This is a genomic window from Candidatus Pantoea gossypiicola, from assembly GCF_008632075.1.
GTDB classification, from domain to species: Bacteria; Pseudomonadota; Gammaproteobacteria; order Enterobacterales; family Enterobacteriaceae; genus Pantoea; species Pantoea gossypiicola.
In genome coordinates this window covers 226,813-283,999 of record NZ_VWVM01000006.1, presented here as the reverse complement: position 1 = coordinate 283,999, position 57,187 = coordinate 226,813, and the positions used below count along the sequence as shown (strand labels likewise).

53 protein-coding genes and 1 pseudogene (2 of these 54 running past the window's edge) are annotated in these 57,187 nt (G+C 55.8%); 21 read left to right on the top strand and 33 right to left on the bottom strand.

Features of this window, described 5'->3' with window-relative positions; translation table 11 throughout:
• From lolA to F3I20_RS10560, 4 genes are all read right to left on the bottom strand, one after another.
• Positions 1 to 13: the 5' portion of an outer membrane lipoprotein periplasmic chaperone LolA gene (lolA, locus tag F3I20_RS10575; protein WP_150037158.1), read on the bottom strand. The gene continues 599 nt to the left of window position 1, outside the view; the window shows 13 of its 612 coding nt (coding positions 1-13); it begins with the start codon at positions 11 to 13; the stop codon falls past the left edge of the window.
• A 177-nt stretch (positions 14 to 190) separates the two neighbouring features.
• A complete protein-coding gene (locus F3I20_RS10570) occupies positions 191 to 3,826 on the bottom strand; it encodes a DNA translocase FtsK 4TM domain-containing protein (protein ID WP_150037159.1) in 3,636 nt (1,211 codons plus the stop codon).
• 118 nt (positions 3,827 to 3,944) lie between these two features.
• On the bottom strand, positions 3,945 to 4,439 hold the full coding sequence (lrp, locus tag F3I20_RS10565) for a leucine-responsive transcriptional regulator Lrp (RefSeq protein ID WP_006118610.1): 495 nt from the start codon (positions 4,437 to 4,439) through the stop codon (positions 3,945 to 3,947).
• A 175-nt stretch (positions 4,440 to 4,614) separates the two neighbouring features.
• Positions 4,615 to 4,815, bottom strand: a complete 201-nt coding sequence (locus tag F3I20_RS10560) for a hypothetical protein (protein ID WP_150015235.1) — start codon at positions 4,813 to 4,815, stop codon at positions 4,615 to 4,617.
• A 144-nt stretch (positions 4,816 to 4,959) separates the two neighbouring features.
• Between F3I20_RS10560 and trxB the strand changes: the two genes are divergently transcribed.
• The 5 genes from trxB to infA all read left to right on the top strand — a co-directional run bounded on the left by trxB (position 4,960) and on the right by infA (position 10,861).
• Complete coding sequence (gene trxB / locus F3I20_RS10555) at positions 4,960 to 5,928, top strand: thioredoxin-disulfide reductase (protein ID WP_013357303.1); 969 nt, start codon at positions 4,960 to 4,962, stop codon at positions 5,926 to 5,928.
• Between the two features lie 143 nt (positions 5,929 to 6,071).
• The gene (gene cydD, locus F3I20_RS10550) at positions 6,072 to 7,841 is read left to right on the top strand and encodes a heme ABC transporter permease/ATP-binding protein CydD (RefSeq protein WP_150015236.1); all 1,770 of its coding nucleotides are present in this window, start codon (positions 6,072 to 6,074) and stop codon (positions 7,839 to 7,841) included.
• Positions 7,841 to 9,571, top strand: coding sequence for a heme ABC transporter ATP-binding protein/permease CydC (cydC, locus tag F3I20_RS10545; RefSeq protein ID WP_150015237.1), 1,731 nt, complete (start codon positions 7,841 to 7,843; stop codon positions 9,569 to 9,571). Before cydD ends, cydC begins: the two co-directional genes overlap by 1 nt.
• A 33-nt stretch (positions 9,572 to 9,604) precedes the next feature.
• A complete protein-coding gene (gene aat / locus F3I20_RS10540; protein WP_150015238.1) occupies positions 9,605 to 10,297 on the top strand; it encodes a leucyl/phenylalanyl-tRNA--protein transferase in 693 nt (230 codons plus the stop codon).
• 345 nt (positions 10,298 to 10,642) lie between these two features.
• A complete protein-coding gene (gene infA, locus F3I20_RS10535) occupies positions 10,643 to 10,861 on the top strand; it encodes a translation initiation factor IF-1 (protein WP_002211347.1) in 219 nt (72 codons plus the stop codon).
• Between the two features lie 86 nt (positions 10,862 to 10,947).
• On the opposite strand, the gene clpA is transcribed toward infA, so the two are convergent.
• Both clpA and clpS read right to left on the bottom strand, forming a co-directional pair.
• Complete coding sequence (gene clpA / locus F3I20_RS10530; RefSeq protein WP_150015239.1) at positions 10,948 to 13,224, bottom strand: ATP-dependent Clp protease ATP-binding subunit ClpA; 2,277 nt, start codon at positions 13,222 to 13,224, stop codon at positions 10,948 to 10,950.
• Between the two features lie 52 nt (positions 13,225 to 13,276).
• On the bottom strand, positions 13,277 to 13,597 hold the full coding sequence (clpS, locus tag F3I20_RS10525) for an ATP-dependent Clp protease adapter ClpS (protein WP_003849318.1): 321 nt from the start codon (positions 13,595 to 13,597) through the stop codon (positions 13,277 to 13,279).
• A gap of 316 nt (positions 13,598 to 13,913) precedes the next feature.
• On the opposite strand from clpS, the gene cspD reads away from it, so the two are divergent.
• On the top strand, positions 13,914 to 14,135 hold the full coding sequence (gene cspD / locus F3I20_RS10520) for a cold shock-like protein CspD (RefSeq protein WP_013357297.1): 222 nt from the start codon (positions 13,914 to 13,916) through the stop codon (positions 14,133 to 14,135).
• A 74-nt stretch (positions 14,136 to 14,209) separates the two neighbouring features.
• On the opposite strand, the gene F3I20_RS10515 is transcribed toward cspD, so the two are convergent.
• On the bottom strand, positions 14,210 to 15,847 hold the full coding sequence (locus F3I20_RS10515) for an ATP-dependent nuclease (protein WP_150015240.1): 1,638 nt from the start codon (positions 15,845 to 15,847) through the stop codon (positions 14,210 to 14,212).
• Between the two features lie 125 nt (positions 15,848 to 15,972).
• Between F3I20_RS10515 and F3I20_RS10510 the strand changes: the two genes are divergently transcribed.
• The 3 genes from F3I20_RS10510 to ltaE all read left to right on the top strand — a co-directional run bounded on the left by F3I20_RS10510 (position 15,973) and on the right by ltaE (position 19,796).
• Positions 15,973 to 16,872, top strand: coding sequence for a LysO family transporter (locus F3I20_RS10510; RefSeq protein ID WP_150015241.1), 900 nt, complete (start codon positions 15,973 to 15,975; stop codon positions 16,870 to 16,872).
• Between the two features lie 130 nt (positions 16,873 to 17,002).
• On the top strand, positions 17,003 to 18,724 hold the full coding sequence (poxB, locus tag F3I20_RS10505; RefSeq protein ID WP_150037160.1) for a ubiquinone-dependent pyruvate dehydrogenase: 1,722 nt from the start codon (positions 17,003 to 17,005) through the stop codon (positions 18,722 to 18,724).
• A 70-nt stretch (positions 18,725 to 18,794) separates the two neighbouring features.
• Positions 18,795 to 19,796, top strand: a complete 1,002-nt coding sequence (ltaE, locus tag F3I20_RS10500; RefSeq protein WP_150015243.1) for a low-specificity L-threonine aldolase — start codon at positions 18,795 to 18,797, stop codon at positions 19,794 to 19,796.
• A 4-nt stretch (positions 19,797 to 19,800) separates the two neighbouring features.
• Here ltaE and F3I20_RS10495 read toward each other — a convergent pair whose 3' ends face one another.
• Together F3I20_RS10495 and F3I20_RS10490 are read right to left on the bottom strand one after the other, a co-directional pair.
• Positions 19,801 to 20,625 (bottom strand): N-acetylmuramoyl-L-alanine amidase, encoded by an 825-nt coding sequence (locus F3I20_RS10495; RefSeq protein WP_150015244.1) that lies wholly within the window; start codon positions 20,623 to 20,625, stop codon positions 19,801 to 19,803.
• Entirely contained in the window at positions 20,622 to 20,942 is a 321-nt protein-coding gene (locus tag F3I20_RS10490; RefSeq protein WP_150059917.1) for a heavy metal-binding domain-containing protein, read from the bottom strand. The genes F3I20_RS10495 and F3I20_RS10490 overlap by 4 nt, the downstream gene beginning before the upstream one ends.
• Positions 20,943 to 21,048: 106 nt before the next feature.
• Here F3I20_RS10490 and F3I20_RS10485 point away from each other — a divergent pair, with 106 nt between their 5' ends.
• The 6 genes from F3I20_RS10485 (at position 21,049) to F3I20_RS10460 (ending at position 25,525) form a co-directional block, all read left to right on the top strand.
• Complete coding sequence (locus F3I20_RS10485; protein WP_150015246.1) at positions 21,049 to 21,588, top strand: lipoprotein; 540 nt, start codon at positions 21,049 to 21,051, stop codon at positions 21,586 to 21,588.
• Positions 21,589 to 21,811: 223 nt separating this feature from the next.
• Entirely contained in the window at positions 21,812 to 22,540 is a 729-nt protein-coding gene (gene artP, locus F3I20_RS10480) for an arginine ABC transporter ATP-binding protein ArtP (protein ID WP_150015247.1), read from the top strand.
• Between the two features lie 15 nt (positions 22,541 to 22,555).
• On the top strand, positions 22,556 to 23,287 hold the full coding sequence (artJ, locus tag F3I20_RS10475; protein ID WP_150015248.1) for an arginine ABC transporter substrate-binding protein: 732 nt from the start codon (positions 22,556 to 22,558) through the stop codon (positions 23,285 to 23,287).
• A gap of 6 nt (positions 23,288 to 23,293) precedes the next feature.
• A complete protein-coding gene (gene artQ, locus F3I20_RS10470) occupies positions 23,294 to 24,010 on the top strand; it encodes an arginine ABC transporter permease ArtQ (protein WP_150015249.1) in 717 nt (238 codons plus the stop codon).
• Entirely contained in the window at positions 24,010 to 24,678 is a 669-nt protein-coding gene (artM, locus tag F3I20_RS10465; protein WP_150015250.1) for an arginine ABC transporter permease ArtM, read from the top strand. Before artQ ends, artM begins: the two co-directional genes overlap by 1 nt.
• A 115-nt stretch (positions 24,679 to 24,793) precedes the next feature.
• Positions 24,794 to 25,525, top strand: coding sequence for an arginine ABC transporter substrate-binding protein (locus tag F3I20_RS10460; RefSeq protein WP_150015251.1), 732 nt, complete (start codon positions 24,794 to 24,796; stop codon positions 25,523 to 25,525).
• Between the two features lie 20 nt (positions 25,526 to 25,545).
• Here the strand turns inward: F3I20_RS10460 and rlmC are convergent, their stop codons facing one another.
• From rlmC to F3I20_RS10410, 10 genes are all read right to left on the bottom strand, one after another.
• Positions 25,546 to 26,676, bottom strand: a complete 1,131-nt coding sequence (gene rlmC / locus F3I20_RS10455) for a 23S rRNA (uracil(747)-C(5))-methyltransferase RlmC (protein ID WP_150015252.1) — start codon at positions 26,674 to 26,676, stop codon at positions 25,546 to 25,548.
• A gap of 41 nt (positions 26,677 to 26,717) precedes the next feature.
• Complete coding sequence (locus tag F3I20_RS10450) at positions 26,718 to 27,185, bottom strand: YbjO family protein (RefSeq protein ID WP_150015253.1); 468 nt, start codon at positions 27,183 to 27,185, stop codon at positions 26,718 to 26,720.
• 75 nt (positions 27,186 to 27,260) lie between these two features.
• Positions 27,261 to 28,106, bottom strand: a complete 846-nt coding sequence (gene potI, locus F3I20_RS10445) for a putrescine ABC transporter permease PotI (protein WP_150015254.1) — start codon at positions 28,104 to 28,106, stop codon at positions 27,261 to 27,263.
• Positions 28,103 to 29,065 carry a putrescine ABC transporter permease PotH gene (gene potH, locus F3I20_RS10440; RefSeq protein ID WP_003849283.1) on the bottom strand — a complete coding sequence of 321 codons (963 nt, stop codon included), beginning with the start codon at positions 29,063 to 29,065 and terminating at the stop codon, positions 28,103 to 28,105. The genes potI and potH overlap by 4 nt, the downstream gene beginning before the upstream one ends.
• Positions 29,066 to 29,074: 9 nt before the next feature.
• On the bottom strand, positions 29,075 to 30,208 hold the full coding sequence (potG, locus tag F3I20_RS10435; RefSeq protein WP_013357281.1) for a putrescine ABC transporter ATP-binding subunit PotG: 1,134 nt from the start codon (positions 30,206 to 30,208) through the stop codon (positions 29,075 to 29,077).
• Positions 30,209 to 30,331: 123 nt separating this feature from the next.
• The gene (gene potF / locus F3I20_RS10430; RefSeq protein WP_150015255.1) at positions 30,332 to 31,441 is read right to left on the bottom strand and encodes a spermidine/putrescine ABC transporter substrate-binding protein PotF; all 1,110 of its coding nucleotides are present in this window, start codon (positions 31,439 to 31,441) and stop codon (positions 30,332 to 30,334) included.
• Positions 31,442 to 31,823: 382 nt separating this feature from the next.
• Positions 31,824 to 32,303, bottom strand: coding sequence for a YbjN domain-containing protein (locus F3I20_RS10425; protein ID WP_150015256.1), 480 nt, complete (start codon positions 32,301 to 32,303; stop codon positions 31,824 to 31,826).
• Between the two features lie 87 nt (positions 32,304 to 32,390).
• Positions 32,391 to 33,293, bottom strand: coding sequence for a 30S ribosomal protein S6--L-glutamate ligase (rimK, locus tag F3I20_RS10420; RefSeq protein ID WP_150015257.1), 903 nt, complete (start codon positions 33,291 to 33,293; stop codon positions 32,391 to 32,393).
• A 20-nt stretch (positions 33,294 to 33,313) separates the two neighbouring features.
• Positions 33,314 to 34,036: an oxygen-insensitive NADPH nitroreductase gene (gene nfsA / locus F3I20_RS10415; RefSeq protein WP_150015258.1), complete on the bottom strand. Its 723-nt coding sequence runs from the start codon at positions 34,034 to 34,036 to the stop codon at positions 33,314 to 33,316.
• Between the two features lie 16 nt (positions 34,037 to 34,052).
• Complete coding sequence (locus F3I20_RS10410; protein ID WP_150037161.1) at positions 34,053 to 34,304, bottom strand: DUF1418 family protein; 252 nt, start codon at positions 34,302 to 34,304, stop codon at positions 34,053 to 34,055.
• A 254-nt stretch (positions 34,305 to 34,558) separates the two neighbouring features.
• On the opposite strand from F3I20_RS10410, the gene F3I20_RS10405 reads away from it, so the two are divergent.
• Positions 34,559 to 34,822 carry a GrxA family glutaredoxin gene (locus tag F3I20_RS10405; protein ID WP_003849263.1) on the top strand — a complete coding sequence of 88 codons (264 nt, stop codon included), beginning with the start codon at positions 34,559 to 34,561 and terminating at the stop codon, positions 34,820 to 34,822.
• Positions 34,823 to 34,910: 88 nt separating this feature from the next.
• Here the strand turns inward: F3I20_RS10405 and ybjM are convergent, their stop codons facing one another.
• Complete coding sequence (gene ybjM / locus F3I20_RS10400; protein WP_033782470.1) at positions 34,911 to 35,276, bottom strand: inner membrane protein YbjM; 366 nt, start codon at positions 35,274 to 35,276, stop codon at positions 34,911 to 34,913.
• Positions 35,277 to 35,534: 258 nt separating this feature from the next.
• On the opposite strand from ybjM, the gene F3I20_RS10395 reads away from it, so the two are divergent.
• Both F3I20_RS10395 and ybjG read left to right on the top strand, forming a co-directional pair.
• Positions 35,535 to 37,223, top strand: a complete 1,689-nt coding sequence (locus F3I20_RS10395) for an aspartate:alanine antiporter (RefSeq protein ID WP_150015260.1) — start codon at positions 35,535 to 35,537, stop codon at positions 37,221 to 37,223.
• 401 nt (positions 37,224 to 37,624) lie between these two features.
• Entirely contained in the window at positions 37,625 to 38,230 is a 606-nt protein-coding gene (gene ybjG / locus F3I20_RS10390; protein ID WP_150015261.1) for an undecaprenyl-diphosphate phosphatase, read from the top strand.
• Positions 38,231 to 38,488: 258 nt separating this feature from the next.
• Here the strand turns inward: ybjG and F3I20_RS10385 are convergent, their stop codons facing one another.
• Positions 38,489 to 39,691 carry a serine hydrolase gene (locus F3I20_RS10385; RefSeq protein ID WP_150015262.1) on the bottom strand — a complete coding sequence of 401 codons (1,203 nt, stop codon included), beginning with the start codon at positions 39,689 to 39,691 and terminating at the stop codon, positions 38,489 to 38,491.
• 272 nt (positions 39,692 to 39,963) lie between these two features.
• Between F3I20_RS10385 and F3I20_RS10380 the strand changes: the two genes are divergently transcribed.
• Complete coding sequence (locus tag F3I20_RS10380; RefSeq protein WP_150015263.1) at positions 39,964 to 40,620, top strand: HAD family hydrolase; 657 nt, start codon at positions 39,964 to 39,966, stop codon at positions 40,618 to 40,620.
• 145 nt (positions 40,621 to 40,765) lie between these two features.
• Here F3I20_RS10380 and F3I20_RS10375 read toward each other — a convergent pair whose 3' ends face one another.
• From F3I20_RS10375 to F3I20_RS10335, 9 genes and pseudogenes are all read right to left on the bottom strand, one after another.
• Positions 40,766 to 41,902 (bottom strand): PQQ-dependent sugar dehydrogenase, encoded by a 1,137-nt coding sequence (locus F3I20_RS10375; RefSeq protein WP_150037162.1) that lies wholly within the window; start codon positions 41,900 to 41,902, stop codon positions 40,766 to 40,768.
• A gap of 112 nt (positions 41,903 to 42,014) precedes the next feature.
• A pseudogene (locus F3I20_RS10370) lies at positions 42,015 to 42,680 on the bottom strand (DUF3313 domain-containing protein).
• 132 nt (positions 42,681 to 42,812) lie between these two features.
• Positions 42,813 to 43,448, bottom strand: coding sequence for a carbonic anhydrase (locus F3I20_RS10365; RefSeq protein WP_010254395.1), 636 nt, complete (start codon positions 43,446 to 43,448; stop codon positions 42,813 to 42,815).
• Between the two features lie 435 nt (positions 43,449 to 43,883).
• On the bottom strand, positions 43,884 to 44,333 hold the full coding sequence (locus F3I20_RS10360) for a DUF4385 domain-containing protein (RefSeq protein ID WP_013357267.1): 450 nt from the start codon (positions 44,331 to 44,333) through the stop codon (positions 43,884 to 43,886).
• Positions 44,330 to 45,235 carry a glutathione ABC transporter permease GsiD gene (gene gsiD / locus F3I20_RS10355; protein ID WP_150037163.1) on the bottom strand — a complete coding sequence of 302 codons (906 nt, stop codon included), beginning with the start codon at positions 45,233 to 45,235 and terminating at the stop codon, positions 44,330 to 44,332. The genes F3I20_RS10360 and gsiD overlap by 4 nt, the downstream gene beginning before the upstream one ends.
• Complete coding sequence (gsiC, locus tag F3I20_RS10350) at positions 45,232 to 46,161, bottom strand: glutathione ABC transporter permease GsiC (RefSeq protein WP_013357265.1); 930 nt, start codon at positions 46,159 to 46,161, stop codon at positions 45,232 to 45,234. Before gsiC ends, gsiD begins: the two co-directional genes overlap by 4 nt.
• A gap of 46 nt (positions 46,162 to 46,207) precedes the next feature.
• Entirely contained in the window at positions 46,208 to 47,743 is a 1,536-nt protein-coding gene (gene gsiB / locus F3I20_RS10345; RefSeq protein WP_150015266.1) for a glutathione ABC transporter substrate-binding protein GsiB, read from the bottom strand.
• 54 nt (positions 47,744 to 47,797) lie between these two features.
• Entirely contained in the window at positions 47,798 to 49,654 is a 1,857-nt protein-coding gene (locus tag F3I20_RS10340; RefSeq protein ID WP_150015267.1) for a dipeptide ABC transporter ATP-binding protein, read from the bottom strand.
• A gap of 10 nt (positions 49,655 to 49,664) precedes the next feature.
• On the bottom strand, positions 49,665 to 50,624 hold the full coding sequence (locus F3I20_RS10335; protein ID WP_150037164.1) for an isoaspartyl peptidase/L-asparaginase family protein: 960 nt from the start codon (positions 50,622 to 50,624) through the stop codon (positions 49,665 to 49,667).
• A 256-nt stretch (positions 50,625 to 50,880) separates the two neighbouring features.
• Here F3I20_RS10335 and moeA point away from each other — a divergent pair, with 256 nt between their 5' ends.
• A complete protein-coding gene (moeA, locus tag F3I20_RS10330; protein WP_150037165.1) occupies positions 50,881 to 52,116 on the top strand; it encodes a molybdopterin molybdotransferase MoeA in 1,236 nt (411 codons plus the stop codon).
• Entirely contained in the window at positions 52,117 to 52,893 is a 777-nt protein-coding gene (moeB, locus tag F3I20_RS10325) for a molybdopterin-synthase adenylyltransferase MoeB (RefSeq protein ID WP_150015270.1), read from the top strand.
• Positions 52,894 to 53,472: 579 nt separating this feature from the next.
• Here moeB and F3I20_RS10320 read toward each other — a convergent pair.
• The 3 genes from F3I20_RS10320 to F3I20_RS10310 all read right to left on the bottom strand — a co-directional run.
• Positions 53,473 to 55,065: an ABC-F family ATPase gene (locus F3I20_RS10320; protein WP_150015271.1), complete on the bottom strand. Its 1,593-nt coding sequence runs from the start codon at positions 55,063 to 55,065 to the stop codon at positions 53,473 to 53,475.
• A 180-nt stretch (positions 55,066 to 55,245) separates the two neighbouring features.
• Complete coding sequence (locus F3I20_RS10315; RefSeq protein WP_136198441.1) at positions 55,246 to 55,647, bottom strand: H-NS family histone-like protein; 402 nt, start codon at positions 55,645 to 55,647, stop codon at positions 55,246 to 55,248.
• An 867-nt stretch (positions 55,648 to 56,514) separates the two neighbouring features.
• On the bottom strand, positions 56,515 to 57,187 hold the end of the coding sequence (locus tag F3I20_RS10310) for an efflux transporter outer membrane subunit (RefSeq protein ID WP_150015272.1). It continues 857 nt past the right edge of the window; the window shows 673 of its 1,530 coding nt (coding positions 858-1,530); its start codon lies off the right edge, out of view; it ends in the stop codon at positions 56,515 to 56,517.

Here is a 57,187-nt window from a genome sequence, read left to right as displayed (position 1 = left end):
CGCGTAATTTCATCTGCTTCAATTCCTTATTTAAACGTTCCCATCGATAACTGCATTAAGCCTGGTCGCCGTTCCGCCATCAGAACAGAGGAATAAGCCGAAAGCTGATCCAGATATGGGGGTTAACCGCATAAAAACAATGAGCCAGTCGGAACTGGCTCATCAAGTAATGTTTCAAAACATTTAACCGCTACATATCGTGAGGCGGTGGCGACAGCACTTCACGGTTACCATTGTGTCCAGGTGCAGAGACGATGCCCTGAGCTTCCATCTGCTCAATGATACGTGCCGCGCGGTTATAGCCGATGCGGAACTGACGCTGAACGCCTGAAATCGAGGCACGGCGCTTATCAACCACAAAGCCCACAGCCTGATCGAACAGCGGATCAAGTTCTTCATCGCTATCAATCCCACCGGCACTCTCGCTCTCTTCGCCTGCCGTAATACTGTCGATATATTGCGGACGACCACGTGCTTTCCAGTCCTGAACCACCGCATGCACTTCCTGGTCACGCACAAAGGCACCGTGAACACGAACCGGCAGTGAGGAGTTTGGCGGCATGTAAAGCATGTCACCCATACCCAGCAGTGATTCCGCGCCGCCCTGATCGAGAATAGTACGTGAGTCTATCTTGCTCGAAACGGTAAAGGCGATACGTGTGGGGATGTTCGCTTTGATCAGGCCAGTAATGACATCCACGGATGGACGCTGTGTTGCCAGCACCAGATGGATACCCGCAGCACGGGCTTTCTGTGCCAGGCGCGCAATCAGCTCTTCAACCTTTTTCCCCACTGCCATGATCAGGTCAGCAAACTCATCGACCATCACCACGATATAAGGCAGTTTCTCCAGCACCGGCGGGGTCATATCCATGCTGTCGCCCGGTTTCCAGAACGGATCAGGAATCGGACGGCCCATCGCCTCGGCCTGCTCCACTTTTTCGTTGTAACCCGCCAGGTTACGTACACCCAGCGCCGACATCAGTTTATAGCGACGCTCCATTTCACCAACGCTCCAGCGCAGCGCATTGGCTGCATCCTTCATGTCGGTGACAACTTCGGTCAGCAGGTGCGGAATGCCTTCGTAGACCGACAGCTCCAGCATTTTCGGGTCGATCATAATGAAGCGAACTTCTTCCGGTGTCGCTTTGTAGAGCATGCTGATAATCATGGCATTCACGCCCACGGACTTACCGGAACCGGTAGTACCGGCAACGAGTAAGTGTGGCATTTTCGCCAGATCGGCCACGACAGGCTGACCGGCAATGTCTTTACCCAGCACGACGGCCAGTGGCGATGGATTGTCGCGGAATTTAGGGCAATCCAGGACTTCACGCAGATAGACGGTCTGACGATGTTTGTTTGGCAGTTCCAGACCCACATAAGGTTTGCCAGGGATCACTTCCACCACGCGAACTGCGACAGTCGAGAGTGATCGTGCCAGGTCGCGCGACAGGTTAGAGATACGTGCTGCTTTTACACCCGGTGCCAGGTCAAGCTCGAAACGGGTGATAACCGGGCCAGGCGAGATGCCAACCACTTCGGCTTTGACGCGATAATCGCCTAAGCGTGACTCCACCAGACGGGCAGTCTGCTCCAGCGAGAACATATCAACCGGCTCTTCCTCTTCAGGTGGCGCCGTCAGCAGATCCAGCGAAGGCAGTGGCGTGGACGGTTTCTCCAGTGGCTGCTCATGGCGCATCAGGAACGGGTGGATCAGGCTGTCATGCAATGAAGGTTTCGCTTCTTCGACTGGCTCAACGGCTGGCGCGCCATAAGACGGCGCAGAATAAGCCGGGGCCTGAGGCGACGCTGGTGCAGCATATGCAGGCGCAGACGGCGCGGCATAACCCGCTTCAGGCTCTGCTGGCCTACCATAAGCAGATGCAGAATAGGCCGGGGCCTGCGCTGCCGCTGGTGCATGATAAACAGGCTCTGCGGGTGCCGCAGGCGTCACTGGCGCACTATAGGCAGGTTCTGCCGGTGCAAAACGGGCAGGTGCAGGAACCTGAGCCGGTGCCTGATGGCTTGAGACCTCACTCACCTGCTGCCACGGTTCGTGTGAAGCCGCAGGTGCTTCCGGCTCCGGCGTCGCAGCAATGGTAAACAGCGGTTCAGACGGGCCGTCATCCACCAGATCTTTCATCGGTGAAAAATCGAACGCTGAGGCAGTATCAATATTCAATACCGGCTCGTTTCTCACTTCAGGTTCATAGCGCTGCTGTTGCTGCTCGGCGAACTGACGCGCCAGAGCATCCTGCTGCTGCGCATCCTGCTCATCTTCTTCGTCCTGCTGCCAGCTGGTGCCGTAACGCTGCTGCTGTTCAGACTGGAAGGCCTGACGCAGTTCAGCCTGCTGCAGTGCCTCTTCTGCATCAGGTGCAGTGGAAACCGACGTAGCCGGGGCCGCTTCACTCTCTTCCGCTTTTGCTTTCTCTTCAGCCATGCGTTGCGAAGGTAACTTAATGCCATAAGAGGCCAGCTCACGACGCGTAGGCAGTTTTACCGGATTAGGACGCGGCAGCGCCGGTCCGATACCCTGCTTAACCTGCGGGTTCAGATTGGTTTCAGGTGCCAGGTCGAAAACAGGCGCAGTGCGTGTGGCCGCCGTAGCGGCAGCGGTGATTGTTGCGGCCGCAGGGGCCGCTGATGTGTCACGCCAGTTACCCATTTTAGGGTCGTCATCATCATAAGCATTGAACGACGGCGCAGCCGGGGCTTCGTCTGGCATTTCAAAGTGGTAAAGCGGTGGTGAGGCCGCGGGTGCAGAAGCATTCTGCGCCGGCGTCGGAGCCGTCGTTGCACCATAGGATGCAGGGGTGCTCTGTGCAGAAGCTGGAGCAGGTTGTGCCGTCGGCGGTGCAGGCACTGCTGCTGACGCGGCAGGCACCGATGCAGTAAAGGCCGCTGCAGCAGGCACCGCGTTAACCGGTGCCGCAGGAGCGATGGTCACGTCTGCAGCTTCCGCAGTGGCGGCTACCGCTGCACTGGTTGCGGCCGCCGCTTTCGCCAGTAGCGGATCTTGCTGTGACGGCAGAGGCTGAGCGGCAGCACGTGGTGCCGAAAGCAGCACATCCTCTTCCTGATCGGCAGCACGCGGAGCAGATAGCAGCACGTCATCATCCTGATCGGCGGCATGCAGAGCAGGGACATCCGCATAATCTTGCCCCTCCCGCTCGTCATCTTCTTCCTGCCAGGGTTCATCGTGACGTGAACGGTTGCTGGCAAACGTCAGCACGCCCATGACAACGCCGCCGATTCTCTCTGCAATGGTAAGCCAGGACCAGCCGGTATACAGGGTTATTCCTGCCGCCCAGACGCAGAGCAGCATCAGCGTGCCGCCAGCCGGACTAAACCAGGGAGCAATAGCATTACTGACCAGGCTGCCAATCACGCCGCCCGAAGCAAAGTACCAGATATCATCCGCGTTCAGCGCTGCCATACCACAGGTCGTAACCACCAGCGCAAGAACACCAATTAAGCGTAATCCGACGGCAAAGTAGTCAAAATAGTCCTGGCTGTCGCGCTGACGGAAAGCAATCCAGCACAAGCCCAGGATGACGGGTGGAATGGCGTATGCCATCACACCAAAGATGAAGAGTAAGGTGTCAGCCAGCCAGGCACCGACGCTGCCGCCGATATTGTGGATAGGTTCATGCCAGGCCGTTTGCGACCAGCTCGGATCGGAAGGGTTAAAACTGACCAGTGAAACCATCAGGTAAATGGCAAACAGCGCCACCAGAATGAGCAACGCTTCCAGCAGACGACGTCCACTGCTCAGCGATTGTAACGAAACGTCTTTATCTTCTGTATATTCCTGGCTCAAGAGGACTCTCCAGGTGCCTGTAAAGTAAGAAGCAACAGCGTCGGGCAAGCCCGACGCTGTTCCTGTATGAATGCACAGGAGTGTACCGAAATCTCACAGGTTTTGCACCTGCCCCGCATCAGCGAGTTTTGATCACCAGTCGATTGCTCTGTTTGACCTCTTCCATCACCACATAAGTTCGCGTGTCGTTTACGCCCGGCAGGCGCAACAGGGTTTCACCCAGCAGCTTACGGTAGGCAGACATATCAGGTACGCGCGTTTTCAGCAGGTAGTCGAAATCACCAGAAACGAGGTGACACTCTTGAGTTTCCTCAAGTTTTTGCACAGCGGCGTTAAATTGCTCAAACACATCCGGCGCACCACGATTCAGAGTAATCTCAACGAATACCAGCAGAGAAGCATCCAGATAGTGCGGGTTTAACTGCGCGGTGTAACCAAGAATAAATCCCTGGCGTTCGAGACGGCGTACACGCTCAAGACATGGCGTAGGCGATAAGCCTACGCGTTTGGAAAGCTCTACGTTTGAAATACGACCATCTTTCTGAAGTTCATTCAGAATGTTCCTGTCAATTCTGTCGAGGTCTTTCCCGGGGCGTTTCTTATTGTCTACCATTATTATTGTCTCTCTTAATTCCTTCCCTTTACCTGCCACGCCCTGAAAACGCTCAATGTTCGGGGCATTTTTGAAGTGAGCTAACAGAGCCTGTGATCTGACACTTATCGATATGACGCATGTTGTCTGTCCACATCATGCGTCATTATCCATATCAGGCTGCTTTTATTCGGCGTTACACGCAAAACAGGCGAGGAAAACCTGTTTTGTTCCGATAAATGTTATTCGCTTCTGATAATGTTTTCGCAAAAGCGCAGGCGATTGTCAAAGTAAAATCACCAAATTCAGGACAAGATGCCAGACAGACCGCTGGGTATCTGTTTTTAAATGAGTATTTTTCCACTTCTGCACCCTTTAAAGCCGATTTTTGCCCCATTCTGGCGCATTGACCAGGCAAAACCGCCGCTCATCGTCTACGCCACTTGCAGCTATCGTTAACAAAATTGGCTAAGTCTTGTTATTGTCGCCGGATATTCCCTACAATCGCAGGCTATGTCAGCCGAATGAAACTGAGGAACGCATGAGTACGGCCAAACACAGTAAGTTACTCATTCTGGGCTCCGGCCCAGCGGGTTATACCGCAGCCGTTTATGCTGCACGCGCCAACCTGAACCCGGTGCTGATCACCGGTCTGGAAAAAGGCGGACAGCTCACCACGACTACTGAAGTGGAGAACTGGCCGGGCGACCCGCACGATCTGACAGGTCCATCGCTGATGGAGCGCATGCACGAGCATGCCGAAAAATTTAATACTGAGATCATTTTCGACCATATTCATACCGTTGATCTGCAGAACCGTCCGTTCACCCTCACTGGCGACAGCGGCGTATACACGGCAGATGCCCTGATCATTGCAACCGGTGCGTCAGCGCGTTACCTGGGTCTGCCGTCTGAAGAGGCGTTCAAGGGTAAAGGTGTCTCTGCCTGTGCAACCTGTGACGGTTTCTTCTATCGCAATCAGAAAGTCGCAGTGATTGGCGGGGGTAACACGGCCGTTGAAGAGGCGCTCTATCTGGCGAACATCGCGGCTGAAGTGCATCTGATTCACCGTCGTGACAGCTTCCGCGCAGAGAAGATCCTGATCGACCGCCTGATGGAAAAAGTGCGCAATGGCAATATCGTGCTGCACACCCATCGTACGCTGGAAGAAGTGACTGGCGATCAGATGGGCGTGACGGGTCTGACACTGCGTTCAACTCAGAACAGTGATGAAACAGAAGCGCTGGAGGTGGCAGGTCTGTTTGTTGCTATCGGACACAGCCCGAATACGGCTATTTTTGAAGGTCAGCTGGCGCTGGAGAACGGTTATATCAAAGTTCAGTCGGGTCTGCACGGCAACGCGACCCAGACCAGCATCCCTGGTGTCTTTGCGGCAGGCGATGTGATGGACCATATCTACCGTCAGGCGATCACCTCTGCGGGCACCGGCTGCATGGCCGCGTTAGACGCTGAGCGTTTTCTTGACGGGCTGGTTAAAAACGATCGGTAAGTTGTTAACCCTCTGATCTCAAATGTTCCAGGCGACGGTTTTTCCGTCGCCTTTTTTATGGCTCTCATGCTAGATTCTTGCGCCTGAAGAGATGGAAATGTCTTTCCATTTTCCCCTGTCACCGACATTTAGCATGGTCTCGCATGGACAAATCGCGGCAGCAGCATCTTACCCGCTGGCTTCGTCAGCAACGTCGTTTCGCCGGTCGCTGGTTGCGGCTCAACACGCTGCTGGGCATGGTAAGTGCCCTGCTGATCATTGCCCAGTCTGGTTTACTGGCCTCGCTGCTGCAGGCGCTGATCATTGACCAGCAGCCGCGTGAAACCCTGACGGTCAGTATCGTGCTGTTACTGCTCTGCTTCGTACTGCGCGCCCTGATTAACTATGCCCGCGAACTGACCGGTTATCGTGCCGGGCAGGCTATCCGTCAGGCGTTACGTCAGCAGGTCTTAGACCGGTTATCTGCGCTAGGCCCGGCGTGGATCCAGGGAAAGCCAGCCGGGAGCTGGGCGACTCTGCTGCTGGAGCAGATTGAAGAGATGCAGGAGTATTACGCACGCTATCTGCCGCAAATGACGCTGGCGGTGCTGATCCCCTGCTGCATTCTGTTGACTATTTTTCCACTGAACTGGACCGCGGGTCTGATCCTGTTTGCCACTGCGCCGTTGATTCCCCTGTTTATGGCACTTGTCGGCATGGGTGCGGCCGAGGCCAATCGCCGCAACTTCCTGGTGCTGGCCCGCCTGAGCGGTAACTTTCTCGACCGTCTGCGCGGCAGAGAAACGCTGCGGCTGTTTCATCGTGTTGAAGCAGAGCAGCAGGCGGTTGCCGACGCCACCACTGATTTTCGCCAGCGCACCATGGACGTGCTGCGTTTAGCGTTTCTCTCCTCGGCCGTGCTGGAGTTTTTTGCCTCGTTAGCCATTGCCGTCGTGGCCGTCTATTTTGGCTTTTCCTATCTGGGCGAATTGCATTTCGGTGATTATGGTCAGGGCGTGACGCTGTTTACAGGATTTCTGGTGCTGATACTTGCCCCGGAGTTTTTCCAGCCGCTGCGCGATCTCGGCGCGTTCTATCACGCCAAAGCCCAGGCGGTAGGCGGTGCCGATGCAATTGAAGCCTTTATGCAGGCGACGCCCGACGTTGTACCGCAGGATGGCCAGCAGCCTTTTACTGCCGATCGCGCAATCGCACTTGACGCCGATGAGCTACGAGTCTGCGCGCCGGATGGTCAGGTGCTCTGCGGCCCGCTCACCTTTACCATCGCCGCGGGTGAGCAGATTGCGCTGGTCGGTCAAAGCGGAGCCGGGAAAACGGCCCTGATGAACGCCCTGCTTGGCTTCCTTCCTTACCAGGGCTCGCTGAAAGCGAATGGCATCGAACTGCGTGATATACGGCGGAGCGACTGGCATCAGCAGCTTAGCTGGGTAGGACAGAATCCTCAGTTACCGGCCACCACCTTGCGTGACAATATCGTGATGAATGCTGCCTGGAACGGCGAGCGCTTTGCGACGCTGCTGGAATCGTGCGGCATTAACGAGTTCCTGCCTCGTCTGCCCAGGGGTATTGAAACTCAGCCCGGCGATGGTGGTAATCAGCTGTCGGTGGGTCAGGCACAGCGGGTCGCGGTCGCACGCGCACTCTATAAATCCTCACATTTTTTGCTGCTTGATGAACCGGCAGCCAGCCTGGATGCACTCAGCGAACATCATGTGATGCTGGCCCTGAACCAGGCGGCTGCCCGCCAGACTACGCTGATGATCACTCATCAGATTGATACGCTGAGTCGCTGGCAGACCCTCTGGGTGATGGAGGCGGGTGAGCTGGTGCAACAGGGTAACTGGCAGCAGCTATCGCAACAGCCCGGTGCCTTCAGCGAGATGCTGAAGCATCGTCAACAGGAGATCCGCTGATGTCGGCCTTGCGTCCTTTTCTTCGTCTCTGGCTGCGCCACCCTTTCCGCCTTGCGCTGGGCATTGCGCTGGCGATTGTTACCCTGCTGGCCAGCATCAGCCTGCTGACCCTGTCAGGCTGGTTTCTCGCCGCATCGTCAGTGGCAGGCGTAGCGGGCCTCTATACCTTCAACTATATGCTGCCCGCGGCGGGCGTCCGTGGTGCTGCGATCATCCGTACCGCCGCACGCTATGCTGAACGTCTGGTCAGTCATGATGCGACGTTCAGAGTGCTTCAGCATCTGCGTGTCCACACCTTCAGCCGTCTGATGGCGCTTTCGCCGGGGCAGCTCTCGCAGTTCCGCCAGGCGGACCTGCTCAACCGTTTTGTGGCCGATGTTGATACGCTGGATCATCTCTATCTGCGCGTCATTTCGCCGCTGCTTGGCGCATTTGTGGTGATAGTGGTAGTCATCTTCGGAATAAGCTTTATTGATGTCCCACTGGCATTGACGCTGGGCGGTATCATGCTGAGTACGCTGATTCTGATGCCGTTGCTATTTTATCGTCTTGGCTCACCGGCAGGCATCGCGATTGCCCATGGACGCGCCCGCTGGCGTCTGCAACTGATGCAGTGGCTGGCGGCACAGGCTGAACTCACGTTATATGGTGCCTCGCAGAGCTGGCGTCAGCAACTTGACGAAGATGAACAGCGCTGGCAGCAGGCACAGAGCAAACAACAGCGTTTGCAGGCCGCCGCCCAGAGCCTGCTGCTGCTGATCAGCGGCATTACCGTAACCCTGCTGCTCTGGCTTTGTGCTGCGACAATCAGTGAACAGCAGTTACCCGGCTCGCTGATTGCGCTGGTCGTGTTCTGCGCCCTGGCCGCCTTTGAGGCGCTGGCACCGGTTGCAGGCGCTTTTCTGCCGATGTCGCAGGTGACAACCGCCGCGCAGCGGGTTAATGACATTATCGATCAGGCACCCGCTATTACCTTCCCGGTACGGTCAGACGCCCGGTCAGGACCGCTCTACGTCAATATTGATCGGCTCGACTTTAGCTACCCCGACCGTCCGGATAAGGTACTGAACAGCTGTACCCTGCAGGTGGCCGCGGGTGAACATATTGCGCTACTGGGACCGACCGGTTGCGGAAAATCGACGCTACTGGCGCTGCTGACCCGCGCTCGCGAAAGCCAGCACGGTGTGATCAGCCTGAATGATCTGCCGATTACAGCCTGGTCAGAAGCCGCGTTGCGCCAGCGTATCAGCGTGGTGACGCAGCGGGTTCACCTCTTCAGCCAGAGCCTGCGCAATAACCTGCTGCTGGCCTGCCCCAATGCCACTGATGAGCAACTATGCCGCGTCCTGAACGACGTTGGCCTGCAACGCCTGCTTGAGAATCAGGAGGGATTAAACGCCTGGATGGGCGAAGGGGGTCGCCCGCTTTCCGGCGGCGAACTGCGTCGGCTGGCGCTGGCGCGCGCATTACTACACGACGGCGATCTCTGGCTGCTGGATGAGCCCACCGAAGGGCTGGATGCCACCACCGAGCAGCATATTCTCGCCCTGCTGCAACGGCTGACTGCCGGAAAGACCATGATCATGGTCACTCACCGGCTGAGTGGCCTGGAACAGATGGATCGCATCTGCGTGATGGATAATGGCGCGATTGTTGAGCAGGGCAGTCATGCGGAATTAATCTCAAAAGCAGGGCGCTACTGGCGTTTCCGGCAGCGTATTGCGTTATAGTCTTAGCGAAATGCCGATGAGTAACATAACGCGATGAGACTGGTACAACTGTCACGGGAATCTCTAATCTTTCCCCCGCCTGAGATGGCGCTGCGTGAGCCAAACGGCCTGCTGGCCATGGGCGGTGATCTCTCCCCTGCCCGATTACTTAACGCTTATCAGCACGGTATCTTTCCGTGGTTTTCGCCCGGCGATCCCATTCTCTGGTGGTCGCCCGATCCCCGGGCCGTCCTGCTGCCTGAGCAGTTTCATCTCAGTCGTAGCATGAAGCGTTTTCACAATCGTTCACCTTATCGGGTGACAATGAACGAGTCCTTTGCCGGGGTCCTTGAGGGCTGCGCCAGCGGTCGCGAAGAAGGCACCTGGATTACCTTTGAGATGAAGCGTGCCTGGTTGCGATTATATGAACTGGGCCACGCGCACTCCATTGAGGTGTGGGATGAACATCAGCTGGTGGGTGGCATGTATGGGCTGGCGATGGGGCAAATCTTCTGTGGTGAATCGATGTTCAGCCGTCAGGAGAATGCATCCAAAACCGCACTTTGGGTGTTTTGTCAGCATTTCATCCGACATCAGGGCCGACTGGTGGATTGTCAGGTCCTTAATCCTCATACAGCCTCGCTGGGCGCGCAGGAGATTCCGCGCGCTGATTATCTGCAATATGTGCAAAGCCTTGCTGACCAGCCGGTCAGCGATGGCTGCTGGCAGACACAAACGCTTTTTTAGCCCTGCAGAGATGTTTTGCACACATAAAGGCGTATAAGTGGTATAATAGTCGAGTTTGGTATGTCGTCCGCGCTTCGCAATAACGAGCCGGAATTGCCAGGCTGGGAATCTCAACGCACTCTCGGAACTGTTTTCAATCGTGCGCATGTAACCGGTTGATTCAGATTCTTAGCCCGCTAATCCCCTGCAGACGTCACCTTAAACACCCTAATTTTACCGGATGCGCGCAACTGACGTGCACCCCGGCAAAGCGTTGGCAAAATCGCCGACGGTTCTTTACATAAATCGTTGAATTGGGCATTATCTTGCCGGTTCAACTGAAAGGTAGTACACCCAGAGGATTCGATGGCCAAAGAAGACAATATTGAAATGCAAGGTACCGTACTGGATACGTTACCTAACACCATGTTCCGCGTAGAACTCGAAAACGGACACGTGGTTACTGCTCATATCTCCGGTAAAATGCGCAAAAACTACATCCGTATCCTGACGGGTGACAAAGTGACCGTTGAGTTGACCCCGTACGACCTGAGCAAAGGCCGCATTGTCTTCCGTAGTCGCTAATTTGCAGTAATCTCATCGCTCTGCACATTGTAGCGAAAAAAAAGGCCGGATTAACATCCGGCCTTTTTCACATCTGCAGCAGGGGATTAATGCACAGTGCCTTCGGTTTTGCGTTTTTCAGCGCTCAGGAAGTGATAGGTCAGTTCACCTTTTTCACGATCCAGCGCGACGGATACTGAGCCGCCATCCACCAGCGAACCAAACAGCAGTTCGTTAGCTAACGGTTTCTTCAGGCTATCCTGCACGGTGCGCGCCATCGGACGTGCGCCCATCGCTTTGTCGTAGCCCTTCTCAGCCAGCCAGTCACGTGCTTCATCACTGACTTCCAGCGATACGCCTTTCGCATCCAGCTGCGCCTGCAACTCGACAATAAACTTGTCGACCACCTGATGGATCACCTCTGGTGACAGGTGACTGAACCAGATGATGTTGTCGAGACGGTTACGAAACTCTGGCGTAAAGATCTTTTTGATCTCCTCCATCGCATCGGTGCTGTTGTCCTGATGAATCAGGCCAATCGACTTACGTTCTGTCTCACGCACACCGGCGTTGGTGGTCATCACCAGCACCACGTTACGGAAGTCTGCCTTACGGCCGTTGTTGTCGGTCAGCATGCCGTTATCCATCACCTGAAGCAGCAGATTAAAGACATCCGGGTGCGCTTTCTCAATCTCATCCAGCAGCACGACTGCATGAGGATGCTTGATTACCGCATCCGTCAGCAGGCCACCCTGATCAAATCCAACGTAACCCGGAGGTGCACCAATCAGACGACTAACGGTGTGACGCTCCATGTACTCAGACATATCAAAGCGCAGCAGCTCAATGCCCAGTGCTTTCGCCAGCTGCACGGTGACTTCCGTTTTACCCACACCGGTTGGTCCGGCAAACAGGAAGGAACCGACCGGCTTACGGTCCTGACCCAGACCCGCGCGGCTCATTTTGATTGCTTCCGTCAGCACCGCAATGGCGTTGTCCTGACCAAACACCAGCATCTTCAGGCGATCACCCAGATTTCTCAGCGTATCGCGATCGGTTGCCGACACGCTTTGCTCAGGAATACGGGCAATACGGGCCACCACGGTTTCAATGTCAGAGACATTGATGGTTTTTTTACGCTTACTGGCCGGCATCAGGCGCGCACGCGCGCCCGCTTCATCAATCACATCAATCGCCTTGTCAGGCAGATGACGATCGTTGATATATTTCACCGCCAGTTCCACGGCTGCACGCACCGCTTTCGCGGTATAACGCACATCGTGATGCGCTTCGTACTTAGTTTTCAGACCATTCAGGATTTGTACGGTCTCTTCAACGGAAGGCTCCGTGATATCGATCTTCTGGAAGCGACGCGCCAGAGCACGATCTTTTTCGAAGATGTTGCTGAATTCCTGATACGTGGTGGAACCCATCACGCGAATCTTGCCTGAAGAAAGCAGTGGCTTGATCAGGTTAGCGGCATCAACCTGGCCGCCGGACGCGGCACCCGCACCGATGATGGTATGGATCTCATCGATAAACAGAATGCTGTGTTCGTCCTGTTCAAGTTGCTTAAGCAGCGCTTTGAAACGTTTCTCAAAATCACCACGGTATTTGGTGCCCGCCAGCAATGAACCGATGTCCAGCGAGTAGATGGTGCAGTCTTTCATCACTTCCGGTACATCGCCCTGCTCGATACGCCAGGCGAGACCTTCTGCAATGGCGGTTTTACCCACACCCGATTCACCCACCAGCAGCGGGTTATTTTTACGACGACGGCACAGTACCTGAATAGTACGTTCCAGCTCTTTATCGCGACCAATCAGTGGATCGATACCACCGACGCGAGCAAGCTGATTAAGATTGGTGGTGAAGTTTTCCATACGATCCTCCCCGCCTGCTTGCTCTTCGTTAACCGGATTTTCAGCGCCTGGCGCCTGGCCCGGTTCGTCTTTGCGCGTACCATGAGAGATGAAATTCACCACATCAAGGCGGCTGACTTCATGTTTGCGTAACAGATAGGCCGCTTGCGACTCCTGCTCGCTGAAGATGGCGACCAGCACATTTGCCCCGGTGACTTCGCTGCGACCGGATGACTGGACATGGAAAACCGCACGCTGCAACACGCGCTGGAAGCTGAGCGTCGGTTGAGTGTCACGCTCCTCTTCGCTGGCGGGCAGCACCGGCGTGGTTTGTTCGATGAAGGCTTCGAGTTCCTGCCGCAGAGCCACAATGTCCACCGTACAGGCTTCCAGTGCCTCTCTGGCCGACGGGTTACTGAGCAACGCCAGTAACAGATGCTCGACGGTCATAAACTCATGACGGTGCTCACGCGCTCTGGCGAAAGCCATATTTAAACTGAGTTCCAGTTCTTGATTGAGCATTAGGCACCTCCCCCAATTATCGCCCTTACCAGTTTCCTATATGGAGACGGGTTCAGGCTTTTTCCAGCGTACACAGCAACGGATGATGATTTTCCCGCGCATAGTTGTTCACCTGGGCCGCTTTTGTTTCGGCGACTTCTGCTGTAAATACACCACAGATCGCCTTGCCGTGATAGTGAACTTTCAACATCAGCTGCGTTGCACGTTCAACATCATAAGAAAAGAACTTTTGCACGACGTCAATAACAAATTCCATAGGTGTATAATCGTCATTATTCAGAATGACTTTATACATAGAAGGCGGCTTTAACCCTTCGCGTACTTTGTCTTCGGCCAGATGTTCAAAATTAAGCCAGTCGTTTGTGTTTGCCATAGTGTTCCGTTGAGATTTTGCTTTGAGCCTTTTATTGGCTACATGTTGAGAGTTTAACATGCCTGTCAAGCTCCTGGTCGCTGCTGAAAATTTATTCAGAAATTCCCTTGCGCGACCTGCATCACAAAATTTGCAATAGCGTTAACTACCTCAAATTTTGATGATTTTTTCTCCACCTGGCCCGGTGGTTTGCTTGACGCCAGCGGCGCTTTCTCTACATTCTACCTGCACACGCTGATTGAGTTTTAATCAAATCCGACTCACAGCCTGTAAGACCTCACCTACTTATAAAATGTCTTGCGAGGGAAGTAAAAGCATGGAGACGGGCACAGTTAAATGGTTCAATAATTCCAAAGGCTTTGGCTTTATCTGTCCGGTTGGCGGTGGCGACGATATTTTTGCACACTACTCCACCATTCAGATGGAAGGCTACCGCACGCTAAAGGCAGGCCAGCAGGTTCAGTTCGATGTTCATGAAGGCCCGAAAGGCAATCACGCCAGCCTCATCGTGCCGGTTGAGATACAGGCCGTGGCGTGATACATACCCCACCTCTGAACAGTGACCTAAAAATGCCAGCCAGTGCCGCTGGCATTTTTCTTTACGAAGCAGACTTAATCTGCCTGGCGCTGCGCCAGCCGAATCACCCGGGCAAACATCTCCCGTATTAACGGCGGGATGGCCTCCGGCCCGCGTTCCGCTGCTGACGTCGCCACCGCGATGGCGAGTTCAGGTTTAGAACTATGATGAATCGCTTTAGTAATAATACACCTGGAACTCATGGGAACGTTTAACGGCAGGTGCGCCATCTGATGATAGACATCCTGGAAGCCCTGGTGATAGAGAAAATTCTCCATATCCAGCGCCGGTAACTGCGTCAGAAAACGCAGCTCAGGATCGCCGGGCTGTAACTGCGTGCGTGCCGTGCTGGCATATTTGTTACCCGCCTGATCGCCGTCTGTCAGCACATGCCAGGCGATGCCCATGCGACGGGCAAACTTCAGTAGCGGCTTTAAGCCCGACTGCGCAAACTCAATTACCTTAACCCCTTCAGCCGCAAAGTTGTAACCGCACTGCTGTGCCAGCTCATTCATAATCCAGACTTCGGTTTCCCCCTCCACCAGCAGCCAGCAACGGGCAAACAGCGCCGCAGGCCGGTTGACGCGAATATGGAAGCCGATGCGCCGGCTCTCTTCGGCACTCAGCCCTTCTGGCCCGATGCGCCAGGCGGTCACGCGCGAGGGGCCGCGTACCAGACGACAGACGTTTTCTACCGGCACCTGAGACAGAAGCTCAGCAGAATTGGTGGTGGCGATTTTTTGCAGCGGCAACAGCTTTAGCAGGTTCCACGCCACCGACAGCATAATCGGATGCAGACGGGTTTCCGGATCTTCAATCAGCAGCAGCGGCCGGGCATCAGCGGCCAGCGGGACGTCGCCTCGCGCCTCAATCAACAGGGTAAACATCTGCAGCAGAATCAGCTGACGACTGCGGGAGTCGGTTCCGGCTATCAGCTGATTGAGCTGATCCAGCGCCCTCCATCCTTTTTCCCCGTCGCGTGTCTGTGGATCCCGCGACCTGAGTTCATTGCCCGCATCGGGCAACTGCACCAGAAAATAGTGCTGCATCAGTTGCTGCATGGTCTTCAGCCCCTGTCGCAGCACCTCATCACTGAGCTGCTGAGGATAGTGTTCCAGATCGCGCGCCAGCGACGCCATGCTCGCCAGCACCTCAGGATGTGGAGTAGCCACCGGCGCACTGTTACGCGTCCGCTTACTAAAGCGCGCATCGCGCAGTCGCAGCACCGGATAGCGTTTCAGCAACAGGTCAATGGCCGCCGCGCAATGTTGCTCTGGCAACAGCTGCGCGTTCACATCAACGAAACGGCGTCGGGTTTCGATGCCGCTGTCACGCCAGATCGCGCTGACGCTGTAATAAAGCCGACGCTGGCCCTGAGCATCGCGCTGCCAGAACGTTGAGAGCACAGCATCCGGGTCGCAGCCATCATCGCGAAAATGAAATACGACTGACAGACGGCGCATGGGATCGGCCACATCGCCTGGGGTGAAATGGAAATCAGCCTGGGTAAAAACATAGGCCGGTTCGTTAGGCGAAAGTAACAGGCTCAGGGCATCCAGCAGGCTGGATTTGCCCCAGGCATTCTCACCAATCAGCAGATTAGTCCGGGTTAAAGGAAGTGAGAGCTTGTTGATGCCGCGGAAACCGCGAATATCGATATGTTCCAGAATCATAGGCGTCCATCCTCAGGTTATAAACAGCATGGTTGCCGCCAGCGAACCGGTCAAGCTGCTATGGGGTTTACTCCAATACGCTTTTTCGCTAGCGTGTTGCCTCTTCCCCCATGGATGGCATTGATATGTACTCCGGACTTCTGATTATTCTGCTGCCGCTGATCGCCGGCTGGTTGCTACCTTTCCGCAAAACCGACACCCTGCGCCGGGTAAATCAGCTGCTGGGCTGGATGGTTTACGTGATTCTCTTCTTTATGGGCATCAGTCTGGCCTTTCTCGACAATCTGAGCAGCAACCTGCTGGCGGTTTTTCACACCGCGCTGGTAGCGGCGTTCTGCATTCTGCTGTGTAACCTGCTGGCACTGCGCGGACTGGAAAAATATGCTCCCTGGCAGCATGCGCACCGGCAGGAGAAACTGCCATCACGGCTGCATATGGCGCTGGACTCCCTGAAACTGTGCGGCGTCGTTGTCCTTGGTTTTCTGCTTGGCCTGACCCAGTGGCCGCTGCTGCATCACGCCTCAACCGCCAGCGAATATGCGCTGATTTTCCTGCTGTTTCTGGTGGGTATTCAGCTGCGTGGCAGTGGCATGACGCTGCGTCAGATTATCCTGAACCGTCGTGGCATGCTGGTGGCCGTTGTCGTGCTGGTCAGCGCGCTGATCGGGGGCCTGATTGCCGCGCTGGTGCTGGGCATGCCACTGAAGACTGGTCTGGCACTAGCCAGCGGCTTTGGCTGGTACTCCCTCTCAGGCATTCTGATGACCGAAGCCTTTGGCCCGGTCATCGGCAGCGCCGCCTTCTTCAACGACCTGGTACGTGAACTGGTCGCCATCATGCTGATCCCGGCACTGATTGGCCGTCATCGTTCGAGTGCACTGGGCCTGTGCGGAGCCACCTCAATGGACTTTACCCTGCCGGTGCTGCAGCGGGCGGGCGGCAACGAGATTGTCCCTGCTGCCATTGTGCACGGTTTTGTCATGAGCCTGCTGGCCCCGATTCTGATCGCCCTCTTCTCTGCCTGACCCCGGTCTGAGATGGGCTGAGCTCTGCCAGCGCATTTTTTCACGTCTGCTTTTCTGCCGTGTCGTCTACGCTTCTTTTTTCGGTTCTGGTCACGTCACTCTTTAGTACGGGCCGACAAAGGAGAAGAGCATGAAACAAACCGTGGCGGCGCTGGTCGCCAAAACGCTGGAAAGCGCGGGCGTCAAACGCATCTGGGGTGTCACCGGGGACTCCCTGAACGGCCTGAGCGACAGTCTCAATCGCATGGGCACCATCGAATGGATGCCGACGCGCCACGAAGAAGTGGCTGCCTTTGCGGCGGGCGCGGAAGCGCACATCAGCGGCGAACTGGCGGTCTGCGCCGGTTCCTGCGGGCCGGGCAATTTACATCTCATCAACGGTTTGTTCGACTGCCATCGTAACCGCGTTCCGGTTCTGGCGATTGCCGCGCACATCCCCTCCAGCGAAATCGGCAGCGGCTATTTTCAGGAAACCCATCCGCAGGAGCTGTTCCGCGAATGCAGCCACTACTGTGAGCTGGTCTCGAATCCTGAGCAGTTACCCCAGGTTCTGGGCATCGCCATGCGAAAAGCGATTCTGAATCGCGGCGTCTCGGTTGTGGTACTGCCAGGTGATATTGCGCTGAAACTGGCACCGGAAAGCGCCAGCACTGAGTGGTATCCGCCGCAGTTACCGCAGGTCCTGCCGCAGCCCGCCGAACTGGCCCGGCTGGCACAGACGCTGAACGAGGCCACTGACATTACGCTGCTGTGCGGCAGTGGCTGCGCTGGTGCGCATCAGGAAGTGGTCGCGCTGGCCGAAGCGCTGAAAGCCCCTGTCGTCCATGCGCTGCGCGGCAAAGAACACATCGAATATGATAACCCTTATGATGTTGGCATGACCGGCCTGATCGGGTTCTCATCCGGTTTCCACGCCATGATGAATGCCGGGACGCTGGTGTTGCTTGGCACCCAGTTCCCCTATCGCGCCTTCTATCCGGAAAACGCCAAGATCATTCAGATCGATATCAATCCGGGCAGCCTCGGATCACATTGTCACGTCGATCAGGCTTATGTTGGCGATGTGAAAAGCACGCTGCAGGCGCTGCTGCCGCAACTGACGCCCAAAAGCGATCGCAAACATCTCGACAGCGCGGTTAAGCATTATGGCGAGGCGCGCAAAAGTCTCGACGAGCTGGCGCAACCCAACGACAAGCAGCCGATTCATCCGCAATATCTGGCACAGCAGATCAGCCATTACGCCAGCGACGACGCTATTTTTACCTGCGATGTCGGAACCCCGACCGTCTGGGCGGCGCGCTACCTGAAGATGAACGGCAGACGTCGCCTGCTGGGTTCGTTTAACCATGGCTCAATGGCTAACGCGATGCCACAGGCGCTGGGTGCGCAGTCGATTGATCGCAACCGTCAGGTCGTGGCGCTGTGCGGCGACGGCGGCTTCAGCATGCTGATGGGCGATTTCATCTCGCTGGCGCAGCTGAAAATGCCGGTAAAACTGGTGATCTTTAACAACAGTGTGCTGGGCTTTGTGGCGATGGAGATGAAGGCCGGTGGCTATCTCACCGACGGCACGGAGCTGGAAAATCCCGACTTTGCTGCTATCGCCCAGGCCTGCGGCATTCGTGGCATCCGGGTAGAAAAGGCGTCAGAACTGAATGGCGCGCTGGAGCAGGCGTTTGCCCATGATGGCCCGGTGCTGGTCGATGTCATCACCGCCAAAGAGGAACTGGCCATGCCACCGCAGATCAAAATGGAGCAGGCCAAAGGCTTCAGTCTCTACATGCTGCGCGCCATCATGAACGGTCGCGGTGATGAGGTGGTAGAACTGGCGAAAACCAACTGGCTGCGGTAAAACAGAGGCTCCATCCAGGCGGGCGCGATGCCCGCCTTTTTTTCTCTTTCGCCACATCCAGGAGCATAAGGTGATCGATTTACGCAGTGATACCGTGACCCGGCCCAGCGCCGCCATGTTAAGCGCGATGATGTCAGCCGAAATCGGTGATGACGTCTACCGTGACGATCCCACCGTGAATGCGCTGGAGGCGGAAGCAGCACGACTGAGCGGCAAAGCCGCGGCACTGTTTTTCCCGACCGGCACCCAGGCAAATCTGGTGGCGTTGCTCAGCCACTGCGAGCGCGGCGATGAATATATCGTCGGTCAGCAGGCGCACAACTACAAATATGAAGCGGGCGGTGCGGCGGTGCTGGGCAGCATTCAGCCGCAGCCGGTGCTGGCCGCCGATGATGGCACCCTGCCGCTCGATGTGGTGGCAGCGGCCATTAAGCCGGATGATATTCACTTTGCCCGCACCCGTCTGCTGAGTCTGGAGAACACCCATCACGGTAAAGTGCTGCCGCTGGATTATCTGGACCAGGCCTGGACCTTCACCCGCGAGCACAAGCTGGCGCTGCATATTGATGGCGCGCGCATTTTCAACGCCGTGGTTGCGCAGAAGACCACGCTGACGGCGATCGCCCGCTATTGTGACACCCTGACCATCTGTCTCTCTAAAGGTCTGGGCACACCCGTCGGTTCGCTGCTGTGTGGCAATACGGCGCTGATTGAGCGCGCCCGTCGCTGGCGCAAAATGACCGGCGGCGGCATGCGTCAGGCGGGTATTCTGGCGGCGGCGGGTCTCTATGCGTTAGAGCACAACGTGGCGCGACTGCAGGAGGATCATGACAATGCCGCCTGGCTGGGACAGCAGTTGCATGAGCTGGGCGTCAGCGTCCTCGATCAGCAGACCAACATGCTGTTCGTGGCGGTACCGGAAGCCCAGGTTAAACCCTTAGGCGAGTGGATGAAGGCACGCGGCGTGTTAATCAGCGTGGGAACACGCACCCGACTGGTCACTCATCTGGATGCTGACCGTGCGGCGCTGGAGCAGGTTGTCACCCACTGGAAAGCGTTTCTGCAACAGTAATTCGCTATTGCGACGCGCCGTACTTATCCAGAAGCGCGGCAGCTATCGCGGCGGTTTCGGCATCGGGCTGACCGCGATAATCCGCAGGCCGGAAATGCATCTGAAAGGCGGCAATCACCCTCTGCTGCTCACGCGCACTCATCCCCGCTGTCACCGCATAACCGTAGCGTTGCAGACTTTCCATGAGCGGCTGTACAGGCACCCGCGCATGTGGATCCTGACCCGCTAAATAAAGCTGCACCCGCCCGGCATCGGGCCAGGCACCGAGTCCGCGCTGTGCCAGTTGCTGCCACGGGAACAGTGGGCCCGGATCCTGCTTGCGCTGCGGCGCGATATCACTGTGACCGACAATGTTTTCTGGTGGGATGTCGTAACGCTGTGCAATATCCCGCACCAGCGCCTCCAGGGTGGGGATCTGCGCGGCAGTAAAGGGCTGCCATTCGAGGCCGGTCAGCGTCCGGCGATACCCCCGGTTCACCAGTTCAATGCCAATCGAGGTGTCATTGATGCGTGTGGCTCCACGCCAGAAGCTGGGCCCGGCATGCCAGGCGAGCTGCTGCTCTGGCACCAGCTGCCAGATAACGCCTTTACCGGCGCGTTGAGGCGGCTGGCGGGGAATCAGATAGTGGGCGCTGACTTCCCGATCGGTAAGTGTCGCCAGCGACGAAGAAAAATCTTCGGCGGTGTAGTGGATCACAATCACCTTCACCCGCGGTCGCGCGCCCTGTGCCGGATGCCGCAGATCGGCCCAGTAGCCGTCACGCGCTTCCATCCCGGAGTGACAGCCCGCCAGCAGCAGTGCCAGTATCAGCAACAGCCCGCGTTTCAACGAATGATCACCGCCGTGCCGCTGACGCTGACCATCTGCATGCTGCCATCTTTGCCAACCGTTTCGTAATCAATGTCGATACCGACCACAGCGTTGGCACCCAGCGCTTTTGCCTGCTCTTCCAGCTCTTTAAACGCGATTTCACGTGCTTTACGCAGCTCTTTCTCATACGCGCCGGAACGACCACCGACCACATCACGGATGCCCGCGAAAAAATCACGGAAGATGTTGGCACCCAGAATCGCTTCTCCGGTAACCACACCGCAATATTCACTGATGCTGTGACCTTCCAGCGTTGGGGTTGTTGAAAATTTCATCGCATTCTCCTTGTTGTAAACCGGGCTAAGGCTCTTTCGACTAAAAAGCACGGCTATACTCTATGCTAAAAAGGGCACCTTGCCAGAGAACCATAAGGAAATCGAGATGAGAAACAACGCGTTTGCGCTATTAATTCCGGCGGCCCTGTTGCTCAGCGCCTGTACCACCGTTGAGCCAGTCATTAAGGATAATGGCCAGCGCACCGCCCCCTGTATTGATGGCGGTCCTGACCAGGTAGCCCAGAAGTTTTACGATCTGCGTGTCGAACAGCCTGTGCAGGGTCTGCCCGACAGCAACACGCTGGCAAAATATCGCCCTTACCTGAGTGATGCGCTTTATCACTCCCTTCAGGCGGCCAGCGGCAGTAATGCTGGCTCACAGTGGCGCAATGGCGATCTCTTCTCCAGCCTGTCACAGGGTCCGACGGCTGCCCGCGTCGCCGATGCCTCCACCATTCCGAACCGCGATGCACGCAACATCCCGCTGCGGGTCGATCTGAGCCGCGACGGCAAACAGTGGCAGGATGAAGTGCTGATGATCCATCAGGGCACCTGCTGGGTCGTTGACGACGTGCGCTACATGGCGAACCCTGCGCATGCCGAGGGTGGCAGCCTGAGCCAGATGCTTGAAAAATCAAAAAAATAATTCAGATTTAACGGTTATAAGAAGCGCAGCCACCGCAGGTGACTGCGCTTTTTTTATAGCCGCTGCCCGCCGCACGGCCTTTTACTGACGGCAGACAGCGCATGATATTGTGCTAAGCTTTTGCTGTTTACCTGCTGTTTTACAAATTTTAACCCACCTTAATTGCATAACTATTCTGGTGACGTTAAAATCCGCGACACTAATAGCTATTCAAATCTGGCGCATGAGTATTCAACTAAACGCAATAAACTGCTTCTACGGTGCTCATCAGGCGCTGTTCGACATCAACCTTGAGTGTCCGCAAGGCGAGACCCTGGTGCTGCTGGGGCCCAGTGGTGCGGGCAAGAGTTCGCTGCTGCGGGTACTTAATCTGCTGGAGCAGCCCCGTTCAGGTCAGTTGCAAATTGCGGGCAATCACTTCGACTTCGCGCAGAAACCGTCTGATGCCGCGATTCGCGAACTGCGTCAGAACGTCGGCATGGTGTTCCAGCAATATAATCTCTGGCCACATCTGACCGTGCTGCAGAATCTGATCGAAGCGCCCTGCCGGGTTCTGGGCCTCAGTAAAAGCGACGCCCGCGCCCGCGCCGATAAGCTGCTTGACCGGCTGCGCCTGACGCCCTACAGCGATCGCTTTCCGCTGCATCTCTCCGGGGGGCAGCAGCAGCGTGTGGCCATTGCCCGCGCGCTGATGATGGAGCCACAGGTGCTGCTTTTCGATGAGCCTACGGCCGCGCTGGACCCTGAAATTACCGCACAGATTGTCAGTATCATTCGCGAACTGGCGCAGACACGCATTACCCAGGTGATTGTGACCCATGAAGTGGAAGTGGCACGTAAAACGGCCAGCCGCGTGGTTTATATGGAGAACGGTCACATTGTGGAACAGGGCGATGCCAGCCGCTTTACACAGCCGCAAACCGACGCGTTTGCTCACTATCTTTCGCACTAAGTCAGGATGCTAAAAATGAAAAAAATGGTACTTGCTGCACTGCTTGCCGGTTTTAGCCTGAGCGCTACCGCGGCACAGACGATTCGTTTTGCGACCGAAGCCTCTTATCCTCCTTTTGAATTTGTGGATGCGGACAATAAGATCCAGGGCTTTGATGTCGATCTGGCCAATGCGCTGTGTAAAGAGATCGACGCAACCTGTACTTTCACCAATCAGGCATTCGACAGCCTGATCCCGAGCCTGAAGTTCCGCCGCTTTGATGCGGTGATGGCGGGCATGGATATCACGCCGGAGCGTGAAAAGCAGGTCCTGTTCACCAAACCTTACTATGACAATTCTGCGCTGTTTGTGGCCCAGAAAGGCAAAGTCGCCAGCGTTGAGGCCCTGAAAGGCAAACGCGTAGGCGTTCAGAACGGCACCACCCATCAAAAATACCTGACGGAAAAACACAGCGAAATTACCACTGTGCCTTACGACAGCTATCAGAATGCCGTTCTGGATCTGAAAAATGGCCGTATTGATGCCGTGTTCGGTGACACCGCTGTGGTCAACGAGTGGCTGAAGCAGAATGCTGCGCTGGCTGCCGTCGGCGACAAAGTGACGGACAAAGCCTACTTTGGTACCGGTCTGGGCATTGCCGTACGCACCGGTAACACCGAGTTGCAGAGCAAATTCAACGGCGCACTGGATAAGATCAAAGCAGACGGCACCTACAAAACCATCTACAGCAAATGGTTCCAGCAGTAATCTCTGATGAATGAAATGATGACCCTCGCAAGCGCCGCCGGGATGACCGTCGGCCTTGCTGTTTGTGCGCTCATCGCAGGCCTGGTGCTGGCGATGATATTCGCCGGCTGGGAGTCGCTGCGCCTGAGGCCGCTGGCGTGGATTGGCACCGGTCTGGTGACGCTGATCCGTGGCCTGCCGGAAATTCTGGTGGTGCTGTTTATCTATTTTGGTGCCTCACAGCTGCTGCTCACTCTCTCTGACGGCTTCACGCTAAACTTCGCGCTGTTTACACTGCCGGTTCAGATGCAGATAGAGAACTTCGATGTCAGTCCATTCCTGTGCGGTGTGATTGCGCTTGCGATGCTCTATGCAGCCTATGCCTCGCAGACGCTGCGCGGCGCACTCAAAGCGGTGCCGGTCGGTCAGTGGGAGTCGGGCCAGGCGCTGGGCATGAAAAAGTCGGCCATTTTTCTCCGGCTGATTATGCCGCAGATGTGGCGTCACGCCCTGCCGGGTCTGGGTAATCAATGGCTGGTACTGCTGAAAGATACCGCGCTGGTTTCGCTAATCAGCGTCAATGACCTGATGCTGCAAACCAAAAGTATCGCGACGCGTACGCAGGAGCCGTTTACCTGGTTCCTGGTGGCGGCCGCGATCTACTTAGTGATTACGCTGTTCAGCCAGGCGGTGTTACGCCGCATCGAACTGCGCACGACCCGCTTTGAACGGGGGAACAGCTAATGCTGGCCTATCTGCCTGAACTCCTGAAAGGGCTGCATACCAGCCTGACGCTAACGGCGGCCTCGCTGGTGGTGGCGCTGCTGCTCGCGCTGCTCTTCACCGTGATCCTGTCGCTGAAAACACCCGTGCTGAATCCGCTGGTAAAAGGGTTTATCACGCTGTTTACCGGTACGCCGCTGCTGGTGCAGATCTTCCTGATCTACTACGGTCCGGGACAGTTCCCCTCGATCCAGCAGATCCCCTGGCTGTGGCATTTATTGTCGCAGCCGTGGCTGTGCGCGATGCTGGCGCTATCGCTGAACAGTGCGGCTTACACCACGCAGCTGTTTTACGGTGCGGTCCGGGCGATTCCTTCCGGACAGTGGCAATCGTGCGCGGCACTCGGCATGAGCCGCAAAGATACACTGCGCATTATGCTGCCTTATGCATTTAAACGCGCCCTCTCCTCCTACTCCAACGAAGTGGTGCTGGTGTTCAAAGGCACCTCGCTGGCCTACACCATCACCCTGATGGAGGTGATGGGCCACGGCCAGCTACTCTATGGTCGCACCTACGACATTACGGTCTATGCCGCGGCGGGTCTGATTTATCTCTGCGTTAACGGTTTGCTGACGCTGATGATGCGACTGATCGAAAAACGCGCTCTGGCCTTTGAACGGCGTAACTGAATGCCGGGCGAGGCTGCTCGCCCTTTCCGCCTGAAAAATCACACTAATTGCATAAAAATTCATTTTATGGCAGGGTATCGCCTTCTCTGGCTGACCACATCACAGGAATCATAAAATGAAAAAATGGATTATCGCCGCTGCACTGGCTTCACTGGCGATGACCGCGCAGGCCGCGGAAACGATTCGCTTCGCTGCTTCAGCTACCTATCCGCCGTTTGAATCTCTGGACAAAGAAAATCATCTCGTCGGATTTGATATCGATCTGGCTAAAGCGCTGTGCCAGCAGATGAAAGCGGAGTGTACTTTCACTAACAATGCCTTCGACAGCCTGATCCCGTCACTGAAATTCCGCCGCTATGACGCCGTGATTTCCGGTATGGATATCACCACGGAGCGCAGCAAGCAGGTCGATTTTACCCAGCCCTATTACGCTAACTCCGCCATTGTGATTGCGCAGAAAGGCAAGTTCAGCAGCTTCGGTGATTTGAAAGACAAACGCATCGGCGTTGAAAACGGCACTACCCACCAGAAATACCTGCAGGATAAGCATCCGGACGTGAAAGTGGTGGCGTATGACAGCTATCAGAATGCGATTCTGGATATGAAGAGTGGCCGGCTCGATGGCGTTTTTGGCGACAGCGCGGTGGTGAATCAGTGGCTGAAGACCAATCCGGATCTCGCGACGGTTGGTGAGCATGTCACTGATGCAGATTACTTTGGCACCGGACTGGGCATTGCTGTGCGTAAAGGGAATACAGCGCTGCGCGATCGGTTCAACCAGGCACTGACTGAACTGAAAGCCAACGGCAGCTGGCAGCAGCTCAATCAGAAATGGTTCCCGGAGTAACGCCGGGAATTTCACCGGGCTCAGTGCTGACGGCGGGTTAACAGCGTCAGCACCTCAAAATGCGCAGTGTGCGGGAACATGTCGAACAGCTGAACCTTCGTGACCTCATAGTCATTCAACCGGGCAATATCCTGCGCCATGGTCTGCGGATTACAGCTTGAATAGAGCAGATAATCCGGAGCCATCTGGCTGAGATAGTCACACAGCGCCTGACCCATTCCGCGACGTGGCGGATTCACCAGCACCAGCTGTGGCACCGCGTCGCGTCCGGTCGCAAACGCCGTCGAATCAAGCGCCGCAAACTGCACGTTTTTCAGTCCCAGCATCTCAGCGGAACGCCGGGCGCATTTAATCGCTTCAGCGCTTATTTCAATGCCGGTCAGCGCCATTTCCGGTGTCGCGCAGTGCAGACCAAAACCTCCTACGCCACAGAAGAGATCCCACATGCTGTTAACCGGCAGCGTACGCACCCAGTCGCGCGCGGTGGCATAGAGCGCGCTGGCAACCTGCGGATTGGTCTGAAAGAAGCTTTGCGGCCGGATCCACAGCGGCACACCATTGAAGTTCTCAGCCAGCGACTGATCGGGCGTGAGCGCTATCTCCTCCTCTCCCTCGAGAATCGCCATATGTACCGGCTGAATATTGGCCGAGATCACCGCCAGCTGCGGCAGCTGCTGTTGCAGCCACGGCAACGCCGCGCGCAGCTGTTTCAGTTTGGCGGTTGAGCGCAGGACAAAACGGAGCATGATGCCGCCCTGCTGACTTTCGGTAATCAGCAGGAATTTCAGCTCGCCGCGTTTACGTGCCACGTTATAAGGCGTCAGTCCGGCACGGGCAATAAAGGGCTTAAGCGCCGCAAACACCGGCTGGAAGCTGGCGGGATAGAGCGGGCAGTCGCAGAGATCGACAGCCTCGCCATCACGATGAATTAAGCCCAGCACCGGGCGCTCCACACTGCCGCTGACCACCATTTTGGCTTTGTTACGGAATGCCTGCTGCGGTGATGTCACCGGCGGTAGCCAGGCCGCAACCGGCTGATCAGCCAGTAACTGTTCCAGCATCGACTGTTTGTCGCCTAGCTGAATGGGATAGGGTTTTTCCAGCCACTGACAGGAGCGGCAACGGTTAGCGTCATAAAGCGCGCAGTGCATGGTAGAGCCTTAACGATGGGGTCTGGCGGAGCGCGATTGTATCACCGCTTCCTGAAAAAAGCGCGACTGCTGGCGGGCAGAAACAGCAGCATCAGCACCAGCAGGTCAGGGATTTTCTGCGACAGGGTGTGGTGGATAATCTGGACGTTGTTGTCGCCATCAATGCTGAAAATCTCGGGGTAAATCCCGCCCAGCGAAGCAAACAGCATATAGATCAGCACAACCCCCTGCGTGGCTACATAGCCCCAGCGGCCACGGTTACTGCCGCGCATCAGCGTAAAGGCGCAGCGCAGTTCGAACAGGAAGATGAGCTGACTGGCGATAAAGATAAGCGTCGAGTCCCAGGACTGGGCGCTGCGGTGAACAAAGTTGGCGATTTCACTGTAACCCAGCTCATTGGCCAGCATCAGTACGCTCAGGCAGCGGGTCGCAATAATGGCAATGCCCGCGACCGTCACCGGAACCGGTGCGTCTGAGAGCGTAGCACTGCTTTTGAAGATTTCTGACATAGTCCCTGACTCCACCTGATCGAAAAACGGGCCGGTTAAACCGGCCCGTTCATATAGTGGCAAAGGTTACGTATTTCAGCCACGTTTAGCTTTCTGAATATCGCTTAAACGCTGTTTTTCTTCGTGCGCCATGAATCGCCAGGCGATAAAACCGACTAAACCGACCACAAACAGGATCAGGGAAGCCAGCGCATTGATTTCCGGGTTCACGCCGCGGCGTACGGTAGCGAAGATCGCCATCGGCAGCGTGGTGGCACCCGGCCCGGTAACAAAGCTGGCAATCACCAGATCGTCGAGAGACAGAGTAAACGCCAGCAGCCAGCCGGTGACAATTGCCGGCGCAATCATCGGCACGGTAATGACGAAAAAAACCTTCAGCGGCGTCGCGCCTAAATCCATCGCCGCCTCTTCGATTGAGCGGTCCAGTTCACGCAGACGCGAGTTGATCACCACCGCCACATAGGCGGTACAGAAAGTGACGTGCGCCAGCCAGATGGTCAGCATGCCGCGTTCACTCGGCCAGCCAAAGGCGTTGCCCATGGCCACAAACAGCAGCAGCAGGGACAGACCGGTGATCACATCGGGCATCACCAGCGGTGCCGTCAGCATAAAGGCAAAACCGTTGTGCCCGCGGAAGCGACCAAAGCGCACGATGATTACCGCCGCCAGCGTGCCCAGCACTACCGCCATGGTGGCCGACAGCCCGGCAATGCTCAGACTCAGTAGCACTGCGTCGATCATCGCGCTGTCCTCAAACAGCACCTTGTACCAGTGGAAGGAGAAATTCTCCCACACCGTCACCAGCGGTGAGCTGTTAAAGGAGTAAACCACCAGCAGCAGCATCGGCGCATAGAGGAACAGGAAGCAGCAGACCAGAATGCCGGTTCGCCAGGGTGAGCGAATGGTGGGCAGATTATTCATGCCTTCTCTCCCATTTCACGGTTTTGATGCTTATGGAACCAGATGATCGGCAGAATCAGGATCAGCAGAATAATCACCGCCAGCGCAGAGGCGACCGGCCAGTCGCGGTTGTTAAAGAACTCCTGCCACAGAATACGGCCAATCATGATGCTGTCAGGGCCACCCAGCAGTTCAGGAATCACGTATTCTCCCACCGCTGGAATAAACACCAGCATCGATCCAGCAATAATGCCGCCTTTGGTCAGCGGCACAATCACGCTGAAAAAGGTCTTCAGCGGGCGTGCACCCAGATCCAGTGAGGCTTCCACCAGCGAGTAGTCGATACGGGTTAGTGCCGTGTAGATTGGCAGCACCATAAACGGCAGATAGCAGTAGACGATACCGATATAGACCGCGGTGTTGGTGTAGAGGATCACCAGCGGATGATCGATCACGCCCAGCCACAGCAGGAAGCGGTTGAGGATACCGTTGTTGTTCAGCAGCCCCATCCAGGCGTAGACGCGTACCAGAAACGAGGTCCACGACGGCAGGATCACCAGCAGCAGCAAGATGGTGCGCATCGACGGCTTGCTGTGCGCAACGGCCCAGGCGAGCGGATAGCCTATCAGCAGACAGATTACCGTGGAAATCGCCGCCACTTTCAGCGACTGCAGATAGGCGTCAATGTAGAGCGGATCATCGGTCAGCGTCAGGTAGTTACCGAAGTTGAGCACGATGCTGAACTGATCATCTGCCCAGCTCACCAGCTCGGTGTAAGGGGGAATCGCCCGTGCAATGTCCGCGAAGCTGATCTTCAGCACCGTCAGAAACGGTAGCAGAAACAACAGCACCAGCCAGACATACGGCAGAGCAATGACCAGCTTACGGCCATGCTGCATTTTTACCCGCGTGGCCCAGCGTTGCAGCGGCGTACCGACCAGTCGGGCGGGCGCTTTGGCGCGTTGGAAAATCTGGCTCATAGCCGCTCCTTAAACCGTCAACACCACGCAACTGTCGCTTTCCCAGCAGAGGCGGACTTCATCTCCCCAGGTCGGCAACCCTTTGCGGTAGCGATGCGCGTTTTGCAACTGTGCGCTGATCATTTGCCCGCTGTGCAGACGGACATGGAAGATAGAGAGATCGCCGAGATAGGCGATGTGGACCACTTCACCCACCGCAAAGTTACAACCATCGGCGGGTACTTCATCGCACAGCATCACTTTTTCCGGGCGCAGCGCGACATGCACTGGCACGTTATCGACCACCGAGACATCGGAATCGACTTTCAGCGGATGCATCAGGCCGGGGCTGTCGATTACCAGGCCATCTGCCTGACGTTCACGCAGCAAACCTTCGAAGACGTTAACCGAACCGATAAACTCCGCGCTGTAGCGGCTGGTCGGATGCTCGTAAATCTCCTCCGGCTCGCCAATCTGCACGAACTTACCGCGATTCATAATTGCGATACGGCCCGCCATGGTCATCGCCTCTTCCTGGTCGTGCGTCACCATCACGCAGGTCGCGCCCACACGCTCAAGAATATCAACCACTTCCAGCTGCATCCTGTCGCGCAGCTTCTTATCCAGTGCGCCCATCGGCTCATCGAGCAGCAGCAGTTTTGGCCGTTTCGCCAGGCTGCGTGCCAGCGCCACGCGCTGGCGCTGACCACCGGAGAGCTGATGCGGTTTGCGTTTCGCAAACTCCTGCATATGCACCAGCGCCAGCATTTCGGCGACGCGGCTGGTGATCTCCCCTTTCGGCAGCCGATCCTGCTTCAGACCAAAAGCGATATTCTGCTCAACCGTCATGTGCGGGAACAGCGCGTAGGACTGGAACATCATATTGATCGGACGCTGATAGGGCGCAACGTGCGACAGATCCTGTCCATCCAGCACAATCTGGCCGCTGGTGGGCGGCTCAAAACCGGCCAGCATACGCAGCAGCGTGGATTTGCCACAGCCCGATGCGCCCAGCAGAGCGAAGATTTCACCTTTATAAATGGTCAGACTGACATCATCCACGGCGTGCTGGCCGTCAAAAGATTTGGTCAGATTGCGGATCTCCAGCAGCGGCGTTAAGGCCTTTGCAGTTTTATGTTGAGGGCGGGGAATGGCATCGTTCACAAAGGGTTCTCTCCGGAGCCAGGCGGAACATGGCGGCAAAATCCGCCGCTAAAAATGGCACAACAGAGGCCGACACTGCGCCTCTGTTGCTGATGCGTGACAGGTCAATCCGTAAAGGACGAACTACTTACCACTTTTTACTTTAGTCCATGCGCGCGTACGCACACGATCCAGTTTCGGATCCTGGACTTTCAGCACGAACAATTTCGACATCGCTTCTGGCGTCGGGAAGATACCCGGGTTGTTGCGGACGTCGGCATTGATCAGCGGCAGCGACGCTTTGTTGCCGTTGGCGTAGTTCATTTTATTGGAGACATCAGCGATCACTTTCGGATCCATGATGTAGTTCAGCCAGGCGTAGGCACCGTCGAGGTTTTTGGCATCCTTAGGAATTGCCATCATATCGAAGAAGGCCAGTGCGCCCTCTTTTGGCACGCTGTAGCCCAGATGCACGCCGTTTTTCGCCGCATCGGCACGGTTCTTCGCCTGCAGAATATCGCCCGACCAGCCGATGGCAACGCAGGTGTTACCGTTAGCCAGATCGTTGATGTACTGAGACGAGTGGAAATAGCGGATGTTCGGACGCAACTTCAGCAGCAGGTCTGTCGCCGCACCGGAATAGTCTTTGGCATCCGAAGAGTTAGGATCCTTGCCCAGATAGTTCAGCACGGTGGCGAAAATCTCTTCCGGCGCATCCAGGAAAGAGACGCCACAGCTTTTCAGCTTCTCCAGATTTTCCGGCTTCATCACCAGGTCCCAGCTGTTGACCGGCGCATCGGTTCCCAGCGCGGCTTTGACTTTGTCGATGTTGTAGCCGATACCGGTGGTGCCCCACAGATAAGGAATGGCATATTTATTACCCGGATCGTGCTGCGCCACTTTTTCCATCAGCGCCGGATCGAGGTTTTTATAGTTAGGCAGTTTGCTCTTGTCCAGTGGCTGGAATACCCCGGACTGCAGCTGACGCGCCAGGAAGCTGGAGGATGGCACCACGACATCGTAGCCGGTACTGCCCGCCATCAGTTTGCCTTCCAGCACTTCGTTGGAGTCAAAGACATCGTAGACAACCTTAATGCCCGACTGCTTTTCAAAGTTCGGCACGGTATCTGGCGAAATATAATCGGACCAGTTGTAGACGTGCAGCGTTTTATCTTCCGCCATGCTGCTGGCCGACGCGACCATCAGCGAAGCCGCTACCACAGCTGACAGCCATTTCTGACGTGAGTTGAACATGTTTTCCATCCTCCTGAGCGGGTCATTACAACGCTGCAAACCTGAGATCCCTGCATTGCGTTCTGTACAGGACGTCAGTGACACAATGAATCATTATTCAGCGGGAGTTTACCAGCAAAATCCTATATCAGAAGCGTAGTTACGCGCCTGTTACAGCCCCGCAAGCATAGCCCCCCTGCTCAGGCTGCACCAGACCCCAGCGTAAAAAACGCCTGAAACCGATATTTTATGCATGTTTGAGCTATGAGGTTCGGCTTTGATGGTATAAACGACGACAGATATCTGGCATTAAAGGGCAAAATGCAGAATAAAAAAAGGTGGCGGCACGCGGCGTGCATAAAAAAGCCGTCTCAGGGACGGCTTAGTCTGTAAAGGGGTCGGCCTAGTGCAGCACCGAATGCACGCTGGAGACCGGAACGTGCTCTTCTTCTTCACCCACAATCAGCAGATTATTGGCAAAGGCTTCCAGAATCACCATGGAGATTTGCTCTTCACTCTGTTTCATAAAGTGTGAGAACTGACCAAAGGTTAATCCGGCGGTGGTCGTCATTGACTGACAGACAATGAGCTTCGGCAGATTATCATCCTGAATGTCGATAAAGGCTTTCACCGTCAGTGAACTGGCATTAATTTGCGACAGATCGCCGACCAGCGGAATCAGCGCCGTCGGCTTCACTTCAGCCAGCGCCGAAAAGAGAATGACGTTGTCGACCAGATCGATTTTGGCGTCAAACACCCCATCGAAGTTTTGCATGTGCGGCAGATGAAGTGCCTGACAGGCATCGCATTCGAACCAGGTGATATTTTGCTGATCCAGCCAGCGACGCAGCAGGTCGATATCCGGAACGACAAGAGAATCCATCGTAAAATCCCAGTGGGGTGATAAACAGGCGACTTAGCTTACGGAAAAATGCGTGGCGATGCCACGAAAACTGCTGAAAAGCGCGTGTCAGCCAGCGGTTTTAGGACGGAGCCCGGGGATGGCCTGCTGCTCAATCCGCTGAATCATCAGCGCGGCAATGTTAAGGCCGCTGCTGGTTTCAATGCCTTCCAGGCCGGGCGAGGCGTTCACTTCCATCACCAGCGGACCGCGATGGGCGCGCAGAATATCGACACCCGCAACCTCCAGCCCAAGCGTAGCGGCGGCTTTCACCGCCATTTCCCGCTCCTGAGGGGTAATCTCAACCGGGCAGGCTTTGCCGCCGCGATGCAGATTAGAGCGGAAATCGCCCTCTTTCGCGACCCGCTCAATCGCTGCCACCACCTGATCACCAATCACCAGGCAGCGAATATCACGCCCTTCGGCTTCTTTAATAAACTCCTGCACCAGAATATGCGCATTCAGGCCGCGGAAGGCATCAATGACGCTCTCTGCCGCCTGCCGTGTTTCCGCCAGCACGACGCCAATGCCCTGCGTCCCTTCCACCAGCTTAACCACCAGCGGCGCGCCGCCCACCATGGCGATCAGATCGTCAGTGTCATCGGGTGAGGAGGCAAAGCCGGTCACAGGCATGTCGATGCCTTCCCGTGCCAGCAGTTGCAGCGAGCGTAATTTGTCCCGGGTGCGGGTAATGGCGGCGGACTCATTCAGCGGATAGCTGCCACACATTTCAAACTGTCGCAGCACCGCCGCACCGTAAAAGGTAATGGCATTGCCGATGCGCGGAATAACCGCGTCGAAAGGGCCCAGCGGTTCACCACAATAGTGAACCGCGGGTGAGGCGGGATTGATATTCATATAGCAGGAGAGCGGATCGATGATTTGCACCTCGTGACCGCGTGCGGCGGCCTCGTCACGCAATCGCCGACTGGAGTAGAGCGTCCCATCGCGCGACAGGATGGCTATCTTCATCGCAGCTCTCCCTTTGTGGGTTAACGCGTAGCCCAGCCCTGCTGATGCAGATAATCGAGCATAAACGGACGCGTTTCTTTAATGATCAGACGCTGAATCAGCTCACTCCAGGTTTCGCTACGCGGGTTGCTGTCGCGCTGCTGATAATAGAGTTCTGTGCGGCTATCGTATTCGGCCAGCACGCTTTTATCCAGTGGCTGATAGCGGTTTTCATGCACCAGCATGGCGTGTGGCATGCGCGGTTTAACGTCCGGTTTTGACGCCGGATGCCCCAGGCAGAAACCAAACAGCGGCAGCACAAATTTCGGCAGGCCAAGCAGCTCGGTCACTTCCGCAATGCTGTTACGGATTCCGCCGATAAAGACGCCACCCAGATCCAGCGATTCCGCCGCTACCATCGCGTTCTGCCCCATCAGGGCGGTGTCGACGCAGCCCAGAAGCAACTGCTCGGCACGGCCCAGCTGCGCATCCGGGCAAATCTGCAGGTGGCGATTAAAGTCCGCGCAGAAAACCCAGAATTCAGGCGCATCCGCGACCCACGTCTGTCCGCCGGTCAGCGTCACCAGCTTGTCACGCAGCGCTTTGTCAGTGATACGGATAATAGAAGAGCACTGTAAAAAGCTGGATGTGGACGCCGATTGCGCCGCATTAATAATCGCTTCACGCTGGGCTTCACTGACCGGCTGGTCAGTAAAGGCGCGGATTGAACGGTGGCTGCACAGTAAATCAATGGTCGGTGTCATAAAGTCTCCAGCAACATTATCTTTTTTTATCAATCTGATTGAACAGCTGTGGCGCGATAGCTTTCGCGGTGCGCCACATCAATAGCCAGGCAGCAGGCAGCATCAGCACCACACCAGCGATGAACAGCAGGATGGCCAGCGTTCTGGCATCAGCCTGATCTGGCAGCGGCAGCCAGTGGTTAATCAGCAGTAGCGCCCCCAGAATTAACAGGCCGCCCGCCGCCTCCAGCACCACGATAAACCGGGGTAATCTGGCCACACTCTGCATCACATCCTCCTGCCTTTGCGGCTTACTGAGCGTCAATTATGGTCAACAACCCAAAAATTGCGCGGATTACACGGGCTGCCGTCGCAAAAAAGCCCTTATTTCAGACGCTTCCTGAACGGCAGCAATAGCGTGCGGGCATCAGACTAACAGGCAAATCCTGCTTTCCTTAAGCGATACGAGCGGGCATGATGGTTGCCATTCTCTGTTTGATTATGTGATACACATCACATAATAGTCGCTGCAAGGAGTTATCAATGATTGCTGTTATTTTTGGTCGTCCGGGCTGTCCCTACTGTGTCCGAGCCCATGAACTGGCCGACAAGCTGACCGCGGAGCGCGATGATTTTAGCTATCAGTATGTCGATATTAATGCAGAAGGCATTACTAAAGCCGATCTGGAAGCCAGCGCCGGTAAACCGGTCAGCACCGTGCCGCAGATTTTCGTGGACGAAAAACATATCGGTGGCTACACCGAGTTTGCGGCCTGGACCAAAGAGAATCTGGGATTTGTCGCGTAAGCGCAGATAACCGGAATAAAAAAGGCGAGGCAGGGTTTTCCTGTCTCGCCTTTTTGCTCTCTGGCTGACGCCAGCCATCCGGCACCGTTTAGTTGAGCGACGCCATCACGATCTGCATCAATCGTACCAGCAATGCCCCACAGCCTGCCCAGAACAGCGCGCTGAGACTCCATGCGATGGCAAACAGTCCGCTGCTGTGAATAAACAGGCTGTTATTGAGCAGAAGTGCTGCCAGCAACGTTCCCCAGAGTCCCATCAGCAGCGTGCTTTTTAACGGGCTTTCCACCTGCATCAATGCCATTACAATACCGGGCAACATAAAGAGCAGTAATTCGGGCTGACCACGGAGCGGGCCGGGACCGACCTGCCAGAAATGACAGGTAAAAACAAACACCAGACTGTACAACACCACGCCGCACAGGCGGGTAGTCCAGAGATAAGAACGCTGCGGCATACCACCCCACTGATTAAAAGTAACCCCGACAATAACCTGCTGATATCCCTGATGCGTTCTGGTGGAAATAAAAAGAAACAGTTCGCTGTGGTAACGAATGAAAACAGCCAATGGCTGTGAAAGATATTTGTGATTAGAATAGCGCCGCGATACCGGTTCCATTTGCAGTGTTGATACAACAGCACCTCAACGGCCTGCTCACGATAGCGAAAAACAGGCCACTCTTCAACAGGTTACACGTAAACAAGAAGTTAAACAGTGAATATTAACGTCGCAGGATTGTTAAGCGGAAATGACATTTTGTTATTATTTGTCGTTTTAGCGCTCGGCCTCTGTCTGGGCAAGTTGCGTCTTGGCTCGGTTCAGCTGGGAAATTCGATTGGCGTATTAGTGGTTTCGCTCTTATTAGGGCAGCAGCACTTCGCGATCAATACCGATGCATTAAGTCTGGGCTTTATGCTGTTTATTTTTTGTGTTGGTGTTGAAGCGGGTCCCAACTTTTTTTCTATTTTCTTTCGCGACGGCAAAAACTATTTCATGCTCGCCATCGTGATGGTGGTCAGCGCGTTGTTGCTGGCACTGGGGCTGGGAAAACTCTTTGGCTGGGATATTGGTCTCACCGCAGGCATGCTGGCCGGGTCGATGACCTCAACACCGGTGCTGGTCGGAGCGGGTGATACTCTGCGGCAAAGCATCAGCGATTCCAAGCAGCTTGGATTGATGCAGGATCAGCTGAGCCTCGGTTATGCCGTGACCTACCTGATTGGACTGGTCAGCCTGATTTTTGGTGCCCGTTACCTGCCCCGCCTGCAACACCAGGATCTGCCCACCAGCGCCCAGCAGATCGCCCGCGAGCGCGGTCTGGATGCGGACAGCCAGCGTAAAGTCTTTCTGCCGGTGATCCGCGCCTATCGCGTGGGCCCGGAACTGGTGGCGTGGAGCGACGGCAAAAACCTGCGCGAGCTGGGTATCTATCGTCAGACAGGTTGCTACATTGAGCGTATCCGCCGTAACGGTATTCTCGCCAGTCCCGATGGGGATGCGGTGTTACAACTGGGTGATGATATCTCGCTGGTCGGCTATCCCGACGCACACGCCCGGCTCGATCCCAGTTTCCGTAACGGTAAAGAGGTGTTTGACCGCGACCTGCTGGATATGCGCATCGTCACCGAAGAGATCGTGGTGAAAAACCATAACGCAGTAAACAAACGCCTCAGCAAGTTAAACCTTACCGATCACGGCTGCTTCCTGAACCGCGTAATACGCAGTCAGATCGAGATGCCGATCGACGACAGCATCATGCTCAATAAAGGTGATGTGTTGCAGGTCAGCGGCGAGGCGCGACGGGTGAAAAGCGTGGCAGATCGTATCGGCTTTATCGCGATTCACAGTCAGATGACCGATCTTCTGGCCTTCTGCGCCTTCTTTATCGTGGGTCTGATGATTGGTCTGATCACCTTCCAGTTCAGCAATTTCAGTTTTGGTATCGGGAACGCGGCGGGTCTGCTGTTCGCCGGTATCATGCTTGGCTTCCTGCGCGCCAACCATCCGACCTTTGGCTATATTCCGCAGGGCGCGCTTACCATGGTGAAAGAGTTCGGCCTGATGGTATTTATGGCGGGTGTAGGATTAAGCGCCGGCAGCGGAATTAATCACGGCCTGAGCAGCGACGGTGCGCTGATGCTGCTGTGCGGTCTGCTGGTCAGCCTGATTCCGGTGATCATCTGCTATCTGTTTGGAGCCTATGTGTTGCGAATGAACCGCGCCCTGCTATTTGGGGCCATCATGGGCGCGCGAACCTGCGCACCAGCCATGGAGATCATCAGTGATACCGCACGCAGTAATATTCCGGCGCTGGGCTATGCCGGAACCTATGCGATCGCCAACGTGTTACTGACGCTGGCGGGGACGCTGATTGTGATTATCTGGCCGATACTGCCCCTATAAAATTTTTTTGCTGACGTCCAGAACTTTATTGTTAAGCGATAGTCATAATAAGTGCCACTGCTTTTCTTTGAAATCCCCAAATTGTGGAGCCCGCTGGTCTTTTTCCCGGCGGGTTTTTTTATGCCTTTTTCGTCCCATCCCGCGCTTCCACTCCGTAATCACCTCTCAAACCGTCATAAAACTTAAACAGTTGTGCAACTCATTATGAGATTAAGAGCCTTTCTATAGACGATTAGCCCGACAAAAAGCAGGATAGCGCGCTGATAAGTTAGCAAATTGTGCTGATTGATTGGTCAGGCGCGCTGTCGCTGAACGTTTATTTGCCGCTGTTATCGGGCCTGGGTGACTGGATGTTGCCTGACGCTGATGACCGGCCTGTCTGCTGAGGAATTTATCCCGAAATGGAAGAGCTGAACCACGCACTGTTTACTGCCATCAATGCCACACCGGCGTCACCTGCCTGGTTGCTGCAACTGGCGACCTTTATTGCCAGAGATTTGATCGCCATCGTGCCGCTGTTAATTGTGGCGATGTGGCTCTGGGGACCGCGCGATCAGGTCTCTTCGCAGCGGGCGCTGGTACTGAAAACCGGTATGGCGCTGATCTATGCGCTGGCGATCTCCTGGTGTGTGGGCCACCTGCTGCCGCATCCCCGCCCTTTCGCCATTGGCTACGGTTATCAGTTCCTGCCTCACGCCGCCGATGACTCCTATCCCAGCGATCACGGCACGACAATATTCACCTTTGCTCTGGCATTTATTTTCTGGCATCGCCTCTGGTCGGGTGTGGTACTGATGATGGCGGGTTGTGCCATCGCCTGGTCGCGGGTTTATCTGGGTGTTCACTGGCCAATGGATATGCTGGGCGGGTTCCTGGTGGGTCTGCTGAGCTGTCTGGCGTCACATCTGGCGTGGCAGTTCTATGGCGAGCGGATGCTGGCGGTGATCAACCCGCTCTATCGGGCGCTGTTTGCCCTGCCGATTCGTAAGGGCTGGACGCAGAATTAAGGACGGGGTGCGGTTGCGTCTCCTTAATTGTCTGGAATCTGCTTCAACTGGCGGTGAGATCGAACCTGCGCAGGGAACAGGGTCAGATCGGAAAGACGCAAAAACCGCCATCCATGGCACGCTCGACCCGCGCCGTCCATGGCGCGGGACGCTTTCCTCTTCTGACCCAGTTCCCAGCGCGCTGAGCTAAAGCGTTGCTGCTGGATTCTGATTTGGAAACAGCACTCGTCTCAGGGACGGATCAGCGTCCCTGCTCACTTACGACAACCACTTCCCGAACCAGCCGTTAAACTTCATCATTACGAAGTCAATCATCCGGCTGAAGAAGCCGCCTTCCGGCACATCCTGCAGCACCACCAGCGGACGCTGCTCAATAGTTTTGCCATCCAGCTGAAAATCGATAGTGCCCACTACCTGATTCTTCTTCAGCGGTGCTTCCAGCTGAGGTGTGGTCAGTTTAAAACTCGCCTTCAGGTTCTTCATCTGCCCTTTCGGGATGGTCAGCGCCGCATCTTTCGCTACCCCGAGATTCACCTGGCTCTTATCACCAAACCAGACCCGCTGCTGCGCAAAAGGTGCATCCGCCTTAATCGGCGTCACCGTTTCAAAGAAACGGAAGCCCCATGTCAGCAGCTTTTCACTTTCGCGGAAACGTATGGCATCGCTGGCGGTGCCGAGCACTACCGAGATCAGGCGCATATCGCCTTCGGTCGCGGAAGCCACCAGGTTATTGCCCGCTCCGGAGGTGTGACCGGTTTTAACGCCATCCACCTTAAGGTTGGTGCTCCACAACAGACGGTTGCGGTTAATCTGGCGAATATTGTTGAAGGTGAACTCTTTCTCTTTATTCAGTGCGTACTCTTCTGGCACATCGCGGATCAGCGCCTGAGCAATCAGCGCCATATCCCGCGCGGTGCTGTACTGCCCTTCAGCATCCAGACCATGCACCGTCATAAAGTGGGTATTCTGGAGTCCCAGCGCCTTTACATAGTTGTTCATCAGGCCGATAAACGAGTCCTGACTGCCCGCCACATAATCTGCCAGCGCTATACAGGCGTCATTACCGGACTGGATCACAATCCCTTTATTCAGCTCATGAACCGGTATCCGATCGCCCGGCTTGAGGAACATCAGCGAAGAGCCACGCAGCTTCGGATTGCCGGTGGCCCAGGCATCCTGTCCCACGGTGACCAGGTCATCCGGTTTAATTTTGCCCGCTTTAATCGCCTGACCGACCACGTAGCTGGTCATCATCTTGGTCAGACTGGCAGGATCAAGACGCTGATCGGCGCTGGATTCGGTTAACACTTTGCCGCTGGCATAATCGATCAGAATCCATGCTTTAGCATCAATGCCAGGCGCAGCGGGAGCCTGTTCAGCAAAAGCGCTGATGGGGGCGATAATCAGTAATGAGGTGGCAACGAGGTGCCGCAGGCGAGATGTGAAACGAGTGTTTGTCATGGGCTTGGCCGAATTGTCCTTGTTAAATCGAAATTCCAGGGGCAGAAAATTCTCACTCAAACGCTAACCGTTGCCGGCAGCGAAAAAAACCGTCGAATCGTAAAGTTTTTTAGAGTTTAGTAGAGTAACCCTGGCATAAACGCCGCGCACGTGCCGCTTTTTCCCGCGCCTGTCACTTTCTGAATTGCGTGAAATTCCGATTTTTCGCAGAAGAGTTAAGCCCGTCACAATTATCGGCTAACCTGAAAGCCAGTCAGCCGAGGAGACCGACCATGGACTTAGCCCTTTTTGATCTTGATGAAACACTGATTTGTGAAGACAGCACCAGCCTGTGGCTGCGCTGGCTGGTATCACAGGGATTTGCCCCCAGCGAACTGATTGATCAGGAACAGGCATTAATGAACCAGTACTACGCCGGTACGCTGTCGATTGAAGAGTATATGAATAAAACACTCTCCCCTCTGGCAGGCATGGCAACACTGACCGTTGAAGGCTGGGTGCGCCGCTTCATTCACCGTGACATCATGCCGCGCGTTTATCCTGCAGCGCGCGAGCGCATTGAGTGGCACCGGACACGCGGTGACAGAGTGATGATCATCTCTGCCAGTGGCGAACATCTGGTGGTGCCGATTGCTGAGAAGCTGGGTGCCTGCGGCGCGCTGGCGATTGGCGTTGAGATCGTGGATGAACGCTACAGCGGCAACACCTACGGCACCATGACCTACAAAGAGGGCAAAGTGACCCGCCTGGGTGACTGGAAAGCGCTGCAGCAGGAGGAGAACTTTAACCGTACCTGGGCCTACAGCGATTCCATGAACGACCTGCCACTGCTGAAGCAGGCCGATCATGCCCACGTTATCAACCCTGATGAACAACTGCATCAGGAAGCTCTAAACCGCGGCTGGCAGGTTTATCACTGGGCGCGATGATTCAGAGCCTGTCCCGGCAGGCATCCTTGTCTCCAGTCGGGACACGGACCACGCGCAGCAACCAGCACGTACATGGAGTACGCGAAGATTGTGAGCACGGCTCAGGTCCGGACTGACAAATAAAATCGTCTGCCAGGTCTCGCTCTTAGCCGCGGGACGCGCCAGCGTCCTGCGCTAATCCCACTTTCAGCAGCTTACCATTAGCCTCATCGGTCAGCACATAGAGCCAGCCATCCGGTCCCTGCCGCACATCGCGGATTCGCGCCTTCTGATCGTCCAGCAGGCGCTGCTCTTCCACCACTTTTTCGCCGTTGAGACTCTGACGGATCAGGTTTTTCTCTTTCAGTGCTCCGATAAACACCGAATTCTTCCACTGCGGAAAACGGGCGCTGTTATAAAACGCCATGCCGCTGATGGCCGGAGAATCCTTCCAGTGATAAAGCGGCTGTTCGGTGCCTGCAGCATGGGTGCCCTTTGATTCCGGCACTTTATCGCCGTTGTAGTCAATGCCGTACGTTGCCAGCGGCCAGCCGTAGTTTTTGCCACGGCTCATGATATTCACTTCATCGCCGCCGCGCGGGCCATGTTCATTTTCCCATATCATGCCGGTCCAGGGATTAAGCGCCAGTCCCTGCGGATTACGCAGACCATAGGCCCAGATCTCTGGCCGCGCGCCGGGCTTTTTCACAAACGGATTATCGTCCGGCACGCTGCCATCGGTGTTGAGCCGCAGCAGCTTACCCTGCAGCTTATCGAGATCCTGCGCTGCGCTGCTGACAAAATTATCGCCGAACGCGATCCAGAGATAGCCCTGAGTATCAAACGCCAGCCGGGTACCGATATTGTTGCCGCTGGAGAGCATCGGCGTCTGCCGGACCACCTCGCGGAAATCGCTGAGTTGCCGGTTATCAGGACTCAGCGTCCCGACACCCACGACGGCACCCGCTTTGCCGCTGCTGTTCGCCTCAGTGTAGCTGAGCCAGACGCGACGGCTGGTCGCAAAATCGGGTGCCAGCACCACGTCCAGCAGGCCACTCTGCCGTTCTGCCCAGACCTTTGGCACACCCTGAATCGGCTGCGACAGGCCACTCTCCGGACTCCAGCTGCGCAGCGCTCCGCTACGTTCGGTAATCAGCAGCGTTTTGTTGTCGGGCAGGAAGGCAACAGACCATGGATGTTGTAACTTATCCTGCAATACCTCAACTTTTACGTCAGCGGCAAAAAGTGGCGAGGCGCAGAACAGCGCGCCGCCGAGCACAAGAGTAGTCGAAAAACGGGTCATAAGGTTCTCCTGACGGGATAGCGTGCCCTTAAGCGTAGTCATCCACTGCTTGGTGAACCTGAGGATTTACAAAAGATTAAACAGGGCGACAAGGATGTGCAGCCCCGAAGGGTTATGGCGCGTTGAAACTCACCGTGTCACGAACCAGCATATCAACACCCGGCTTCAGGTCATCAACGGTGATTGGCGTCGTGCTGTTACTGACCGTTTTGCCAAAGGCTTTTCGCACAACCCGGAGCAACGGTTTGCCGGTCACGGCATCGCTGGCTTCGATTTCCAGGAACAGTTCACTGTTCTGAGTTCGGTGGCCTGATGCCGCCACCGTACTGGCGACGACTGCCGCAATCGGCACCACTTCGTAAAACTGTACGCCCTCGTTCTCTGCCGGGACGGCGCTGATCGCGGCACGCACTTTAAGAGTATGTGGCGAAACCTGATTAACCAGCGGCAGAGGGGTGGCAATCGCTCCTTTTAACTGAATGTCGGTGTAACTGCGTATCTGATCCAGCGTCTGCTGACTGACGCGAGCCGTAGGCCGTGCAGCCGGATAGAACACGACCGGTGTATAGAGCACATCCTGATACTGGCTGCTCTTGTCGTCGGGCGAAATCCAGCGCAGAGTCGGTTCCCCGCGGGCTGACTCAGAGGGCTCTGGCTGGCTTTAATCCACTAAGAAGCCCGAATAGTGCTGCTTGTCTGCAACATGAAAATGACATCCACTGAGCAACAGTGCGGAGACTGCCAGCAGAGCAGCAACGGACGTTTTACGCTTGATCAACTCGCTTGTGTCAGAGGTTTAAGCATGAATGGATAAATCACGAGGAAATGCTGAAAATAAGCGTCGTTCTAAGGGGTTATCTGTGCGGAAGATCGGAAAATACCCGCTGCATAACGCAGCGGGTAAAAGCCATTACTCGAAGCAGGTATCAGGATTTTCCGACAGGGTGATGAATTGCTTACCGCCCTGGGTCAGCGCCATGATGGTGCCGCTTTCGATATCGTAAACCCAGCCATGCAGACGCAGCTTGCCGTTACGCAGGGCAACAGAGACCGACGGATGGGTTTTCATGTTGTTGAGCTGAGCGATGACGTTCTCTTTGACCATCTCGTTCAGTTTCTTCTCTGGTGAGTCATACTCACGCTGCTCGACCACCGCCTTTGCTGCATCGGCATAGCGCAGCCAGTGCTCAACTGCAGGCATGGTGTCCATGCAGGCGCAGGAGGCGATGGCGTTCATGGCACCGCAGTTGGAGTGACCGCAGATGATGATGTCGGAGACGCCCAGCGCGACCACAGCATATTCGATCGTAGCGGAGACACCGCCCGGCTCCGGGCCAAATGAGGGAACGATGTTGCCCGCATTGCGGATAACGAACAGCTCTCCTGGCTCCTGCTGCGTCACCAGTTCAGGCACCAGACGGCTGTCTGAACAGGAGATGAACAGCGCTTTCGGATTTTGATTTGACGCCAGGCTTTTGAAAAGATCCTTCCTTTCAGGAAACACATTCTGCTGGAAATTCAGAAATCCGTTGATGATCTCTTTCATTATTTAGCTCTCACATTATCCATTTCATTACCTGAGGGGCATAGCCCCCTCAGTGGGGTTTGCTGGTTTATTATTAATGAAAACAAGTGAATATCAACCCGCGTTTTTCAGACAGCCCTGAAGCGCTGTCATCGTCAGCGTTTCGCTTATCTCTTATCCAGCATTCCCGAAGCCGATTTCTTTTTACAGCACGGGAGGTTACTGGAAAAGGCAGAGGGGGTTCCGCCCACTTTTATTGTCTGAGCCGTGGACCGGCTTTTACGCGTTTTTTCACTACTTTACGTCGCAGTTTGAACGAAACCAAAGATTTCTGTTTTGCATCTGGTCTTTGAGGGCAGATTAAGGGGAGCAGGATAACGCCCGGAGAATAAGCCGGGCGGGTTCAGGTAATGATGGCAGCCACGGTGGAGGTGGCCGGGGGAAAAGATTTAGCGCTTAACCATACTGCTGCTGATGCGCCTTCTTGCGTCGCAGGTAGTCCTCATCTTCGCGCAGTTTGTCCCAGTAAGCCTTGAAAATAGCGGCCGCCGCGGCCTTTTCCTCGTTGACGCCGCGCGGCAGCTCCTTGCCGTCCGCGTCATATTTGCGGCCGCCTTTGTGGTTACTGTAACGTCGCGCCCGGGTATATCCCATCTGGATAAATTTGCGCGCCATATCCATGCCGACAAAATCGTCCTGACGCCGGTAATCCTCAAACAGCGCCATGATTTTTTCAGCCGACTCTTCAGCAATGGGAACGGTGCGAAAACGCCAGTGCGGCAGAATTTCGCCTTTATAAGGCTCGACCATCAGCACACCCTGCTCACCTCGCCCGACCTGATAAAGCTCGGGATGCTGGCGGAAGTCGATCGTGCTGAAGTCCTGATCATAATCGAAAGGTTTCATCTCTTTAGTTTAGGATCAAGTGCGTCACGTAGCCCGTCACCGAGCAAATTAAATGCCAGAACCGTGAAGAAAATCGCCAGACTGGGGAAAATCGCCACGTGTGGGGCAATCACCATGTCGGCCCGCGCCTCATTCAACATTGCGCCCCACTCCGGCGTGGGCGGCTGTGCGCCCAGCCCGAGAAATGACAGACTGGCGGCGGTGATGATGGAGGTGCCAACCCGCATAGTGAAATAGACCACAATCGGCGATACGGTGCCTGGGAGGATATGCCGCATCAGGATTGTCCAGTCAGACGCGCCGATGCTGCGTGCCGACTCAATATAGGTCTGATGCTTCAGCACCAGCGTGTTACCGCGTACCAGACGGGCAAAGGCCGGGATACTGAAGATAGCGACGGCCACAATCACGTTGCTCATGCCACTGCCCATAATCGCCACTACCGCAATTGCCAGCAGAATGCCGGGAAAGGCAAACAGCACATCACAGATGCGCATGGTGATACGGTCCCACCAGCCTTCGTAATACCCGGCCAGCAGACCAAACAGCGTGCCAATCACTGCGCCAATGACCACCGAAAAAAAGCCGGCAATCAGAGAGATACGCGTGCCGACCAGCACCCGGCTGAAGATGTCGCGACCCAGCGAATCGACGCCAAAGTAATGTATCAGCGACGGACCGTCGTTGAGCCGGTCATAATCGAAGTAGTTCTCTGCGTCGAACGGCGCAATCCACGGGGCGATCACCGCCAGCACAATCAGCAGCAGCACAAAAGCCCCGGCCAGAAGCGCCACCGGCTGACGCCGGAAGCGTCGCCAGAATTCACGCCACGGCGTACGCACGCGGTTCTCCGCGATCAGCGGCATCGTTTTCAGTGCCGCTTCACGTCGCCAGTTTTTCATCGCGACTCCTTAAAGCGAATAGCGGGGTTAATCACCGCATAAAGCATGTCGACAAACAGATTGATCAGAATAAACTCCAGTGAAAACAGTAGTACTTCGGCCTGAATAACCGGATAGTCGCGCATCGCCACGGAGTCGACCAGCAGACGCCCCAGGCCCGGCCAGTTAAACACCACCTCGACCACGATTGAGCCGCCCAGCAGAAAACCAAACTGCAGCCCCATCATCGTGACTACCGGGATCATCGCGTTGCGCAAGCCATGTTTCACCACCACCAGCGACTCGCGTACCCCTTTAGCTCTGGCGGTGCGCATGTAATCTTCCTGCATCACCTCCACGAACGAGGCGCGGGTAAAGCGCGCCATTACCGCCGCGACCGCTGCACCTAAGGTGATGGAGGGCAGAATGTAATGCTTCCAGCTCTCAGCCCCGACGGTGGGCAGCCAGCCCAGCTCAACCGAGAAGACCTGCATCAGCAGCATCCCCAGCGCAAAGGCGGGAAACGAAATGCCCGACACCGCCAGCGTCATCCCCAGCCGATCGGGCCAGCGGTTACGCCAGACAGCCGAAACGATGCCGATGGTCATGCCAAAAATCACTGCCCAGATCATGCTGGCCAGCGTTAACCACAGTGTCGGCATAAAGCGTGAGGCAATCTCATCCGCAACCGGCCGCTTTGAGACCATCGACTGACCGAAATCACCCTGCAGCGCATTCAGCATAAAATGCCAGAATTGCTGTGGCAGCGGCAGATCGAGACCCAGCTCCTGACGCACCAGCGCCACCACCGAGGCATCCGCTTCCGGTCCGGCGATCAGGCGTGCCGGGTCGCCCGGCAGCAGGTGAACAAACAGGAATACCAGCACCGCCACGATCAGCAGCGTGGGGATCAGCCCAAACAGTCGTTTGAGAAAGTAGTTAAACATGCAACATCCTGCAGTTGCGGCCAGCCACACGGGCTGGCCGACTCCGTTACTTCAGCGTGGCCTCATCAAAATTGAATGAGGTATCAGGCATCACATAAAAACCAGTCAGGTTTTTGCTGTTGGCAGAAACCAGCTGCTCAACCACCAGCGGGATCCACGGATGGTCCTGCCAGATGGTGTCCTGCGCCTCTTTGTAGAGACGCGCTTTTTCAGCCCGGTCGGTGGTTTTCAGCGCATCGGCCAGATCTTTATCGACCTTCGGATTGCTGTAAAACGCGGTGTTGAAGATTGCCGGTGGCCAGGCTGCGGTGGCAAACAGTGGCGTCAGCGCCCAGTCGGCTTCACCGGTTGAGGCGGACCAGCCGGTGTAGAACATGCGCACGCCGCTCTCTTTCTGGCCTTTACCTTCGACTTCTGCAGCACGCTGACCCGCATCCATCGCCGTAACTTTTACCTTCACGCCAATCTGCGCCAGTTGCTGCTGAGTGAACTGCAGTACCTTCTGCGCGGTGCTGTGGTTGTGCGACGACCAGAGTGTGGTTTCAAATCCGTTGGGGTAACCCGCCTCTTTCAGCAGCGCTTTGGCTTTAGCGGGATCGTAACTGATAGCCGGATAGGTCTGCGCAAAGTCGATGGCGGGCGGCACGATGCCGGTCGCAGGCGTGGCGTAACCGGCGAAGGCCACTTTCGCCAGCGCCTGACGATTGATGGCATACTCCAGCGCTTCACGCACCTTCGGATTATCGAACGGCTTCTGCGTGACGTTCAGGCTGATGTAACGCTGCATAATGGAAGGCGTGGTCACCACATCGAGCTTGTTGTTCTTCTCCAGCCGTTTCGCCTGCTCATAAGGCACCGGGAACGCAAGGTTCGCTTCGCCGGTCTGCAGCATGGCCGCGCGAGTGTTGTTATCCACCACCGGTCGCCAGGTAATGCTGTCCAGCTTCGGATAGCCCGGTTTCCAGTAGCCGTCCCACTTCTTCACCTTCACAAAGTCGGTCTGATTCCAGGTTTCAAACACAAACGGACCGGTGCCCACCGGATGGAAACCGATCTCTTTGCCATATTTTTTCAGCGCGGTGGGTGAAATCATCGCCGCCGCCGGATGGGCCAGATTATTAATAAAGGCAGAGAATGGCTCTTTCAGCGTCACTTTCACCGTCGTCGGATCCACGACTTCGGTGCTGGCGATGCGTTTGAACAGGTTGTAGCGCTTAAGATGGTTATCCGGATTGCTGGCGCGGTCGAGGTTGACCTTCACCGCATCCGCATTGAAGTCCGTGCCATCCTGGAATTTAACCCCGGAACGCAGCTTAATCGTGTAGGTCAGGCCGTCGGCGCTGGCCTGGTAGCTCTCCGCCAGCACATTGGTGAGTTTCATATCCTTATCGAAGCCAAACAGCCCCTGATAAAAAGATTTCGCCACCGCCTGCGACAGCGTGTCGTTGGCATCATAAGGATCGAGCGTGGTGAAGTTGGACGCGACGGCAATCACCGCATCCTGTGCTGCCCAGGCGGGCAATGTCATTGCGCTGCTTAACACGCCAGCCGCCAGTAACCCTTTACGCATCGTAATCTGCATCTTGTTCTCCTGTAATCCCTGTCGGGTTGGTCGCCGGAGCGACATCTTCACTGTTCAGGTCGCGCTGATAATGTGGCGGGCGACGAAATGGCCCGGAGCCACCTCCATCAGCGGGGCCACTTCAGGTTCATCCCCTAACGCATGAATCGGGCTGGGGATCTCATCGACCAGTAAGGCGCGTTCACGACGCCGGTGTGCCGGATCGGCTACCGGGACCGCGGCCATGAGTTTTCGGGTGTAGGGATGCTGAGGCTGTTCAAACACTGCCTGACGCGGCCCTATCTCAACAATCTGACCGAGATACATTACTGCCACGCGGTGGCTGATACGCTCCACCACCGCCATATCGTGAGAAATAAACAGAAAGGCGATGCCAAACTCGCGCTGCAGGTCGAGCATCAGATTGATGATCTGCGCCTGAATCGACACATCCAGCGCCGAGACAGACTCATCGGCGATGATAACCTTCGGATTCAGCGCCAGCGCGCGGGCAATACAGATGCGCTGGCGCTGCCCGCCGGAAAATTCATGCGGATAGCGCTGAGCATGCTCCGGCAGCAGACCAACTTTATCCAGTAACCAGGCGACACGCTGCTCTGCCTCGCGACGCGGCATCGCTTTGTGGACCAGCAGCGGCTCCATAATCGAGAAGCCAACCGTCAGCCGGGGATCAAGCGAAGCGTAAGGATCCTGAAAAATAAACTGAATATCGCGCCGCAGATGGGCGAGCGCAGCACCTGAAAGATGGTCAATGCGCTGTCCGTCAAACGTTAGCGTGCCACCCTGGCTGGCAACCAGCTTCAGCAGCGAGCGTCCGGTGGTCGATTTACCACAGCCGGACTCCCCCACCAGTGCCAGAGTCTCACCAGCATAGAGATCGAAACTGACTTTTTCGACGGCGTGAACCCGGCTTTTAACGCGATTCAGCAGGCCGCCGCGAATATCGAAGCGGGTGACCAGGTCGCGTACCTGCAGAATGGGTGGCTGCAGACGGCGAACCGTATCCTGCGGCACGTCATCAACGGCATCACTGTGCAGCAGCGGAAACCTGGCCGGCAGGGGTTGGCCCTGCATCGAGCCGAGTCTGGGCACCGCGGCCAGCAGCGCCTGGGTGTAGGGCTGCTGCGGTGCGCTGAACAGTTCGGCGACCGGCGCATTCTCCACCACATCGCCGCGATACATGACCTGAACGCGATCGGCCATTTCGGCGACTACGCCCATATCGTGCGTGATAAAAATCACCCCCATCTGCATCTCTTTTTGCAGCACGCGGATGAGTTGCAGAATCTGCGCCTGAATGGTGACGTCGAGCGCGGTGGTCGGCTCATCGGCAATCAGCAGCGCCGGTTTGCAGCAGAGCGCCATCGCAATCATCACGCGCTGACGCATTCCGCCTGAGAGCTGATGCGGAAAACGAGACAGGACATTGTGCGCATCGGGAATGCGTACCAGATCCAGCATCCGGCGCGCCTCTGCCAGTGCCGCGGCATGGCTCAGCCCCTGATGAAGACGGATGGATTCAGCAATCTGCTCGCCCACGGAGAAGACCGGATTCAGCGAGGTCATCGGCTCCTGAAAGATCATCGCCATATCCGCGCCACGCACCCGACGCATCTGACTTTTTGAGGCGCGCATCAGATCCAGTACCTCGCCATTTCGACGACGTAATTGCACTTCACCGCTCACCCTGCCGCCAGCCTGCTCAATCAGCCGCATCAGCGCCAGCGAGGTGACCGATTTGCCTGAACCTGACTCTCCTACCAGCGCCAGCGTTTCGCCGCGAAACAGATCGAGTGACAAATGACGCACCGCGTCTGTGACGGTGGCTTCGTGCTGAAAACGCACACTGAGATCGCGCACCGCCAGCACCTGATCAGGAGCCAGCGGCGGTAACGTTTGCCTGTCGCTCATTTCTGTATCCTTAACTTTCGCGATAGATAGCGACCTCAGCCGCCTCGCCGAACCGCGCAACGCCCCGGTACATGCCTTCGCTGTTGAACGGCAGCGCCACGTTGCCTGCGCGATCGACAGCGATTAAGCCGCCACTGCCGCCCAGTTCCAGCACGCTGTCATGAATAACGTTAACACTGGCCTGCTGCAACGAGCGTCCGGCGTAACGCATCTGCGCGGCCACATCGTAGGCCGCCAGCGTCCGCATAAAGACTTCACCGGTACCGGTACAGGAGACCGCCACGCTGTCGTTGCTGGCATAGCAGCCCGCGCCCGGCAGCGGCGAATCGCCGACGCGTCCGGCCTGCTTATTGGTCATGCCGCCCGTCGAGGTAGCAGCAGCCAGGTTGCCCGCCAGATCCAGCGCGACCGCACCGACTGTGCCAAACTTACGGTCCGGGTCGAGCGGGTCGTCGCTGTGGGCGGCACCATCATGGTCAAGCACCGCGGTATCGCTGTTGAGCGCGCGCTGCAACTGTTCCCGGCGTTCCGGCGTAGAGAAGAAATCAGGATCGACCGTTTCCAGTCCCTGCGCCACGGCAAACTGCTCTGCGCCTTCCCCGATAAACAGCACATGCTCGCTTTTTTCCAGCACGGCACGTGCTGCCAGGACCGGATTACGTAATCGCGTTACGCCTGCGACCGCGCCGACATCCAGCGTGCGGCCATCCATAATGCAGGCATCAAGTTCATGGGTACCCTGATGGGTGAAGACCGCGCCTTTGCCCGCGTTAAACAACGGACACTCTTCCAGCAGTCGCACCGCCTCAGTTACTGCATCGAGTGCACTGCCGCCCTGCGCCAGTATCTGCTGACCCTGGGTGACAATATCGTGGAGCGCCTGACGATAGCGTTGTTCCTTTTCAGCGCTCATTGCTGCGCGCGAAATCGCACCTGCGCCGCCGTGAATGGCGATCACTGCATTAACCATAACGCTTTACCCTGTGGTTGCATCAGGACGAAAAACACTGATTTAAAATGGTTTTCACCCATTTTTGGTGATTTTTGACTATAGAAAGCCTGCTAAGGGTTGTAAAGGGGAAACTGTTCCTGTGGTTATAACCTTTTCTTACCGCCATATTTCACTTTGGCCACAACCTCCGGCAAGTCAGAACGACACCGATGTGACTCAGCGACCAATTCCCACCATAATAGGCAGCATCTGACATAACCAGGCTGGACCGTTCATGGAAAGTTTTACTGCAGGTTTGATCTCCCTTGAGGAGGCGCAACAAAAAATGCTGTCACAGCTGACGCCCGTCACCGACTCGCTGAGTGTGCCGCTGGCCGAGGCGGTCGGGCGCATCACCGCAACCGTAGTCACCTCACCGATTGCCGTGCCGCCCTTTGATAACGCCGCGATGGACGGGTACGCCGTCAGGCTGGCCGATGTTAGCAGCGGACAGCCGCTTCCGGTAGCAGGCAAGGCCTTTGCTGGCGCACCGTTCAGCGGTGAGTGGCCTCAGGGCAGCGTGATTCGCATCATGACCGGTGCGCCGGTACCCGCTGGCTGTGAAGCGGTAGTAATGCAGGAGCAGACCGAAACTCAGGGCGAGGCGATTGTGATTACCGCGCCGGTGCGTCAGGGACAGAATATTCGCCTGACCGGTGATGATATTCAGCCCGGCCATGTGGTGCTGCAAGCCGGTACGCGCCTGGGTGCTGCCGAGCTGCCGCTGCTCGCCTCGCTGGGCATCGCCCAGGTCCGCGTACTGCGAAAACTTCGGGTCGCGATCTTCTCAACCGGTGATGAACTTCAGCCGGTTGGCGAGCCGCTGGCAGATGGACAGATTTACGACACCAACCGGTTTGCCGTCTCGCTGATGCTGCATAAGCTCGGCTGTGAGGTCATCGATCTTGGCATCATCAAAGATGATCCCGTCGCCCTTCGCGCAGCCTTTGAAGAGGCAGATCGGCAGGCTGATGTGGTAATCAGTACCGGCGGTGTCTCGGTGGGTGAAGCGGACTTCACCAAAAGCATGCTGGAAGAGCTTGGTGCAATCAGTTTCTGGAAGCTGGCGATCAAACCCGGCAAGCCATTTGCTTTTGGCCGCCTTAACAGCAGCTGGTTCTGTGGCCTGCCGGGCAATCCGGTCTCCGCCGCGGTCACTTTCTATCAACTGGTGCAGCCGCTGCTTGCCACCCTCACCGGCCAGCAGAAATCCGCCTTGCCATCCCGTCAGAAAGTGCGCTGCGCCTCGCGCCTGAAAAAGTCACCGGGTCGCCTCGACTTCCAGCGCGGCATCCTGCGCCAGAACGCACAGGGTGAACTGGAGGTGGAGACCACCGGGATGCAGGGTTCGCACGTCTTCAGCTCTTTTGCCCAGGCGAACTGCTTTATTGTGCTGGAACGGGATCGCGGTAACGTAGAGGCTGGTGAATGGGTTGAGGTGGAACCGTTTAACGCCCTGCTGGAGGCGTAAATGCTGCCTGAATTAAGTGATGAGGAGATGCTGCGCTACAACCGGCAGATCGTTCTGCGCGGCTTTGATTTTGATGGTCAGGAGCGGCTGAAAGCCAGTCGCGCGCTGGTTGTCGGGCTGGGCGGGCTTGGCTGTGCCGCTGCGCCCTACCTTGCTTCTGCCGGCGTCGGCAGCCTGACGCTGCTTGACTTCGATACCGTGTCGCACTCCAACCTGCAACGGCAGATTCTGCACCATGACGCGGATATTGGCCGCGCCAAAGTAGACTCCGCCGCACACAGCCTGGCCGCCATCAATCCGCACTGCCAGTTGCATGCGGTCAACGGACAGCTTGACGATGCAGCGCTGCTGGCGCTAATCGCCCAACAGCAGGTGGTGCTGGACTGCACCGATAATGTCGCGGTGCGTGAGCAGCTTAACCGGCTCTGTCGTCAGCAGCGGATACCACTGGTCTCAGGCGCTGCGATTCGGATGGAAGGTCAGATCAGCGTATTCAACTGGCAGCCCGGCACGCCCTGCTATCGCTGCATCAGCCGCCTGTTTGGTGAACAGACCCTGAGCTGTGTGGAAGCGGGCGTCATGGCTCCGCTGGTCGGCGTGATTGGCGCAATGCAGGCGATGGAAGCCATTAAAGTGCTGACCGCATTCGGCACGCCCGCCACCAGCCGGTTGCTGATGTACGATGCGATGAGCGCGGAATTCCGCAGCATGAACGTCGCGCAGGACGCGCACTGTGAAGTGTGTGGCGGTGAGGATAGCAAAACATCTGATTTTTGAGCACAGTGATGAGATCTTACCCGCTTCGGAAACACGGTCAGATCGGAAAGTCGCTTAAACCATCCCTGGACACTCTGCCCGCGCGATTACGCACCTCATCCCTGAGGTGCGCCCGTAAACGGGCCAACGCTTTGCGTTGTTCAAAAACGCTCCCGGCGTTTTTGTCCCAGTCGAGGGACGCTTTCCTCCTCTGACCGCGTTCCCTGCGCCTTGAACATTTGCGTTGCTGTCAGATAATTCCCGAGCAGGTTTTGTCAGAAGTCATAGCTATGGGGGCCTACGTCGAGCACACTCCCCAATCCCACGCTCAATCCACTTACAGACAACTCAAAACTTAAAGCGAAGGGAGCATACGCCTGTAGCAAAGCATAGCGGGCCAGGGATGGCCCGCGCTGAGCATGCCATGGATGGCGTCTTTTGCGTCTTTGCGAAAGGCGTATGCTCCCTGAAGCCCGTACAGTGGTGGCGTTTTACCTGCTTAGGGAACACGGTCAGATCGGAAAGTCGCTTAATCTATCAATGGGCGCTCAGCACCACAGGGCAAAAAAACCGGGGTGGCCTGCGCCACCCCGGTTTTTATCAGACAATACCCTGACTTCGCAGATAATCTTCGTAATTACCGGTGAAGTCCACCACCTCGTCTGCTTTCAACTCAATCACACGGGTTGCCAGCGAGCTGACAAACTCGCGGTCATGCGAAACAAACACCAGTGTGCCTTCATACATCTCCAGCGCCATATTGAGCGATTCAATCGACTCCATATCGAGGTGGTTGGTCGGCTCATCCATAATCAGAATGTTCGGTTTTTCCATCATCAGCTTACCGAACAGCATACGACCCTTCTCACCACCGGAAAGCACTTTGGCTGGCTTCTTAATATCATCCTGCGAAAACAGCAGACGACCGAGAATACCGCGAATGGTCTGCTCATCATCGCCCGGCTGTTTCCACTGACTCATCCAGTCAAATACTGTCAGATCATTGGCAAAATCATCGGCGTGATCCTGAGCGTAATAACCAATACGCGCATTCTCTGACCATTTAACCGTGCCATTATCTGGCGTAAGCTGACCCACCAGCGTTTTCAGCAGCGTTGACTTACCAATACCGTTGGCACCAATTACCGCCAGCTTCTCACCCACTTCCAGCAGCAGATTTAAATTCTTAAACAGCGGACCGTTATCAAATCCTTTGGTTAATCCTTCAACTTCCAGCGCATTACGGAACAGTTTCTTGTCCTGCTCAAAGCGGATAAATGGGTTCTGACGACTGGATGCTTTCACTTCATCCAGTTTAATTTTATCCATCTGCTTAGCGCGTGATGTCGCCTGGCGTGATTTAGAGGCGTTGGCGCTAAAACGACTGACGAAAGATTGTAAGTCAGCTATCTGCGCTTTCTTCCTGGCATTATCAGATAACAGACGTTCACGTGCCTGCGTTGCCGCGGTCATATATTCGTCATAATTACCGGAATAAACCCGCAGCTCGCCATAATCCAAATCGGCCATGTGGGTGCAAACCATATTAAGGAAGTGACGGTCATGCGAAATGATAATCATGGTGCTGTCACGCTCGTTCAGCACCTGCTCCAGCCAGCGAATTGTATCGATGTCCAGGTTGTTCGTCGGCTCGTCGAGTAACAAAATATCCGGATTAGAAAACAGCGCCTGCGCCAGCAGCACACGTAATTTAAAGCCAGGGGCGATTTCGCTCATCGGGCCATAATGCTGTTCAACCGGAATGCCGACGCCGAGTAATAATTCACCGGCACGCGACTCGGCGCTATAGCCATCCATTTCACCGTAAAGTGCTTCAAGATCGCCGACTTTATACCCCTCTTCTTCGCTCATTTCTGGCAAAGAATAAATGCGGTCGCGCTCCTGCTTTACTTCCCATAATTCATGGTGACCCATGATAACGGTGTCCAGCACGCTGAATTGTTCAAAGGCGAACTGATCCTGACGCAACTTACCAATGCGCTCGTTAGGATCGTAAGAGACGTTGCCGCCTGAAGGCACCAGATCGCCACCCAAAATCTTCATGAAGGTGGATTTTCCGCTGCCGTTCGCACCGATTAAACCGTAACGATTACCGCCGCCAAATTTAACGGAGATATTTTCGAACAGTGGCTTGCTGCCAAACTGCATGGTGATATTGCTGCTAACTAACACGGCATTGACCTTTGTGAAGAGAATGGATGAAAAAACGGCGGCTATTATGCCAGATGTGACGCAGCGCACGCCAGCGTCAGGCGCGGATTCCTGGCGGGGTGATTGATATCCCGACAGAAATAAAAAAAAGCCGGAGGACCATAATGGCCCCCCGGCTCCCACTTACAAGGATTGTGTTGATCAATCGATCAGGAAACTGTCCAGGCTTTTACCGGAATCCAGCGCTTTTTTAATCGCTGCCGGGGTGCGGCCCTGACCTGTCCATGATTTCTGCTCACCGTTTTCGTCGGTGTAAGAATATTTAGCCGGACGCGGCGCACGCTTGGTACGTTTTTTTCCGCTTTCCAGCGCACCTAATAATTCATTAGGATCGATGCCGTCAGCCAGCAGCATTTCGCGATATTTAGACAGCTTTTCTTCTTTTTCGCGATTCTGCGTCTCTTCCGCTTCTGCTTCTTCACGGCGCTCAGTAACAACAACGGTTAATTTTTCCAGGATCTCTTCAAGATCGCTCAGTGGCAGTTCACGAGCCTGGGCACGTAATGTGCGAATATTGTTCAGTACTTTAAATGCGTCACTCATCACAATGTCCTTGATTAAGGGGGGTTAATAAAACTGTAGCGCCAAGATTACCTAATTCAAATAAAAAAATAAATTATTTTTACGCTCCAGATAATTCTTAAGTATTAATTCAGACAAAAGAGCACTATTAAAATCGGCAGTGCCTGACGTTTTATTAACGCTGAATTAACAACAAATCGTGCTCAGGTTGCATTGTTGAAAACGATTTCAGAGGCTTTATACCGAAAGCTGACCGTTTACCTTATCCACTAAGTGGGTTTTCATAGCATCATTATTTACGGTGGCGCACCTGGCGATAGCAGATTAAAAACGTGCTCTGATCGCGATCTCAGTCACACCAGCTTACAGTTTATGCTTAAAAATCCCCCTCCAGGCCGTTAAATAGCGCAAAATAATTACCGCCCTGGTGAATTTTTAAAAATGCCTGTTGCCATCTGTTAACCTTTTTTTGCCGCTGCGTTTAGCAACAGAGTCAGATTATTCGCAGTCCCCTCAGCGACGCAATAACAGTTCTGGCTGACGAAGGCGGAGGTTTAGTTGCGTCCGGCTTACTTGCCCGGACATGAGGCAACTTAAAAAATCCGCCCAGGAAATAAATTCAGAAAGGTGATGAAGCTCAAAGAGCTGAATCAGAATAGAGCAGCAACGTAAAAATAACGTCACTTCACAGCTGCTGATAATAACCCTGTGTTTATCACGCGTTTATTTTCTGCTACCTGTGTCGGGCACAGCGGCGGTGAGATACCCCGTTATTCAACAGGTTAGATAATCATGTATAGCCAGGCGAGGCTGTCAGCATCTGACGTACGGCTGACAGGGAGAAAAATTAAGGGCGGTTACTGCACTGAGACAGCGACCGCCAGAGGACTAATTTGCCTGGGTGGCCGGACCAAATACCGGATATTTCGGCATCTCAACGTTCTGATAGGTTTCCCAGCCGCCGCCCAGTGCTTTATAGAGCGCGACTAAATCAAGCGCGCTCTGCATCCGCGCCTGTGTCGCCTGCTCCTGCGCCTGTGCCAGCTGACGCTGTGCATCCAGCACCTCGAGGAAGGTTGAAAGCCCCTGCCGGTAACTGTCGCTGGCGAGATCAAAGGCGCGCTGAAGAGCACCGGTCGTCTCATCCAGCGCGGTAACACGCTGCTGATCGGCGCGATAGCTGACCAGCGCATTCTCCACATCCTGCAACGCCGTCAGCACCGTCTGACGATAATCCAGCGCGGCGCTGGCCTGCTGCGCCCGGGCAAGTTTCACGCTCGACACCAGCTGTCCACCCTGGAAGATCGGAATCGACAACGACGGACCATAACTGTAGAAATGGCTGCTCCAGTTATCCAGATAGCTAACGTCGGTATTGCGCACGCCCAGCTGACCCGTCAGGGACAGGCTCGGGAAAAGCTGCGCCACTGACACGCCAATCTCTGCGGTTTGAGCATGAAGCGTCGCTTCAGCCTGACGAATATCAGGACGACGACGTGCCAGCGTAGAGGGGATACCCACCGGGACAAACTGCGGTAGCGGCGGTAACGCTTTTGGCGTA

What these genes read in the sequence shown, in the direction of transcription:
- lrp (WP_006118610.1), bottom strand. Translation starts at nt 4,439, where the DNA reads ATGGTAGACAATAAGAAACGCCCCGGGAAAGACCTCGACAGAATTGAC.
- F3I20_RS10560 (WP_150015235.1), bottom strand. Translation starts at nt 4,815, where the DNA reads ATGGGGCAAAAATCGGCTTTAAAGGGTGCAGAAGTGGAAAAATACTCA.
- trxB (WP_013357303.1), top strand. Translation starts at nt 4,960, where the DNA reads ATGAGTACGGCCAAACACAGTAAGTTACTCATTCTGGGCTCCGGCCCA.
- cydD (WP_150015236.1), top strand. Translation starts at nt 6,072, where the DNA reads ATGGACAAATCGCGGCAGCAGCATCTTACCCGCTGGCTTCGTCAGCAA.
- cydC (WP_150015237.1), top strand. Translation starts at nt 7,841, where the DNA reads ATGTCGGCCTTGCGTCCTTTTCTTCGTCTCTGGCTGCGCCACCCTTTC.
- aat (WP_150015238.1), top strand. Translation starts at nt 9,605, where the DNA reads ATGAGACTGGTACAACTGTCACGGGAATCTCTAATCTTTCCCCCGCCT.
- infA (WP_002211347.1), top strand. Translation starts at nt 10,643, where the DNA reads ATGGCCAAAGAAGACAATATTGAAATGCAAGGTACCGTACTGGATACG.
- clpA (WP_150015239.1), bottom strand. Translation starts at nt 13,224, where the DNA reads ATGCTCAATCAAGAACTGGAACTCAGTTTAAATATGGCTTTCGCCAGA.
- clpS (WP_003849318.1), bottom strand. Translation starts at nt 13,597, where the DNA reads ATGGCAAACACAAACGACTGGCTTAATTTTGAACATCTGGCCGAAGAC.
- cspD (WP_013357297.1), top strand. Translation starts at nt 13,914, where the DNA reads ATGGAGACGGGCACAGTTAAATGGTTCAATAATTCCAAAGGCTTTGGC.
- F3I20_RS10515 (WP_150015240.1), bottom strand. Translation starts at nt 15,847, where the DNA reads ATGATTCTGGAACATATCGATATTCGCGGTTTCCGCGGCATCAACAAG.
- F3I20_RS10510 (WP_150015241.1), top strand. Translation starts at nt 15,973, where the DNA reads ATGTACTCCGGACTTCTGATTATTCTGCTGCCGCTGATCGCCGGCTGG.
- poxB (WP_150037160.1), top strand. Translation starts at nt 17,003, where the DNA reads ATGAAACAAACCGTGGCGGCGCTGGTCGCCAAAACGCTGGAAAGCGCG.
- F3I20_RS10490 (WP_150059917.1), bottom strand. Translation starts at nt 20,942, where the DNA reads ATGAAATTTTCAACAACCCCAACGCTGGAAGGTCACAGCATCAGTGAA.
- F3I20_RS10485 (WP_150015246.1), top strand. Translation starts at nt 21,049, where the DNA reads ATGAGAAACAACGCGTTTGCGCTATTAATTCCGGCGGCCCTGTTGCTC.
- artP (WP_150015247.1), top strand. Translation starts at nt 21,812, where the DNA reads ATGAGTATTCAACTAAACGCAATAAACTGCTTCTACGGTGCTCATCAG.
- artJ (WP_150015248.1), top strand. Translation starts at nt 22,556, where the DNA reads ATGAAAAAAATGGTACTTGCTGCACTGCTTGCCGGTTTTAGCCTGAGC.
- artQ (WP_150015249.1), top strand. Translation starts at nt 23,294, where the DNA reads ATGAATGAAATGATGACCCTCGCAAGCGCCGCCGGGATGACCGTCGGC.
- artM (WP_150015250.1), top strand. Translation starts at nt 24,010, where the DNA reads ATGCTGGCCTATCTGCCTGAACTCCTGAAAGGGCTGCATACCAGCCTG.
- F3I20_RS10460 (WP_150015251.1), top strand. Translation starts at nt 24,794, where the DNA reads ATGAAAAAATGGATTATCGCCGCTGCACTGGCTTCACTGGCGATGACC.
- rlmC (WP_150015252.1), bottom strand. Translation starts at nt 26,676, where the DNA reads ATGCACTGCGCGCTTTATGACGCTAACCGTTGCCGCTCCTGTCAGTGG.
- F3I20_RS10450 (WP_150015253.1), bottom strand. Translation starts at nt 27,185, where the DNA reads ATGTCAGAAATCTTCAAAAGCAGTGCTACGCTCTCAGACGCACCGGTT.
- potI (WP_150015254.1), bottom strand. Translation starts at nt 28,106, where the DNA reads ATGAATAATCTGCCCACCATTCGCTCACCCTGGCGAACCGGCATTCTG.
- potH (WP_003849283.1), bottom strand. Translation starts at nt 29,065, where the DNA reads ATGAGCCAGATTTTCCAACGCGCCAAAGCGCCCGCCCGACTGGTCGGT.
- potF (WP_150015255.1), bottom strand. Translation starts at nt 31,441, where the DNA reads ATGTTCAACTCACGTCAGAAATGGCTGTCAGCTGTGGTAGCGGCTTCG.
- F3I20_RS10425 (WP_150015256.1), bottom strand. Translation starts at nt 32,303, where the DNA reads ATGGATTCTCTTGTCGTTCCGGATATCGACCTGCTGCGTCGCTGGCTG.
- rimK (WP_150015257.1), bottom strand. Translation starts at nt 33,293, where the DNA reads ATGAAGATAGCCATCCTGTCGCGCGATGGGACGCTCTACTCCAGTCGG.
- nfsA (WP_150015258.1), bottom strand. Translation starts at nt 34,036, where the DNA reads ATGACACCGACCATTGATTTACTGTGCAGCCACCGTTCAATCCGCGCC.
- F3I20_RS10410 (WP_150037161.1), bottom strand. Translation starts at nt 34,304, where the DNA reads ATGCAGAGTGTGGCCAGATTACCCCGGTTTATCGTGGTGCTGGAGGCG.
- F3I20_RS10405 (WP_003849263.1), top strand. Translation starts at nt 34,559, where the DNA reads ATGATTGCTGTTATTTTTGGTCGTCCGGGCTGTCCCTACTGTGTCCGA.
- ybjM (WP_033782470.1), bottom strand. Translation starts at nt 35,276, where the DNA reads ATGCCGCAGCGTTCTTATCTCTGGACTACCCGCCTGTGCGGCGTGGTG.
- ybjG (WP_150015261.1), top strand. Translation starts at nt 37,625, where the DNA reads ATGGAAGAGCTGAACCACGCACTGTTTACTGCCATCAATGCCACACCG.
- F3I20_RS10385 (WP_150015262.1), bottom strand. Translation starts at nt 39,691, where the DNA reads ATGACAAACACTCGTTTCACATCTCGCCTGCGGCACCTCGTTGCCACC.
- F3I20_RS10380 (WP_150015263.1), top strand. Translation starts at nt 39,964, where the DNA reads ATGGACTTAGCCCTTTTTGATCTTGATGAAACACTGATTTGTGAAGAC.
- F3I20_RS10375 (WP_150037162.1), bottom strand. Translation starts at nt 41,902, where the DNA reads ATGACCCGTTTTTCGACTACTCTTGTGCTCGGCGGCGCGCTGTTCTGC.
- F3I20_RS10365 (WP_010254395.1), bottom strand. Translation starts at nt 43,448, where the DNA reads ATGAAAGAGATCATCAACGGATTTCTGAATTTCCAGCAGAATGTGTTT.
- F3I20_RS10360 (WP_013357267.1), bottom strand. Translation starts at nt 44,333, where the DNA reads ATGAAACCTTTCGATTATGATCAGGACTTCAGCACGATCGACTTCCGC.
- gsiD (WP_150037163.1), bottom strand. Translation starts at nt 45,235, where the DNA reads ATGAAAAACTGGCGACGTGAAGCGGCACTGAAAACGATGCCGCTGATC.
- gsiC (WP_013357265.1), bottom strand. Translation starts at nt 46,161, where the DNA reads ATGTTTAACTACTTTCTCAAACGACTGTTTGGGCTGATCCCCACGCTG.
- gsiB (WP_150015266.1), bottom strand. Translation starts at nt 47,743, where the DNA reads ATGCAGATTACGATGCGTAAAGGGTTACTGGCGGCTGGCGTGTTAAGC.
- F3I20_RS10340 (WP_150015267.1), bottom strand. Translation starts at nt 49,654, where the DNA reads ATGAGCGACAGGCAAACGTTACCGCCGCTGGCTCCTGATCAGGTGCTG.
- F3I20_RS10335 (WP_150037164.1), bottom strand. Translation starts at nt 50,624, where the DNA reads ATGGTTAATGCAGTGATCGCCATTCACGGCGGCGCAGGTGCGATTTCG.
- moeA (WP_150037165.1), top strand. Translation starts at nt 50,881, where the DNA reads ATGGAAAGTTTTACTGCAGGTTTGATCTCCCTTGAGGAGGCGCAACAA.
- moeB (WP_150015270.1), top strand. Translation starts at nt 52,117, where the DNA reads ATGCTGCCTGAATTAAGTGATGAGGAGATGCTGCGCTACAACCGGCAG.
- F3I20_RS10315 (WP_136198441.1), bottom strand. Translation starts at nt 55,647, where the DNA reads ATGAGTGACGCATTTAAAGTACTGAACAATATTCGCACATTACGTGCC.